47 protein-coding genes (2 of these 47 only partly in view) are annotated in these 57,010 nt (G+C 75.8%); 30 read left to right on the top strand and 17 right to left on the bottom strand.

Annotation, left to right across the window (positions count from 1 at the left end; all coding sequences use genetic code 11):
* From D5H75_RS01550 to D5H75_RS01535, 4 genes are all read left to right on the top strand, one after another.
* Nucleotides 1-1,171, top strand: partial view of an amidohydrolase gene (locus D5H75_RS01550; RefSeq protein WP_119924488.1) — the 3' portion only. 11 nt of this gene lie to the left of the window's left edge; only the last 1,171 of its 1,182 coding nucleotides appear in the window; its start codon lies off the left edge, out of view; its stop codon occupies nucleotides 1,169-1,171.
* A 447-nt stretch (nucleotides 1,172-1,618) separates the two neighbouring features.
* On the top strand, nucleotides 1,619-2,647 hold the full coding sequence (locus D5H75_RS01545) for a zinc-binding dehydrogenase (protein ID WP_119924487.1): 1,029 nt from the start codon (nucleotides 1,619-1,621) through the stop codon (nucleotides 2,645-2,647).
* Nucleotides 2,644-3,318, top strand: coding sequence for a TetR/AcrR family transcriptional regulator (locus D5H75_RS01540; protein WP_202637722.1), 675 nt, complete (start codon nucleotides 2,644-2,646; stop codon nucleotides 3,316-3,318). The genes D5H75_RS01545 and D5H75_RS01540 overlap by 4 nt, the downstream gene beginning before the upstream one ends.
* A 248-nt stretch (nucleotides 3,319-3,566) precedes the next feature.
* Nucleotides 3,567-4,412: a helix-turn-helix transcriptional regulator gene (locus tag D5H75_RS01535; RefSeq protein WP_202637721.1), complete on the top strand. Its 846-nt coding sequence runs from the start codon at nucleotides 3,567-3,569 to the stop codon at nucleotides 4,410-4,412.
* A gap of 13 nt (nucleotides 4,413-4,425) precedes the next feature.
* Here D5H75_RS01535 and D5H75_RS01530 read toward each other — a convergent pair whose 3' ends face one another.
* Both D5H75_RS01530 and D5H75_RS01525 read right to left on the bottom strand, forming a co-directional pair.
* A complete protein-coding gene (locus tag D5H75_RS01530; RefSeq protein WP_119924484.1) occupies nucleotides 4,426-5,961 on the bottom strand; it encodes a long-chain-fatty-acid--CoA ligase in 1,536 nt (511 codons plus the stop codon).
* A 208-nt stretch (nucleotides 5,962-6,169) separates the two neighbouring features.
* Entirely contained in the window at nucleotides 6,170-7,519 is a 1,350-nt protein-coding gene (locus D5H75_RS01525) for a PucR family transcriptional regulator (RefSeq protein WP_242453930.1), read from the bottom strand.
* Nucleotides 7,520-7,607: 88 nt separating this feature from the next.
* Here D5H75_RS01525 and D5H75_RS01520 point away from each other — a divergent pair, with 88 nt between their 5' ends.
* The 5 genes from D5H75_RS01520 to D5H75_RS01500 all read left to right on the top strand — a co-directional run bounded on the left by D5H75_RS01520 (nucleotide 7,608) and on the right by D5H75_RS01500 (nucleotide 14,096).
* Nucleotides 7,608-8,621: a DUF917 domain-containing protein gene (locus tag D5H75_RS01520; protein WP_119924483.1), complete on the top strand. Its 1,014-nt coding sequence runs from the start codon at nucleotides 7,608-7,610 to the stop codon at nucleotides 8,619-8,621.
* Nucleotides 8,618-9,928, top strand: a complete 1,311-nt coding sequence (locus tag D5H75_RS01515; RefSeq protein WP_119924482.1) for a hydantoinase/oxoprolinase N-terminal domain-containing protein — start codon at nucleotides 8,618-8,620, stop codon at nucleotides 9,926-9,928. Before D5H75_RS01520 ends, D5H75_RS01515 begins: the two co-directional genes overlap by 4 nt.
* A gap of 196 nt (nucleotides 9,929-10,124) precedes the next feature.
* The gene (locus D5H75_RS01510; RefSeq protein ID WP_119924481.1) at nucleotides 10,125-11,447 is read left to right on the top strand and encodes a purine-cytosine permease family protein; all 1,323 of its coding nucleotides are present in this window, start codon (nucleotides 10,125-10,127) and stop codon (nucleotides 11,445-11,447) included.
* Nucleotides 11,448-11,500: 53 nt separating this feature from the next.
* Nucleotides 11,501-13,033 carry a hydantoinase/oxoprolinase family protein gene (locus D5H75_RS01505; RefSeq protein WP_119924480.1) on the top strand — a complete coding sequence of 511 codons (1,533 nt, stop codon included), beginning with the start codon at nucleotides 11,501-11,503 and terminating at the stop codon, nucleotides 13,031-13,033.
* Nucleotides 13,026-14,096: a DUF917 domain-containing protein gene (locus tag D5H75_RS01500; RefSeq protein WP_119924479.1), complete on the top strand. Its 1,071-nt coding sequence runs from the start codon at nucleotides 13,026-13,028 to the stop codon at nucleotides 14,094-14,096. The genes D5H75_RS01505 and D5H75_RS01500 overlap by 8 nt, the downstream gene beginning before the upstream one ends.
* A 402-nt stretch (nucleotides 14,097-14,498) precedes the next feature.
* Here the strand turns inward: D5H75_RS01500 and D5H75_RS01495 are convergent, their stop codons facing one another.
* A complete protein-coding gene (locus tag D5H75_RS01495; protein WP_119924478.1) occupies nucleotides 14,499-15,383 on the bottom strand; it encodes an alpha/beta fold hydrolase in 885 nt (294 codons plus the stop codon).
* Nucleotides 15,384-15,463: 80 nt separating this feature from the next.
* Between D5H75_RS01495 and D5H75_RS01490 the strand changes: the two genes are divergently transcribed.
* Nucleotides 15,464-16,318: a helix-turn-helix domain-containing protein gene (locus D5H75_RS01490; RefSeq protein ID WP_119925164.1), complete on the top strand. Its 855-nt coding sequence runs from the start codon at nucleotides 15,464-15,466 to the stop codon at nucleotides 16,316-16,318.
* Nucleotides 16,319-16,322: 4 nt separating this feature from the next.
* Here the strand turns inward: D5H75_RS01490 and D5H75_RS01485 are convergent, their stop codons facing one another.
* A complete protein-coding gene (locus D5H75_RS01485; RefSeq protein WP_119924477.1) occupies nucleotides 16,323-16,589 on the bottom strand; it encodes a hypothetical protein in 267 nt (88 codons plus the stop codon).
* A 256-nt stretch (nucleotides 16,590-16,845) separates the two neighbouring features.
* Between D5H75_RS01485 and D5H75_RS01480 the strand changes: the two genes are divergently transcribed.
* From D5H75_RS01480 to D5H75_RS01455, 6 genes are all read left to right on the top strand, one after another.
* Nucleotides 16,846-17,742, top strand: coding sequence for an oxidoreductase (locus D5H75_RS01480; RefSeq protein WP_119924476.1), 897 nt, complete (start codon nucleotides 16,846-16,848; stop codon nucleotides 17,740-17,742).
* A gap of 90 nt (nucleotides 17,743-17,832) precedes the next feature.
* Complete coding sequence (gene xylB / locus D5H75_RS01475) at nucleotides 17,833-19,209, top strand: xylulokinase (RefSeq protein ID WP_119924475.1); 1,377 nt, start codon at nucleotides 17,833-17,835, stop codon at nucleotides 19,207-19,209.
* Nucleotides 19,210-19,263: 54 nt separating this feature from the next.
* A complete protein-coding gene (xylA, locus tag D5H75_RS01470; RefSeq protein ID WP_119924474.1) occupies nucleotides 19,264-20,418 on the top strand; it encodes a xylose isomerase in 1,155 nt (384 codons plus the stop codon).
* Nucleotides 20,419-20,539: 121 nt separating this feature from the next.
* A complete protein-coding gene (locus tag D5H75_RS01465) occupies nucleotides 20,540-21,832 on the top strand; it encodes an ROK family protein (RefSeq protein ID WP_119924473.1) in 1,293 nt (430 codons plus the stop codon).
* A 69-nt stretch (nucleotides 21,833-21,901) separates the two neighbouring features.
* Nucleotides 21,902-22,762, top strand: a complete 861-nt coding sequence (locus tag D5H75_RS01460) for an SDR family NAD(P)-dependent oxidoreductase (RefSeq protein WP_119924472.1) — start codon at nucleotides 21,902-21,904, stop codon at nucleotides 22,760-22,762.
* Between the two features lie 9 nt (nucleotides 22,763-22,771).
* A complete protein-coding gene (locus D5H75_RS01455) occupies nucleotides 22,772-23,311 on the top strand; it encodes a MerR family transcriptional regulator (RefSeq protein WP_119924471.1) in 540 nt (179 codons plus the stop codon).
* Nucleotides 23,312-23,437: 126 nt separating this feature from the next.
* On the opposite strand, the gene D5H75_RS01450 is transcribed toward D5H75_RS01455, so the two are convergent.
* Both D5H75_RS01450 and D5H75_RS01445 read right to left on the bottom strand, forming a co-directional pair.
* Nucleotides 23,438-24,649, bottom strand: coding sequence for an MFS transporter (locus tag D5H75_RS01450; RefSeq protein WP_119924470.1), 1,212 nt, complete (start codon nucleotides 24,647-24,649; stop codon nucleotides 23,438-23,440).
* 28 nt (nucleotides 24,650-24,677) lie between these two features.
* On the bottom strand, nucleotides 24,678-25,217 hold the full coding sequence (locus D5H75_RS01445; protein WP_202637720.1) for a CGNR zinc finger domain-containing protein: 540 nt from the start codon (nucleotides 25,215-25,217) through the stop codon (nucleotides 24,678-24,680).
* A gap of 147 nt (nucleotides 25,218-25,364) precedes the next feature.
* Here D5H75_RS01445 and D5H75_RS01440 point away from each other — a divergent pair, with 147 nt between their 5' ends.
* Nucleotides 25,365-26,618: an MFS transporter gene (locus D5H75_RS01440; RefSeq protein ID WP_119924468.1), complete on the top strand. Its 1,254-nt coding sequence runs from the start codon at nucleotides 25,365-25,367 to the stop codon at nucleotides 26,616-26,618.
* A 17-nt stretch (nucleotides 26,619-26,635) separates the two neighbouring features.
* Here the strand turns inward: D5H75_RS01440 and D5H75_RS01435 are convergent, their stop codons facing one another.
* Together D5H75_RS01435 and D5H75_RS01430 are read right to left on the bottom strand one after the other, a co-directional pair.
* Nucleotides 26,636-27,919 carry an amidohydrolase family protein gene (locus D5H75_RS01435; RefSeq protein WP_119925163.1) on the bottom strand — a complete coding sequence of 428 codons (1,284 nt, stop codon included), beginning with the start codon at nucleotides 27,917-27,919 and terminating at the stop codon, nucleotides 26,636-26,638.
* A gap of 287 nt (nucleotides 27,920-28,206) precedes the next feature.
* Complete coding sequence (locus D5H75_RS01430; protein ID WP_119924467.1) at nucleotides 28,207-29,088, bottom strand: LysR family transcriptional regulator; 882 nt, start codon at nucleotides 29,086-29,088, stop codon at nucleotides 28,207-28,209.
* 107 nt (nucleotides 29,089-29,195) lie between these two features.
* Here D5H75_RS01430 and D5H75_RS01425 point away from each other — a divergent pair, with 107 nt between their 5' ends.
* The 7 genes from D5H75_RS01425 to D5H75_RS01395 are packed head-to-tail and all read left to right on the top strand — an operon-like array spanning nucleotide 29,196 to nucleotide 36,300.
* Nucleotides 29,196-29,864, top strand: coding sequence for a cysteine hydrolase family protein (locus tag D5H75_RS01425; protein ID WP_119924466.1), 669 nt, complete (start codon nucleotides 29,196-29,198; stop codon nucleotides 29,862-29,864).
* Between the two features lie 6 nt (nucleotides 29,865-29,870).
* Nucleotides 29,871-30,704: an oxamate carbamoyltransferase subunit AllH family protein gene (locus D5H75_RS01420; protein WP_119924465.1), complete on the top strand. Its 834-nt coding sequence runs from the start codon at nucleotides 29,871-29,873 to the stop codon at nucleotides 30,702-30,704.
* Nucleotides 30,701-32,233: an acyl-CoA synthetase FdrA gene (gene fdrA, locus D5H75_RS01415; protein WP_202637719.1), complete on the top strand. Its 1,533-nt coding sequence runs from the start codon at nucleotides 30,701-30,703 to the stop codon at nucleotides 32,231-32,233. Before D5H75_RS01420 ends, fdrA begins: the two co-directional genes overlap by 4 nt.
* Nucleotides 32,234-32,256: 23 nt before the next feature.
* Nucleotides 32,257-33,675: a YlbE family protein gene (locus D5H75_RS01410; protein ID WP_119924464.1), complete on the top strand. Its 1,419-nt coding sequence runs from the start codon at nucleotides 32,257-32,259 to the stop codon at nucleotides 33,673-33,675.
* Nucleotides 33,672-34,631: a carbamate kinase gene (locus tag D5H75_RS01405; RefSeq protein WP_119924463.1), complete on the top strand. Its 960-nt coding sequence runs from the start codon at nucleotides 33,672-33,674 to the stop codon at nucleotides 34,629-34,631. Before D5H75_RS01410 ends, D5H75_RS01405 begins: the two co-directional genes overlap by 4 nt.
* Nucleotides 34,628-35,029 carry an allophanate hydrolase-related protein gene (locus D5H75_RS01400; RefSeq protein WP_119924462.1) on the top strand — a complete coding sequence of 134 codons (402 nt, stop codon included), beginning with the start codon at nucleotides 34,628-34,630 and terminating at the stop codon, nucleotides 35,027-35,029. The genes D5H75_RS01405 and D5H75_RS01400 overlap by 4 nt, the downstream gene beginning before the upstream one ends.
* Nucleotides 35,030-35,031: 2 nt before the next feature.
* On the top strand, nucleotides 35,032-36,300 hold the full coding sequence (locus tag D5H75_RS01395) for a cytosine permease (RefSeq protein WP_119924461.1): 1,269 nt from the start codon (nucleotides 35,032-35,034) through the stop codon (nucleotides 36,298-36,300).
* A 99-nt stretch (nucleotides 36,301-36,399) separates the two neighbouring features.
* Here the strand turns inward: D5H75_RS01395 and D5H75_RS01390 are convergent, their stop codons facing one another.
* The 3 genes from D5H75_RS01390 to D5H75_RS01380 form a co-directional block, all read right to left on the bottom strand.
* Entirely contained in the window at nucleotides 36,400-36,933 is a 534-nt protein-coding gene (locus tag D5H75_RS01390) for a VanZ family protein (protein ID WP_202637718.1), read from the bottom strand.
* Between the two features lie 299 nt (nucleotides 36,934-37,232).
* The gene (locus D5H75_RS40765; protein ID WP_147425032.1) at nucleotides 37,233-37,463 is read right to left on the bottom strand and encodes a hypothetical protein; all 231 of its coding nucleotides are present in this window, start codon (nucleotides 37,461-37,463) and stop codon (nucleotides 37,233-37,235) included.
* Nucleotides 37,464-38,108: 645 nt separating this feature from the next.
* Nucleotides 38,109-38,432, bottom strand: a complete 324-nt coding sequence (locus tag D5H75_RS01380; RefSeq protein WP_202637717.1) for a WGxxGxxG family protein — start codon at nucleotides 38,430-38,432, stop codon at nucleotides 38,109-38,111.
* A gap of 329 nt (nucleotides 38,433-38,761) precedes the next feature.
* On the opposite strand from D5H75_RS01380, the gene D5H75_RS01375 reads away from it, so the two are divergent.
* Nucleotides 38,762-39,943 carry a geranylgeranyl reductase family protein gene (locus D5H75_RS01375; RefSeq protein ID WP_119924459.1) on the top strand — a complete coding sequence of 394 codons (1,182 nt, stop codon included), beginning with the start codon at nucleotides 38,762-38,764 and terminating at the stop codon, nucleotides 39,941-39,943.
* Nucleotides 39,944-40,093: 150 nt separating this feature from the next.
* Entirely contained in the window at nucleotides 40,094-46,282 is a 6,189-nt protein-coding gene (locus D5H75_RS01370) for a type I polyketide synthase (RefSeq protein WP_119924458.1), read from the top strand.
* A 199-nt stretch (nucleotides 46,283-46,481) separates the two neighbouring features.
* On the opposite strand, the gene D5H75_RS01365 is transcribed toward D5H75_RS01370, so the two are convergent.
* The 4 genes from D5H75_RS01365 to D5H75_RS01350 form a co-directional block, all read right to left on the bottom strand.
* Entirely contained in the window at nucleotides 46,482-47,273 is a 792-nt protein-coding gene (locus tag D5H75_RS01365; RefSeq protein ID WP_242453929.1) for an alpha/beta fold hydrolase, read from the bottom strand.
* A 64-nt stretch (nucleotides 47,274-47,337) separates the two neighbouring features.
* Entirely contained in the window at nucleotides 47,338-49,332 is a 1,995-nt protein-coding gene (locus D5H75_RS01360; protein WP_119924456.1) for a HEAT repeat domain-containing protein, read from the bottom strand.
* A 59-nt stretch (nucleotides 49,333-49,391) separates the two neighbouring features.
* Entirely contained in the window at nucleotides 49,392-51,089 is a 1,698-nt protein-coding gene (locus D5H75_RS01355; RefSeq protein ID WP_119924455.1) for a cation:proton antiporter, read from the bottom strand.
* Nucleotides 51,090-51,351: 262 nt separating this feature from the next.
* A complete protein-coding gene (locus tag D5H75_RS01350) occupies nucleotides 51,352-52,596 on the bottom strand; it encodes a cytochrome P450 (RefSeq protein ID WP_119924454.1) in 1,245 nt (414 codons plus the stop codon).
* Nucleotides 52,597-52,796: 200 nt separating this feature from the next.
* Between D5H75_RS01350 and D5H75_RS01345 the strand changes: the two genes are divergently transcribed.
* A complete protein-coding gene (locus D5H75_RS01345) occupies nucleotides 52,797-54,032 on the top strand; it encodes an MFS transporter (RefSeq protein ID WP_119924453.1) in 1,236 nt (411 codons plus the stop codon).
* Complete coding sequence (locus D5H75_RS01340; RefSeq protein ID WP_242453928.1) at nucleotides 54,032-54,430, top strand: MerR family DNA-binding transcriptional regulator; 399 nt, start codon at nucleotides 54,032-54,034, stop codon at nucleotides 54,428-54,430. Before D5H75_RS01345 ends, D5H75_RS01340 begins: the two co-directional genes overlap by 1 nt.
* A 109-nt stretch (nucleotides 54,431-54,539) precedes the next feature.
* Here D5H75_RS01340 and D5H75_RS01330 read toward each other — a convergent pair whose 3' ends face one another.
* Complete coding sequence (locus tag D5H75_RS01330; RefSeq protein ID WP_119924452.1) at nucleotides 54,540-55,013, bottom strand: MarR family winged helix-turn-helix transcriptional regulator; 474 nt, start codon at nucleotides 55,011-55,013, stop codon at nucleotides 54,540-54,542.
* A gap of 93 nt (nucleotides 55,014-55,106) precedes the next feature.
* Between D5H75_RS01330 and D5H75_RS01325 the strand changes: the two genes are divergently transcribed.
* Both D5H75_RS01325 and D5H75_RS01320 read left to right on the top strand, forming a co-directional pair.
* Nucleotides 55,107-55,541 (top strand): hypothetical protein, encoded by a 435-nt coding sequence (locus D5H75_RS01325; RefSeq protein ID WP_119924451.1) that lies wholly within the window; start codon nucleotides 55,107-55,109, stop codon nucleotides 55,539-55,541.
* A 111-nt stretch (nucleotides 55,542-55,652) separates the two neighbouring features.
* Complete coding sequence (locus D5H75_RS01320; RefSeq protein ID WP_242453927.1) at nucleotides 55,653-56,654, top strand: STM4015 family protein; 1,002 nt, start codon at nucleotides 55,653-55,655, stop codon at nucleotides 56,652-56,654.
* A 91-nt stretch (nucleotides 56,655-56,745) separates the two neighbouring features.
* Here D5H75_RS01320 and D5H75_RS01315 read toward each other — a convergent pair whose 3' ends face one another.
* A protein-coding gene (locus D5H75_RS01315) for a hypothetical protein (RefSeq protein WP_147425031.1) crosses the window boundary here: on the bottom strand, nucleotides 56,746-57,010 show its 3' portion. The gene runs 116 nt beyond the window's last position; 265 of the gene's 381 nt are visible here — the last part of the coding sequence; its start codon lies off the right edge, out of view; it ends in the stop codon at nucleotides 56,746-56,748.

Here is a 57,010-nt window from a genome sequence, read left to right as displayed (position 1 = left end):
CTACGCCCGGATCCACGCCGCGATCGCGGGCCTGGCCGACCGGCTGTGGGAGGTGAGCTCGGATCTGCACTCGCGCCCCGAGACGGCCTTCGCCGAGCACCACGCCGCCGAGGTGCTGACCGGAGAGCTGGCGGCGGCCGGCTTCGCCGTCACCCGCGGCGTCGCCGGGCTGCCGACCGCGTTCACCGGCGCCTTCGGCCGCGGCCGTACGCCCCGGGTCGCGCTGCTCCTGGAGTACGACGCGCTCCCCGGCCTCGGGCACGCCTGCGGCCACAACCTCATCGCCGCCGCCGGACTCGGCGCCGCGCTCGCCCTGGCCGAAGCGCTGCCCGGGCTCGACGGCACCGTGCTCGCCGTCGGCGCCCCGGCTGAGGAGGGCGGCGGCGGCAAGGTGATCGAGGTCGAGCACGGCGTGTTCGACGGCGTCGACGCCGCGCTGATGTTCCACCCCGCCGGGCGCACCTGGCCCGCCCCGGTCCTGACGGCGTTCGCCGAGGTGACCGTCACCATGCGCGGCCGCGCGGCGCACCCGACCGGCGACCCCGAGCACGGGATCAACGCGCTCCACGCGCTGGTCCGGGCCTTCACCGCGATCACCGAGGAGAACGAGCGCCTGACCGCCGGCAACGACATCCACGGCATCATCACCCACGGCGGGACCGCGACCAACATCATCCCCGACCGCGCCGAGGCGCGCTTCGCCGTACGCGCGCCCACCTCCGCCGGCCTCGCCGCGCTGCGCGAGACCATCACCGCCCACGCCGAGCGGGCGGCCCGAGCGGTGGGAGCCACGGCCGAGGTCCGTGCCGCCGGCCCGGTCTACGACCACTTCCGCGACAACCCGCCGCTCGCCGGCCGGTTCACCGCGCACCTGGCGGACGCCGGCATCCCGGCCGACCCGCCGGAACCCGGCGTCTTCCTCGGCTCCTCCGACATCGGCAACGTCAGCACCGCCGTGCCGACCATCCACCCGCTGGTCGCCATCACCGGCCCGGAGATCTCCGACCACACCGCGGAGTTCGCCGCCGCCGCCGCGAGCCCGCGAGCGCGGGCCGCGCTCCTCGCCGCCGCCGAGGCGCTGGCCCGCACGGCCTCGGACGTCCTCCTCGACCCCCGGCTCCGCGAGGACGCCCGCCGCCACTTCCTCGCCGCCCAGCGCGCCGGCCGCTGACCGGGAACGGCGGGCCCGCGCCGCCGGCCGGGGATCCTCCTCCGCCCGCCCGCCGGCGCCCCCGCCACCACCGGACGCCACCTCGGTGACCGAGGACGATCTCGCCATGCTCCGGCGTCTCGCCACCGAACCAGGGCTCATCGGGCCGGACCGGGCGGGGTCCCGCGACGCGCGGGCCCCCGCGCGGCGGGGCGAGAACCGCGCACCGCGGCACGGGGGCGAACCGCGACCGGATGGGCATCCCGACGCACGCCGCGACTCGCCCGCGCCTCCTCGCCGGCCTCGGCTCATGCCGCGCTTAGCGGGACGCTGAGAGCCGGAGGAGTTTTGATGATTTCATCAGAATTGCGTAAACTCGCTGGTAGACGCTTCGGGCTACCCCCGGGGCGGGATCGCGAAACGGGCGCGGGCGATCCCCGCGTCGTACGACCAGTGAGGGAGGGCGCCATGCGCGCCGCAGTCACCACTTCGTCCGGGGTCGAGGTCCGGGAGATCCCCGATCCGGTGCCCGGGCCCGGGCAGGTCCTCGCCCGCCCGCTCGCCGCCGGCGTGTGCGGGTCGGACCTGCACCTGGCCGACGCCATGGCGGCCGAGGGGCCGTCCGCGCGGCCGTACGTCATGGGGCACGAGTTCTGCGCCGAGGTGGTGGCGCTCGGGCCGGAGACCTCCGGGCGGGTGCCGGTCGGCACGCGCGTGGTGTCCGTGCCGATGGCCGCCGGCCGGGGCGGGCCGGTCGGGCTGGGGCTGAGCCCCGAGCTGCCCGGCGCGTTCGGCGAGCTGATGGTGCTCCAGGAGGACCTGCTGCTGCCGGTGCCCGACGGGCTGTCCGCCGAGCACGCCGCGCTCACCGAGCCGCTGGCGGTCGGGTTGCACGCCGTCGCCCGCGGAGACGTCGCCGACGACGACCTGGCCCTCGTGGTCGGGTGCGGCCCGGTCGGGCTGGCGGTGATCGCAGCGCTGAAGGCCGAGGGGAACCGACGTGTCATCGCCGCGGACTTCTCACCGCAGCGCCGGGCCGTGGCCGAGCGCCTCGGGGCCGACCTCGTGCTCGACCCCGCCACCGACGATCCGTACGGCCACTGGGCCGACTTCGGGTTCACCGAGCTGCCCGGCGCGGTGGCGCTGCCGGAGGGGCGGCGCGCGGCCGGCGTGGTCGCGTTCGAGTGCGTCGGCGCGCCCGGCGTGCTGCGGCAGATGATCACGCGGGTGCCCAACCACAGCAGGATCGTGATGGTCGGCGTCAACCTCGAACCCGACACCATCGACCCGATCGTCGCGCTGCGCAAGGAACTGACCCTGGCCTTCGCCTACTCCTACCGGAAGGAGGAGTACGCTCGCACGCTGGACCTGCTGGCGCGGGGCCGGATCGACGCCGAGGCGTTCGTCACCGGCGAGGTGACGCTGGACGGCGTCGCCGGCGCGTTCGCCGAACTGCACCGGCCCAACGACCAGGTGAAGATCATCGTCCGCCCGTGAGCGGACGCGAGGGGGAGGGGACCATGGCCCGGGCCGAAGGTGAGGGCGGCTTCGCCCGCCGCCGCGCCGCGACCCGGGCCGCCCTGCTGCGGGCGGCGCAGCGGCTCCTCGCCGGGGGCCGCGGCGAGGAGGTCAGCATCCAGCGGATCACCGAGGAGGCCGGGGTCGGCTTCGGGTCCTTCCACAACCACTTCGACTCCAAGGCCGAGCTCTTCGAGGCGGCGGTACGGCTGGCGCTCGACGAGTTCGCCGAGATCCTCGAAGGCGCCACCCGGGACGCCACGGACCCGGCGGAGAAGTTCGCGGCCAAGGCCCGGCTGACCTTCCACCTGATCGACCGCCGTCCCCAGCTCGTCCGGATCCTGGCCCGCCACGGGCACCTCGCCGTCCAGGCCGAGACCGGCCTCGGCCCCCGCGCCCTGCAGGACATCGCCGAGGGCATGACGGCCGGCCGCTTCCGCGTCGCCGACCCCCGCACCGCCCTGTACGCCGTCAGCGGCGCCCTCCTCGGCCTGATCCAGCTCCGCCTCGAAACCCCGTCCCCGGACCCCGCCTTCGCCGAGACCGGCGCCGAACTCCTCCTGCGCCTGCTCGGCGTGCCCGACCCCGACGCCCACACCGTCTCCCGCCGCCCCCTGCCCCCGCTCCCGGCCGGCGGCGCCCGCCCCTGACCCGCCGGTACGGCTCGCGCGAGCCGTACCGGATGGGCGAGCCCATTTCCGTCGCGGCGGGCCGGGGCGCCCGTGGCACGCCGATGGGCCGCTCATCCGCCGGCCGGGCGCGCCGGTGGCGGCGGCGCGGGAGTGCCGGGCACGGGCCGGGGGTGCGACCATGGCCGGACGGGCCGGCGGGGGCCGGCCGCGCGCGGGCGGCCGCCGGCTCGGCGGGCCGTACGACCGTGACGATCAAGGACGGCGTGATGTCGCATTCCTGGCGCGGGTGGTGCCTGCTCCGCCCCGGGCTGATGCTGTACGGCGGGGCGGTCGGCGGGAACCGGCCGCACGCGCACCACGCGGTCCAGCTGATCATCTCCGCGGAACCCTTCACCATGGCCGACGCGCACGGCGGGCGGGTGACCACGCGGGTCGCGGTCGTCCCGCCCGACACCCGCCACGCGGTGCTCGCCGGATCCCCGCGGGCCCTGCTCGTTCATCTGGACCCCCGCAGCCTGGCGGGCCGATCCCTGCTCGCGCGCTCCGGCACGGGGCCCCGGGCGACCGCCTGGCCGCCCTCCCTCGCGCGGACGCGCCCCACCGGCGGCTCCCCCGCTCCCGCAATGACCGGACCGGCGGCCACGGGCCCGGCGTTCGGCGCGGGCGCGCGTCCGCTCATGTTCGCGGAACCGCCGATCGGTCACGCGCGCGCGGCCGAGGTGGCCGGGGCGCTGCGGACCGTGGAGCTGTGGACCGGTCTCGGCGGCTCCGACGGGGTCCCGCTCCACCCGGCGGTGGAGGCGGCGATCGCCGCGATCCCCGCGCTCCTGGGCCACGGGCCGGTTCGGCTCCGCGCGGTCGCGGACGAGGTCCACCTGTCGCCGAGCCGGCTGGCGCACCTGTTCGGCGCCCAGGTGGGGATCCCGCTGCGGCCGTACGTGCGCTGGCTGCGCCTGCAGCGGGCCATCCACCTGGTGGCCGGGGGAGAGACGCTGACGGCGGCGGCCCACGGCGCCGGGTTCACCGACGGCCCGCACTTCACCCGGGCCTTCCGGGTCGCCTTCGGGAACGCGCCCTCCGAGCTCGCCGCCGCGATCGACTGGGTGCCCTGACCGGCAGGGCGACCTAGCGCAGCTCGCGCTTGAGGATCTTGCCGGTCGCCGTCATCGGCAGGCTCTGGCGGAACTCGATGATCCGGGGATACTTGTAGGCCGCCATGTTCTCCCTGCACCAGGCGATGAGCTCCTCCTCGCCCACCCGGGCGCCCGGGACCGGGATGACGTAGGCCTTGATCTCCTCGCCGTGGGAGCCGTGGGGCACGCCGACCACCGCCGCCAGCGAGACGGCCGGATGCGTCATCAGGACCTCCTCCAGCTCCCGGGGATAGACGTTGAAGCCACCCCGGATGATCATGTCCCGGCCGCGGTCCACGATGGAGTAGTAGCCGTCCTCGTCGCGGGTGGCGATGTCCCCGGTGCGCAGCCAGCCGTCGCGCATGACCTCCTCGGTGGCCTCGGGCCGCCCGTGGTACCCCTTCATGACGTTGTGCCCGCGGATGGCGATCTCGCCGGGACCCCCGCCCTCGACGGTGTTCCAGTCGTCGTCCACCAGCCGCATCCGCACCCCCCAGACGGGGAAGCCGATCGTGCCGGGCTTGGTGGGCCGCCCGAGCTGGTTGAAACTGGCCACCGGAGAGGTCTCCGACAGGCCGTACCCCTCAAGGACGGGCGTCGCGAAGGCGGCCTCGAACTCCTTGAGCACCTCGACCGGGCAGGAGTCCCCGCCCGCCACCGCCACCCGGAGCGTCGAGGGCGCCTCCGCCCCGTCCGCCCGGAGCCTCGACAGCAGCGCCCAGAACATCGTGGGAACCCCGGCGAACATGGTCACCTTCTCCCGCCGCATGAGCTCCAGCGTCTGGCCGGGTTCGAAGCGCGGCTGGAGCACGAGCGTGGCGCGGCGGCGCACGCTCACGTTCATGACCGCCGTCTGGCCGAAGGAGTGGAAGAGCGGCAGCACGGCGAGCGCGACGTCACCGCCGGGGTCGGCGGGGAACATCTCGTCGGCGACCATGGCGTTGATCAGCATGTTGGCGTGGCTGAGCTCCGCCCCCTTGGGCCGGCCGGTGGTACCGGAGGTGTAGAGGATGGCGGCCGTGTCGTCCGGGCCGGTCAGCACCGTCTCGAACTCGGCGGGCACGCCGTCCAGCGCCGCCCAGAGCGACTCGCCGTACTCCGACTCGGTGGCCAGCGGCGTGGCCGGCAGGACGACGAAGTGCGCGCAGTCCTCGACGGCGTCGAAGGCCTCGCGGCCGCGCGCGCCCATGGGCAGCTCGGCGGATCCCTCGAAGCAGAAGAGCGCCTTGGCGTCGCTGTCGGCCAGGTGGTAGGCGATCTCGCGCGGTCGCAGCAGCACGTTGAGCGGGACCACCGTCGCCCCGGCCTTGAGGATGCCGAAATAGACGAAGGGGAAGTAGGGCAGGTTCGGGCAGAGCAGCGCCACCTTGTCGCCTCTGCCGATCCCCCGCGCCGAAAGGAGGCCGGCCACCTGGTTCGCCACCGAGTTCACCGTGGAGTACGGCAGGCGCAGGTCGCCGAAGACCAGGGCGGTGCGGTCCGGAGTGCGTTCGGCGCTGTCTTCGAGGATGACGGACAAGTTGAGCATCGCGGTCCTTTCCACGGATGTTCGGACAGCCGCCCGGGCCGCGTCCACGGACGTTCGTACGCATCCGAGGATGCGCTGCCGCCTCCGGCCGGGGCTTGTACGAACGTGCTGACCCGGACCCGGACCCGGACCCGGGCTCCGGCCGCTCCGGCTTCGAGGGCGCACGGCGCGCGAGGCCGTGCCCCTGTGGGTTCGTCAGGGGCGGGCGTCAGATCCGGGCGGCGCGGCAGGCGAGCTGGAGGGCCAGGCGCTGCTGGGGGTCGGCCAGGTCGGCGTGGAGGAGGGACTCGATGCGGCGGACGTTCTTGCTGACGGCGTTGCGGTGCATGTGCAGCTCGGCCGCGGCGCGGGCGGGGGAACCGTGGTGGTCGAGATAGGCGCGCAGGATGGCGAGCAGGCGCGCCGCCCGCTCGCCGCCCAGGTCCAGGATGGGCTGGAGGAGCTCGCGGACCGCCTGCTGGGCGGCGTCGGAGGAGTACCACTCCTCCAGCATCCGGTCCAGCCCCGCCAGATCGTAGGTGGCCAGCGGCAGCGGGCTGCGGCGCAGCGCCGTACGGGCCTCCGAGGCGCAGGTGCGCAGGCCCAGCACGCCAGGGTGGGCGGTGCTGACGCCGCAGCGCAGCTCGGCCCCGGCCGGGCGGACCCGCTCCAGCAGCAGCGCGGCGTCGCGCACCGCCTCCCGCAGCCCCGCCCGGCCCTCGTCGCGGGGCCGGCTGCGGACGACGATGAGGGCGTCGCCGGCCAGGGCGGCGTTCCAGGAGGGGCCCACGATCTCCCGGGCGGCGCGGGCGGCCCGGGAGGCGACCGTCTCCAGCAGGGCGTAGCGTTCGGGGCCCTCGCCGAGCGCCGGTTCCAGCCGCAGCACGACGTGCCAGTCGTCGACGGGCAGCCCCAGGGCTCGGGCCCGCGCCACCAGCTCCTGGGCCTGCTTCTCGGGGGCGACCAGCAGCTCGGTCAGCAGCCGAGCGCGCGAGCGCCAGGGCAGCTCGTCCGGCTGGCCCGCGGCGGCGGCCAGTTCCGCCAGGCGGAGCACGATCCCGGCGGCCCGGCCCAGGTGTCCGGTGAGCGGTTCGGCGGTGAAGACGCCGTCCTCGGCCCGCACCCCGACGCCGAGCGCCGCGCCGGCCTCGGCGGCCATCCGCTCGGGGGAGCCTCCCGCGCGCAGCACGCCCTCGGCCGCCTCCGCGGCTCGCTCCAGCGCGTCCGCCGCGTCGCCCGCCAGGGCCCGGTCGAGGGCGACGACCAGCTCGGCCAGGTCGCCGCCGGCGGCGAGCAGCGCCACCCCGCCGCGCTCGGCGAGCGCGGCGGCCGTGCGCCCCACCTCGGCCGGGCGGTCCCCGGTCAGCACCAGACCGGCCGCGCCCGCCGCCGCGGCGTCGCGCAGCGCGACGTCGAGCCGGTACCCGCCGGCCTCCCGCGAGGCCGCCTCGGTCAGCACCAGGACCGACCCGCGCGGCTGGGCCGCCACGCGGCGCAGGTCCTCGACCAGGCGCACGCCCGAGGCCGCGCCCGCGAGCTCCGGGCCGGCCAGATGACGCAGATGTTTTCGCAGGTACACCCCGAAAGTGTGCCAGCGGCACACCGGCAAGGCCAATCGGGGGCTGTCAGCACATATGGCTTGACCTGCGGTTTCGTAACCTTCGAGGGTGGACATCGACGCCGGTCTGCTTCCCGCGTTCGCGCGCGGCTGCGCCGTCCTGGGCTCGGGCGGCGGCGGCCCCGTGCGGATCGGGCGCGCCGCCGCGCTCCAGGCGCTGGAGGACTTCGGCCCCGTCCGCGTCGTCGCGCCCGGCGCCCTGGACCCGGACACGCTGGTCATGCCGATCGGCACCGCCGGCTCCGCGGAGGTCATGGCCGAGCGCGTCGGCGGCACCGAGGAGCCGCTGCACCTGCGCGCCAAGATCGAGGAGCTGTACGGCGGCCGCGTGGGCGCGGTGATGGCCAGCGAGATCGGCGGGGCCAACGGCTGCCTGGCGGTGGCCTGGGCGGCGCGGCTCGGCCTGCCGCTGGTGGACGCCGACGGCATGGGCCGGGCGTTCCCCCGCATGGACCAGTGCGTCATGGAGCTGGCGGGACTCTCGCCCACGCCCGCCGTGCTCTGCGACGAGCGCGGCCGCACCGTCGTCATCGACCACGTGACCGGCCCCTGGCTGGAGCGCCTGGTCCGCGCGGCGCTGGAGGCGTTCGGCGGGCAGGCGGCGACCAGCGAGTACGTCCTGCGCGGTCACCAGGTCCCCGCCGCCACCGCCCTCGGCACGGTCACCCGCGCCGTCGAGCTGGGTACCCGCCTGCCCGACCCGATCCTCACCGGCAAGATCGCCGAGGTGGGCCCGTCGATCCTGGTCGAGGGACTCGGCCCCGACGCCGGCCGCCTGGCCCGCGTCGAGGCCGGCAGCGAATACCTGGCGGTCATCGAGGACGGCGAGCCCGTCGCCGCCGTCCCCGACGTGATCGCCCTGCTGGACACCCGCACCGGCGAGATCGTCCCCGCCGACGAGGTCCGGTACGGCCTGCGCGTCCGCGTCCTGCGCGTCCCCTGCGACCCCGTCTGGCACACCCCGGCGGGCCTGCGCCTGGCCGGTCCGGCCGCCTTCGGCCTCACCGGCCTGCCCGAGCCCGTCGCGGCCCGCCGTACCGCCGGGGACGGGGGCTCGCCGTGAGGGCCGGGGTGGACGTCGGGCCCACCAACACCGACGCGGCGCTCGTCACGCGGGACGGGCGGGTCGTGGCGACGGCCAAGGTGCCCTCGGCGCCTGAGGATCCGGTGGCCGGGGTGCGGGCGGCGCTCGGGCGGCTCCCGCGCCACGAGCTGGACGGGGTCGCGGTGGGGCTGCGCGGGGCCGCCACGGCGGTGACGCGGCGGGCCGGGCTGCGGCGTGTCGCGGTGCTGCGGATCTGCGGCAGGTCCGCCTCCGCCGTGCGGCCGCTGTCCGGCTGGCCCGCCGACCTGCGGGCGGCCGTCGAGGCGGGCGCGGCGATCGTGGACGGCGGCGGCGGGCTCGGCCCCGAGGACCGGGTGCCGCTGGACCGCGAGGCCGTACGGCGGTTCGCGGGGGCGGTCGCCGGGCGGGCCGAGGCGGTCGCCGTGGTCGGGCTGTTCGCCCCGCTGGACGGGGAGCAGGAGCGGGAGGCCGCCGCGATCGTGCGGGCCGAGCTGGGCGAGATCCCGATCTCGCTGTCGGCCGACCTGGGCACGATCGGGCTGCTCGAACGCGAGAACGCCACCGTCCTGGACGCGGCGCTGTCGGGATTCGCCGCCGCGGTCGCCGACGGGCTGGCCGCGGCGCTCGCCGAGCTGTGCCCGGCGGCCGCGGTGTTCGTGACCCGGGGCGACGGGACGCTGATGAGCCTGGCGTACCTGGCCCGCCACCCCGGCCTCAGCCTGGGCAGCGGCCCGGCGAGCGTGCTGCGCGGAGCGGGCGCCCTCACCGGGCTCGCCGACGCGGTCGTGGCCGACGTGGGCGCGCGCCGGATCCGGGTGGGGGCGCTGGCCGGCGGGTTCCCCGAGGTGGCCGTCGGCGGGGCCGAGATCGGCGGCGTGCCGATCGGGGTCGGCCTGCCCGGCCTGATCCGGGTGCCCCGGCCGTTCGACCCGGCCGAGCTGGCCGAGGCGGTGGACCGGCTCCAGCCCGCGGCCGGGCGGCTGCCGCTGGTCGTCGTCGGCGGCGGCGCGGACGCCGTGCCCGGGGGCCTGCACCCCGAGCACGGGCGCACCGCGGGCGCGATCGGCGCGGCCGTGAGCCCCGTGGGCGGGCAGTACGAGCGCATCGTGCGGCTGCCCGACCGGTCGGCGCTGCCCGCCGCGACGGAGGCGGTGGCCGAGGAGGCCCGGGCGGCGGCGGTGCGCGCCGGGGCCGATCCGCGGCACGTGGAGATCATCGAGGTCACCGACACGCCGCTGGCGTACCTGCCCGGCCCGTTCGTCCGGCTCCGCGCCCGCGCCGCCGGGCCGCCCTCGCCCTTATGACCCCCGCACGACCCGACTCGTCCGGCCGGTCGCGCGGCCCCGGCCCCGGCCGGGTCCGGCGGCCCCTGAGACCTCCGGCCCGCGGGCGTCCCCCCGCCCGGGTCCGTGACCCCGCGCCCCGCCGTACGGCACGCGCCCGCCAGGCCGTGCCGCCCGCCGGGGCGGCCCTCCAGATCCCCCGAGAAAGGCGACGCCGATGAACGATGAGGACTACCCGCTGGAGCGGGTGCCGCCGAAGGCCCGCTACCCCTGGTTCAACGTGGCCGTGCAGCGGTTCGGCCAGCTCTCCGACCTGACGCAGTTCCTGCTCGGCGCCACGCTCGGCGCGGGGCTGTCCTTCTGGGGCGCGTTCTGGGCGTTCACGCTCGGCTCGGTGATCCTGGAGATCGTCTGCATCTTCGTCGGCATCGCCGGCATGCGCGAGGGCATGTCCACCTCGCTGCTGGCCCGCTGGACCGGGTTCGGGCGCTACGGCTCCACCCTGATCGGCGTGCTGATCGCGCTGAGCCTGTTCGGCTGGTTCGGCGTGCAGACCGGGGTGTTCGCCGGCGGCCTGCACTCGATCATGCCCGCGCTGCCGCTGTGGGCCTGGTCGCTGATCGCCGGGCTCGGCGTGACGCTGCTGGTGCTGCGCGGGTTCAAGGCGATGGGGCTGACCGCGTTCATCACCGTGCCCGCCTTCCTCGGCCTGGCCGGGTGGGCGATGTGGGTGGAGATCTCCCGCCACGACCTGGGCACGCTCGTGGCGTCGCCGCCGTTCGGCGAGCCGATGTCGATCGCGACCGGCGCGACGATCGTCGCCGGGTCCTACATCGTCGGCGCGGTCACCACGCCCGACATGACCCGCTTCAACCGCAACACCGGCGACGTGGTCAAGCAGACCCTCGTCGGCATCTCCCTCGGGGAGTACGTCCTGGGCCTGGCCGGCGTGCTCCTGGCGTACGCGGTGAAGACCTCGGACGTCATCGCGATCATCACCGCCTCCTCGGGCGTCGTCGGCGTGATCGTGCTGATCTCCGCCACCGTGAAGATCAACAACTGGAACCTGTACTCCTCCGCGCTCGGCCTGCTCAACGCGGTCGAGTCCACCTTCGGCGTGCGGCTCAACCGCGTCGCCGTCACCGTCGGGATCGGCGTGCTCGGCAGCGTGCTGGCCGCCGCCGGCATCCTGGAGCGCTTCACCGACTTCCTGACCCTGCTCGGCGTCATCACCCCGCCGGTCGCCGGGATCATGGTCGCGGAGTACTTCGTGGTCAAGCGCTGGCGCCCGGCCCTGAACGCCTCCCGCGCCCTGGGCCGGCTCCCGGACACCGAGCCCACGTGGGTGCCCGCCACCCTCGTCATCTGGGCCGGCGCCGCCGTGGTCGGCTGGCTCAGCGAGCACCACCAGTGGATCGGCATCCCGGCGCTCAACTCGCTGATCCTGGCCGGTGTGGCGTACATCGTCGCCGGCAGGCTCGGCCTGGTCCGCCCGACCCGCGAGATCCACGTCGACCAGCCCGCCCCCACCGCCGTCTGAGAACCCCACCGGACCATCCGAACCCTCGAAGAACCCACCCAGGAAGACCGCACATGCGCATCGGCATCGACGTCGGCGGGACCAACACCGACGCCGCCCTCATCGGAGACGACGGCCAGGTGCTGGCCACCGTCAAATCCCCGACCACCGAGGACGTCACCGGAGGTGTCGCCGCGGCCCTCGCGGGCCTCGGCGCGACCCGGGTGTCGGCCGTGATGATCGGCACGACCCACTTCGTGAACGCCCTCGTGGAGGCCGCCCGGCTGGAGCCGGTCGCCGCCGTACGGCTCGGCCTGCCCGCCACGGCCGCGCTCCCGCCCCTGGTGGACTGGCCCGACCGGCTGCGCGCGGCCGTCGAGGGCGCGGTCCACCTGTGCCGCGGCGGCCACGAGTACGACGGCACGCCCATCTCCGACCCCGACCCCGACGAGCTCAAGAGGGTCGCGGCCGACATCCGCGAGCGCGGGCTGCGCTCGGTCGCGATCTCCTCGGTCTTCTCGCCGGTGAGCGACGCCTCCGAACGGCGGGCCGCCGAGATCCTGGCCGCCGAGCTGGGCCCGGACGTCCACCTCTCGCTGTCGAGCGAGATCGGCAAGGTCGGGCTGCTCGCGCGCGAGAACGCCACGATCGTCAACGCCGCGCTGCGCCCGCTCGCCGAGCGCACCGTGGCCGCGTTCGGCGAGGCGCTGCTGCGCGCCGGCATCACCGCCCCGCTGTTCCTGTCGCAGAACGACGGCACGCTCATGGACGTGGACCACGCCCGCCGCTACCCGGTGGCCACGTTCGCCTCCGGCCCCACCAACTCCATGCGCGGGGCGGCGTACCTGTCCGGCCTGACCGACTGCGCGGTCGTGGACATCGGCGGCACCACCTCCGACGTGGGCATCCTCGTCGGCGGCTTCCCCAGGGAAGCGGCGGGGGAGGCGCTGGTGGCCGAGGTGCGCACCAACTTCCGCATCCCCGACGTGCTGTCCATCGGCATCGGCGGCGGCTCGATCATCGCCGCCGACGGCTCGGCCGGCCCGCGCAGCGTCGGCTACCGGCTGACCTCCGAGGCGCTGGTCTTCGGCGGCGGCACCCTCACCGCGACCGACCTGGCCGTCGCCGCCGGCCGCGCGGAGATCGGCGACCTCTCCCGAGTCGCCGGGATCGACCCCGCCCGCCCCCTCGCGCTCATCGCCGAGCGGGTGGCCGAGGCCGTGGACCGCATGCGCACCTCGGCGGCGCCGCTCCCCGTCGTCCTCGTCGGCGGCGGCAGCATCCTCGTCGAGGAGCTGCCCGGCTTCTCCGACGTACGGCGGCCGCCCCACTTCGAGGTCGCCAACGCGGTCGGCGCGGCCATCGCCCAGGTCGGCGGCGAGGTGGACCGGGTGTTCTCCGGCCCCCGCGAGACCGTGCTCGCCGAGGCCAGGGCCGAGGCGGTGACCCGCGCCGAGCGGGCCGGGGCGCGCGCCGGGAGCGTGCGGATCGTGGACGTGGAAGAGCTGCCGCTCGCCTACCTGCCGGGCGACTCCGTCCGGGTCAGGGTCAAGGCGGTCGGCGATCTGGACCTGGACAAGCTCGGGGAGGCCGGACGGCATGCGTGAGATCGGGATCGACCAGCTCGACGACCTGGCGCGCGGCGCCGGGATCCTCGGCACCGGGGGCGGCGGCGACCCCTACGTCGGGAAACTGCTGGCCCGCGAGGCCATCCGCAGGCACGGGCCGGTGCCGGTGTACGACATCGGCGAGGTGCCGCCCGACGCCACCATCGTGCCGGTCTCGGGGATGGGCGCGCCGACCGTGCTGCTGGAGAAGCTGCCGGCGGGCACCGAGGAGCTGACGGCGCTGCGCGCGCTGGAGGCCGTGCTCGGGCGGCGCGCCACCCACATCGTGCCGATCGAGATCGGCGGCGTGAACTCCATGATCCCCATCGCTGCCGCCGCGCAGGCGGGCCTGCCGCTGGTGGACGGCGACGCGATGGGCCGTGCCTTCCCCGAGGCGCAGATGGTGCTGCCCACCCTGATCGGGGTCCGCAACACGCCGATGGCGCTGGCCGACGACAAGGGCAACACCCTGGTCGTAAACGCCGTGTCCAACCACTGGGCCGAGCGCCTGGCCCGCGCCGCCTGCGTCCAGATGGGCTGCCAGGTCTCCTGCGCCGACACCGTCCTGCGCGGCGACCAGCTCCGCGACGGCCTGGTCCCCGCCACCCTGACCCTGGCCGAGGACCTGGGCCGCGCCGTACGGCTGGCGCGCGCCGGCCACGCCGACCCGGTGGCGGCGGCGCTCGGCGTCCTCGGCGGGGTCCGCCTGTTCACCGGCAAGGTGGTGGACGTCGAGCGGCGCACGACCGGCGGCTTCGCCCGCGGCCGGGCCCGCCTGTCGGCCGTACGCGGCGAGACGGGGACCCTGGAGCTGGACTTCCAGAACGAGCACCTGCTCGCCCGCAGGGACGGCGAGATCGTCGCCACCACCCCCGACCTGATCTGCGTCCTCGACACCGACTCCGGCGAGCCGGTCACCACCGAGTCCATGCGGTACGGCCTGCGCGTGACGGTCATCGGCGTCCCCTGCGACCCTCGCTGGACCACCCCCGAGGGCCTGGCCCTGGCCGGACCCCGCTACTTCGGCTACGACTGCGACCACCGCCCCCTCCCCGCCGCCTGACCCGCCGGGCGCGGCCGGCCCCACCCGGGCCCGGCCGCGCCCGTCCTCCCCGAGCCTGTCCGCACCCTCGAACTCCCCCAGCCGGGGCGGGCGGGGCACGGCGGGCGCGGGGAGGACGCCAGCAGAGCCCCGCGGGGAGGGCACGAGCAGAACCTCGCGGGGAGGACGCGAGCGGGGCCCGCGCGACGCGCGAAGACCGTTCGCGCATGCCCCGGGGTCGTCCATCGTGGAGACGCCAATGGCCTTCGGAGTGGCAGGTGGAGCCGGACGGAGGAGGTGGCGGCGTGCTGCGACGCCGCCAGGCCCCCGACCCGCCTCCATGACCGGCTCCGGGAGGCCGCTCCACGCCGTTCCACCCGCTCCACGCCGCTCCACCCGCTCCGCGGCCCGCGCCCTGACCGCTCAGCGGGCGTGGGCGGTGGTGAAGGGCAGGAGGGCGGCGGCGGTCGCCGGAGGGTCCTCCAGATTGGGGGAGTGGCCGAGGCCGGGGAGGAGCTCGATCCGCGCGCCGGGGACCGCGCGGTAGTCGGCGGCGGAGGAGGAGCGCCAGCGCCGGTCGTCCTCGCCGAAGATCACCAGGAGGGGCTTGCCGAGCGGCGCCAGCCGGTCCGGGAGCGGCCGCTCCAGCAGGTACTCGGTGGTGCCCCGCATCGTGGCCGTGAGCGTGTGGAACGTCATGGCGCGCAGGTCGTCCAGGAACTCCCGGGGGATCCGGTAGCCGGGGCGGCTGAACCCGGTGCTCGCGAACTCCATGAGCGGCTCGTCCGGGGGCGGCCACGCCGAGGGGTCGAGCGCGGCGGACTCGGCCGCGATGAAGGCCGCCATGCTCGGGCCGGTGTCGATGAGCGCGAGCGCCGTCACCAGGTCCGGCCGCTGTACGGCGAGGGCGGTGGCGACCACGCCCCCGCTGGAGTGACCGGCCACCACGACCGGCCCGGCGCCGAGCCGGTCCAGCACCTCGCCCACCCGGCGCGCCTGGTCCCGGGTCGCGTAACTCAGGTCGTCCGCCTTGGCCGACCGGCCGTGCCCCGGCAGGTCCACCCGGATGACGCGATGGGCGCCGGTCAGCAGCGGGACGAGCGGGTCCCACGAGCGCGCCGAGGCGGCGGAGCCGTGGATCAGGAGCAGCGCGGGCGCGCCGCGCGGGCCGTCCTGGCACACGTGGACTTCGCAGTCCTCCAGGGGCACGGTCACATTCCCGGTCGAGCTCAGGGTCGCGGCCAAGGTCGGAATCTCACGGCCCTCGGTGGCGCGTTGCGCGCGCGGGCCGCCGTCAGAAACGGTCATGAGCCCACTGTCGGCCGCGGGCCGCCCCCGCGTCTTGGACGAATGTTCCCCCTCCGTCCCGCTCGCGTAGCATGAGCGGCGTGCGGACGTTCGTGCACGGGGCGGCCGTGTGGGAGGTCGCCTCACCGCGGGGGCCCAGCCGGGTGGCCGGCGTCGCGATGGCCGGGTTCCGGGTGCGCGACATGGACACGCTCCGGATGGTCCCGCACCCGGCCGTGACGCTGCTCCTGGAGTTCGGCCCCGGGTCCCCCGAGGTGGACTGCGCCGCCGGGCGGCGGCGGGGCGGCATCGTCGCGGGCCCCGGGTTCGGGTCCGGGGGCACGGTCCGGGCGCGGGGCGAGAACGTCGAGTGCGTGCAGGTGCGCCTGTCCCCGGTCATCGCCCGCTCCGTCCTGGGCGTCTCCCCGGCCGACCTCGGCGGCGAGGCGGTGGCCCTGGACGACCTGTGGGGCGGGCAGGCGGCCCTGATCGGCGAGCGGCTGGCCGCCGCCTCCTCCTGGGAGGAGCGCTTCGCCCTGGTCGACGCGCTGCTCGCCCGCCGCCACGAGGGGCCCGCGGCCGACCCGGAGGTCGCCTGGGCCTGGCGCCGGATCGGCGGCGCCCGCGGCCTCGTGCGGGTGGACCGGCTCGCGGCCGAGGTCGGGTGGAGCCGCAAGCGCCTGTGGTCCCGCTTCCACGCCCAGATCGGCCTGCCGCCCAAGCGCGCCGCGAGGCTGGTCCGCTTCGACCACGCCGCCCACCGCCTGGTCGCCGGCGAGAGCGCGGCCCTCGTCGCGGCGGCGGCCGGCTACGCCGACCAGTCCCACCTGCACCGGGACGTCGCGGCCTTCACCGGCCTGACCCCGTCGGCCGTGCCCGGCGAGCCCTTCCTGGCCGTCGACCCCATCGCCTGGCCCGCCGGCACCCCCGCCGCGCCGTACGCCCAGGACCGCTGACCCGTCACCCGCCGCACGACCGCCGCATCGCCTCCAGCTCGGCCGCCAGGGCGGCCACCTGGTCCGGGCGGCTCTCCGGCCAGGCGGAGCCGCCGAACCAGCGCAGCCAGACCCGGGAGACCGCCTCGGGGGTGATCCGCGCGGTCCCGTGGACGAGCACCAGGAGGTCGCCCGCCTCCGGGTCGTACTCATCGGCGGGCGCGCCGATGGCGAGCAGGCCCTCCGGATCGTAACGGCCGATCAGGGCACGGACGCGGGAACGTTCGCTCACCGCCCCATCATCTCCCGCGCGGAAGGGGACCGGCCCGGCCGGCGGCGTTCCGCCTGCTCACGCGACCCGCGCCGGGAGGCCAGGGAAGGACCGGCCGCGGCGGCGCGGGGTGATATGATCACGACCGACACGACTTGAGCCTTCTGGTCCGGAGACACTCCGGGCGAGAAGGCTTTTTTCATGCCCGGATCCGGCCGGATCCGCCGATCCGCGGCGCTCACACCCCCTTGCGGACCTCTGGGCGAGGAGCCTGATCATGACCACACGGACGAGCCCCGCCGCGGCGGCGGGCACCTGGGACCTCGGCGACCTGACCGTCAACCGGATGGGGTTCGGGGCGATGCGCCTGACCGGCAGTGTCGCCTTCGGCCCCGGCGTGCCGGGCGACCGCGACCGGTCGATCGGCGTGCTGCGGCGCGCCGTCGAGCTCGGGGTCGACCACATCGACACCGCCGCCTTCTACTTCTCCGAGCGCCTGTCGGCCAACGAGCTGATCAACCGCGCGCTGGCCCCCTACCCGGACGACCTCGTCATCGCCACGAAGGTCTGGCCCGGCCGGGACCCGTCGGGCGCGTGGTGGTGGGCCACGCCCGCGCAACTGCGCGGCCAGGTCGAGGAGAACCTGCGCCAGCTCGGCTGCGACCACCTCGATGTGGTGAACCTGCGGGTCCCCCCGAGCCGGGCGACCGGCTCCATCGCCGAGCACTTCGGCGCCCTGGCCGAGCTCCGCGACGCCGGGCTCATCCGCCACCTGGGCGTGTCGAACGTGACCGCGGACCAGCTCGCCGAGGCCCGGGCCATCGCCCCCGTGGTGTGCGTGCAGAACGCCTTCGGCCTCGGCGCGGGCCCGGACGACCACGAGCTGCTGCGCGTCTGCGGCGAGCAGGGCATCGCCTTCGTCCCGTTCTTCGCGATCGCCGGCGCCGGGCGCGAGGCCGGGGCGGCCGCCGCGGACCACGAGGAGGTGCTCGCCGTCGCCCGCCGGCACGGCGCGACCCCCGCGCAGGTCCGCCTCGCCTGGACCCTCCACCAGGGCCCCCACGTCCTGGCCATCCCCGGCACCGCCGACCCCGGCCACCTCGCCGAGAACGTCGCCGCCGCGACCCTGCGCCTGTCCGGGGAGGAGGTGACCCGCCTGCGCTCCCTGCGCTGACCGGCGCGGGAGACGGCCTCCGCGGAGCCCTCGCCACCGCCCGGCGGAGGACCCTTGACTATTCGTTCGCGCTGTGAACGAAATGGCGTCATGCTCGTGGCCGGAGTCGACTCCTCCACCCAGTCGTGCAAGATCGTGCTGTGCCGGGCGGCGGACGGTGCCGTCGTCGCGCAGGGCTCCGCGCCGCACCCGGACGGCACCGAGGCCGACCCCGCCGCCTGGCTGGCCGCGCTCGAACGCGCCGGCGACGGGCTGCTGCGGCGCGCCGGCGCGGTGGCCGTGGCGGCCCAGCAGCACGGCATGGTGGCGCTCGGCGAGGACGGGGAGGTGGTGCGCCCCGCGCTGCTGTGGAACGACGTCCGATCGGCCGCCGCCGCCGCGGAGCTGGTGGGAGAGCTGGGCGGGCCGGCGGAGTGGGCCCGCCGCGCCGGGAGCGTGCCCGCCGCCTCCTTCACCGTCACCAAGCTGCGCTGGATGGCACACCACGAGCCCGGCACGGCGGCGCGCACCCGCGCCGTGCTGCTGCCGCACGACTGGCTGACCCTGCGCCTGGGCGCCGCCGAGCCGGTCACCGACCGCGGCGACGCCTCCGGCACCGGCTACTTCTCCCCGGCCGAGGGCGCCTGGCTGCCCGCCCTCGCCACCGCCGCGCTCGGCCACGAGGTACGGCTGCCGCGCGTGGCCGGGCCGTATGAGGTGGTGGGGGAGACGCCGTGGGGCGCGCGGCTCGCGCCGGGGACGGGCGACAACATGGGGGCCGCGCTGGGGCTCGGGCTCGGGCCCGGCGACGTGGCCGTCTCGATCGGCACCTCCGGCACGGCGTTCGCGGTGCGGGACGAGCCCAGCGCGGACGACAGCGGGGCCGTGGCCGGGTTCTGCGACGCGACCGGCCGGTTCCTGCCGCTGGTGTGCACGCTCAACGCCGCCCGGGTGCTCACCTCGACCGCCGCCCTGCTCGGGGTGGACCTGGAGGAACTGTCGGAGCTGGCGCTGTCCGCGCCGCCGGGGGCCGAGGGCGTGACCATGCTGCCCTACCTCGACGGGGAGCGGACCCCCAACCGGCCCGGCGCCTCCGGGGTGCTGCGCGGCCTCACCACCCGCACCTCCACCCGCGCCAACGTCGCGCGCGCCGCCGTCGAGGCCGTGCTCGTCAGCCTGGCCGAGGCGGTGGACCACCTCGGCGTCCCCCCGCGCCGCATCCTGCTCATCGGCGGCGGGGCGGCCTCGCGGGCCGTACGGCGGATCGCCCCGGAGGTCTTCGGGGTGCCGGTGAGCGTGCCCGAGCCCGCCGAGTACGTCGCGCTCGGCGCCGCCCGCCAGGCCGCCTGGGCCCTGGCGGGCACCGCGGAGCCGCCCGCCTGGCCCGAGCCGGCGGCCGCCGTGTACGAGGCCGACCCCCGGCCCGCCGTACGCGAGCAGTACGCCGCGCTCCGCGAGGCCACCGAGTCCTGGGACGCGGCGCCGTGAACCCGGCGGCCGCCGTACCTCCGTGAACCGATCCCCATCCCCCTGAGGAGACCCATGAGTCACCAACCCCGTCCGGAGGACCGCTTCTCGTTCGGCGTCTGGACCGTCGGGTGGGCCGCGCGGGACGTGTTCGGCGAGGCCACCCGCGCGCCCATGCCCGCCGACCGGGCCGTGCGGAAGCTCGCCGAGCTGGGCGCCCACGGCGTGAACTTCCACGACGATGACGTCGTCGGATTCGGCGCGTCCGAGACCGAGCGGGACGCGGCGATCGGGGCGTTCCGCAAGGCGCTGGACGAGACCGGGGTCGTCGTGACCACCGCGACCACCAACCTGTTCTCCCACCCGGTGTTCAAGGACGGCGCGTTCACCGCCAACGACCGCGACGTGCGGCGGTTCGCCCTGGCCAAGGTCATGCGCAACCTCGACCTCGCCGCCGAGCTGGGCGCGCGGACCTACGTCTGCTGGGGCGGGCGCGAGGGCGCCGAGTCGGGCGCGGCCAAGGACGTGCGGGCGGCGCTCGACCGCTACAAGGAGGCGTTCGACGTCCTCGGCTCCTACGTGCGGGAGCAGGGTTACGACCTGCGGTTCGCCATCGAGCCCAAGCCCAACGAGCCGCGCGGCGACATCCTGCTGCCCACGATCGGGCACGCGCTGGCGTTCATCGAGGAACTGGAGCACCCCGAGCTGGTCGGGCTCAACCCCGAGATCGGCCACGAGGAGATGGCCGGGCTCAACTTCGCCCACGGCATCGCGCAGGCGCTGTGGCACGGCAAGCTCTTCCACATCGACCTCAACGGCCAGAACGGCCCCCGCTACGACCAGGACCTGCGCTTCGGCGCGGGCAACGCGATCGGCGCGTTCTGGGTCGTGGACACCCTGGAGCGCGGCGGGTACGACGGGCCGATCCACTTCGACTTCAAGCCGCCCAGGACCGAGGACGACGAGGGCGTGTGGGAGTCGGCGCGCGCCTGCATGCGCAACTACCTCATCCTGCGCGAGAAGGTCCGGGCCTTCCGCGCCGACCCGGAGGTCGCCGAGGCGCTGGCCGCCGCCCGCGTGGACGAGCTGGCGCGCCCGACCCTCGCCGAGGGCGAGACCTGGCGCGACGTGCGCGAGATCGATGTGGACGTCGACGCGCTCGCCGCCCGGGGCATGGCCTTCGAACGCCTCGACCAGCTCGCCCTGGAACACTTGTACGGCGTCCGCTGACCGGCGCCCCCGCCCCAGGCGGACCGGCGGCGGGCGGACGCCGGGCCCCGGCCGTCACGGCGGGGGCCGGGGCGGTGCCCGGCGCGGGGAGTCCGGCCGGCGGGGGAGAGGTGGTCAGGTGATGGTCGCGGGCGGGGGAGCGGGCGCGCGGGCGCGCGGCGAGACGGGCCCGGCGCTCGCGGTGGGCCGGGCGGGCACGGCGGAGCTGCGCCGCCACAACCGCGCGCTCGTGCTGCGCCACATCCGCGCCCACGGCCCCTGCTCGCGCGCGACCGTCGCCGCCGCCACGGGGCTGGCCAAGGCCGCGGTCACCGGGATCGTCGGCGAGCTGGTCGAGGCCGGCCTCCTCACCGAGACCGGCACGGCCCCCGCAGCCGGCCGCGGCCGCCCCGGCACCCTCCTGCGCCTGGCCGACGAGACCGCCGCCGCCCTCGGCGTCGAGGTCAACGTGGACTACACCGCCGTGGTCGCCGTGGACCTGTCGGGCCGGCCCGTCTTCTCCGAGGTCCTCCCGCCCGCCGGGCCCGCCCCCGCCCGGCCGTACGGCGTGAGCCCGGGCGGCGCGGCGGGACGGGTGAGGCCGGGCGCGGTCGCCGACCTCGTGCGGGAGCTGGCGGGCCGGCTCCGGGACGAGGGGCGGCGGCTGCTCGGTGTCGCGCTGGGCGTGCCCGGACTGGTGGACACCGAGTCGGGGGTCGTGCGCGACGCCCCCAACCTCGGCTGGCGCGACGTGCCCGCGGCCCGGCTGGTCGCCGGGGCGCTGGGGGACGGGGACGTCCCCGTGCTGGTGGACAACGACGCCAACCTGGCCGTGCTCGCCGAGGCGGCCGGCGGGGCCGCGAGGGGAGCGCGGTCGGCGGTGTACGTCACCGGGACCGTCGGCGTCGGCGCGGGGATCCTGATGGAGGGGCGGATCGTGCGGGGCGTCCGAGGGTACGCGGGCGAGGTCGGCCACATGCCGATCGCGGGCGCGGAGGCCCGCTGCGGCTGCGGCCGCACCGGCTGCTGGGAGGCCGTCGTGGGGCTGGACTCGCTGATGCGCCGGGCCGCCCCCGACCTGCCCGCGCCCGCCCTGCCGTACCGCGCCAAGATCGAGGCGCTGGTGGAGCGGGCCCGCGCCGGCGACGGCCGCGTGCTGGCCGCGCTCGATCACCACGGCCGCCGGCTCGGGCGCGGCGCCGCCGTCCTGGTCAACCTCCTCAACCCCGAGGTCCTGGTGCTCGGCGGCGACTTCACGGACCTGGCCCCCTGGTGCCTCCCGCCCCTCCGCGCCGAGCTGGCCGCCCACGTCCTGGCCCCCGCCCTCGGCGGCTGCGCCGTGCGCCCCTCGACCCTCGGCCCCCTGGCCGCTGCGCAGGGCGGCGCCGCCCGCCAGGTGGACCGGGCCTTCGCCGCCCTCCACACCGCCTTCTGACCCCTCCGCGCGCTCTGGCGCGCGGCCGGGTTTGCGTTCGAGCGCGCTCTAAGCCGTAGCGTTCGCGACATGACGACGCAGACCTGGATCATCACTGGAGCATCCCGCGGGCTGGGGCGCGCGCTGGCGGAGGCGGCGCTGGGGGCGGGCGACCGCGTGGTCGCCGCGGTGCGGCGGCCCGAGAGCGTGGCGGACCTGGCGGCCGCGTACCCGCGGACGTTCCTGGCCGCGAGGTTCGACGCCCGGGACGTGGACGCGGCGGGGGAGCTCGCGCGGGTCGCCCTCGACCGGTTCGGCGGGCTGGACGTGCTGGTCAACAACGCGGGCCGGGCGGTGGTCGGCGCGGTCGAGGAGGTGGGCGACGCGCAGCTCCGCGAGCTGATGGATCTGCACCTGTTCGGTCCCGCCGCTCTCGTGCGGGCGGTCCTGCCGGCGATGCGCGCGAGGGGCGCCGGGACGATCGTCCAGATGAGCAGCCAGGGCGGGCGGATGTCGTTCCCGGGGGTGTCGGCGTACTCGGCGTCGAAGTTCGCCCTGGAAGGCTGGTCCGAGGCCCTGGCCGGAGAGGTCGCGCCGTTCGGGATCCGCGTGATGATCGTCGAGCCCAGCCGGTTCCGGACCGAGTTCAACGCGGGCGACGTGCTGGAGTTCACCGAGGCGTCCGAGACGTACCGGGACCTGCTGGCGGCCGTCCGCGCGGACATGGCCGGGGCCGACGGCCGGCAGGAGGGCGACCCCGCGCGGGCGGCCAGGATCATCCTGTCCCTCGTGCACGGTGACGAGGTGCCGCTGCGGCTGCCGCTCGGGCGCGAGGCCGTCGAGCGGATCTCGGGCATGTACCGGCGCGGCCTGGAGGAGGTCGAGCGGTGGGCCGAGACCGCCCGAGCCGCCGACTTCGAGGGCGTCCCGGCCTCGGCGCGGCCGATCTAGGCTGGCGGCATGGCCACCGACGATCTGATGACCCGGGCGCTCGACATGCTCGGGGACGGCGCGCCGCTGTCGGTCGAGGCGATACACCGCCTCGCCGACGTGGCCGACGTGCCCGAGTCGATGGTGATCGCCGAGGTCGCCGACCTCCTCGGCATCTCGCCCCACACGCTGCGCTACTACGAGCGTGCCGGCCTGGTCGAGGTGGCCCGCGACGGCAACGGCCACCGGGTCTACGACGCCGACGCCGTACGGCGGCTGCTGTTCCTCACCCGGATGCGCTTGTCCGGCATGCCGATGCGCGACCTGCGGCGCTACATCGCGCTCGTCGACGCCGGAGAGCACACCGTCCCCGAACGCCTCGCCATGCTGTCGGCCCACCGCGACGCCATCCGCCGCCGAATCCGCGAACTGGGTCTGTCCCTCACCGCGATCGACCACAAGATCACCACGTACGGCGGCGCGACCGCCCCCGCCGTACAAGACCTCGGCCCGAGGACCGGGACGGCCGGCGGCCATGAGCCCCTGCCACGGGCGCCCCAGCCGGGATGACCCGCTGCCCGGGCACCGCGACGTCGGGGGAGCGGGTCACGCCGGAGGGCCTCGCCCCGGTCGCCGGCGGGCGGGATCGCGGACCGCCACGGCGGAGGGGCGGGCCGGGGTGTGCGGGAGGGGCGTTCACGCCTGTGAGGAAGCGGCCTGCGGTGGGCGCCGGGCGCGCAGCCGCAGCAGTCTGAGCATCGCCACGATCCCGCCGATCGGTCCGACGGCCAGGACGGCGAAGGCCCACCGCCAGCCGACCGCCTGCTCGGCCGCGGGCACCAGCCAGATGGTCGCGCCGGTGAGCACGAAGCCGGCGGCCATCTGCAGGGTGAGTGCCGTGCCCACGTAACTCTGGTCGGCCAGCTCGGTGACCAGGGTGGAGAACTGCGGCGAGTCGCCGACCACGCTGTAGCCCCACACGAGGCCGACGGCGATCAGCAGCCAGAGGGGCGCGCCCATGAACAGGCCGATGAAGGCGGCGCACGCGGCCGAGACGGACATCATCGCGATCGCGGTCCGCTCGCGCCCGAACCGGTCGCCGAGCACGCCTCCCGTGTAGTTGGCCAGGCCGCCGACGGCGAAGACGGCGAAGGTCACGTAGGCGGCCAGCACGGGGTCGTCTCCGCCTCCCCGGCGCAGCGCGGCGGAGAAGAACAGCAGGAACCAGGTCCACATGGCGTACAGCTCCCACATGTGGCACAGGTATCCGATGACGGCCAGCCGGGTGCCGCGGTCGCGCAGGATCCGCCCGGCCTGGCGCGGGTCGAGCACCGCGGCGGGGAACGGGTAGGGGCCCTCCCTGACGAGGATCAGCGTGATCACCCCGCCGGCGAGGGTCAGGACGGAGGTGGCGACGATGACGGTGCGCCAGTTCAGCCCGCCGAGGGCGTTGATGAGGTGGGGGGCGCCGGAGCTGACGGTCAGCGCGCCGATCAGCAGGCCCACGGCGGCCCCTCGCCCGTCGCGGTACCAGGTGGAGATGAGCTTGAGGGCCGGCGGGTAGACGCCGGCGATGAAGAAGCCGGTCGCGAACCGGGCCAGGCCGCCCGTCAGGGCCGAGCCGGTGAGCAGGAGCAGCAGGTTGGCGCCCGCGGCCCCGGCCGAGCTGAGGAAGATCAGCCGGATGGGCGGGACGGAGTCGGAGACGACGAAGACGGCGGACAGCACGGCTCCGGTCACGAATCCCCATTGCACCGCGATGGCCAGCCAGGAGGCCGAGTCCGGGGTGAGGTGCCACTCCTGGCGGACCTGGGGGATCACCGCGGTCGCGGAGAACCAGGTCGACTTCAGCAGCAACAGCGTGCCGGCGAGGATGAGCAGATTCCGGCGGGCCTGCGCGCGTTCCACGCGGGGTGCCTCCCTCTCGGGCCGGCGGTCAGGTCGGCGGCGCCGCCTTCCGGGAGCGGTGGGCGGCGACGGTGGCGCGGTTGAGACAGGTCTTGGAGCAGTACTGCCGCCGCGGCCCGCGCGAGACGTCGGCGTAGACCCGGTCGCAGCCCCGGGCGAGGCAGACGCCGAGCCGGTCCGCCCCCCGCTCGCAGACCACGAAGGCCAGGCCGACCGCGGTGTTGGCCCTGACGCGGTCCACGAGCGGCGCTCCCGGGGGGCCGTAGTGCAGGTGCGGCCCGAGACCGTGGTCGGAGAGGTGCGGATGCATGGGAACGCTCAGCATCAGGGCGTTGAGCACGTCGACCACGCGTTCCAGGGCGGTCTCGGCGAAGACGGGGCGAAGGTCGCGCGCCCACGCGCGGAGCGTGCGGGCCTCCTCCCCGGTGAGAGGCCGGTCGACCTTGAACTTGTACGACACGAGCAGCTCGGCCAGTTCGCCGGGGGTGGCGTCGCCGGCGTTGACCAGGGCCACGGCCGTCTGCACGCCGTCGTTGCGGTAACCGGTGACCTCACCGCTTCTGCCCATGCCTCCAACGTAAGGTGATTTCGCCCGCAATTCCATTACCCGGACGTCCGGATCTGGCCGCCGGAGATCCCCGGCCGGGACCTGGACTCCGGACCTAGGACCCGCGCCCGATCCGCGATCCATGATCTTCTTGCCACACTCGCCACCATGCTCCGCACCTCCCCCCGGAAGCCGTCGAACGGCCTCTTCCTCGTGGGCATGTTCGTCGACGCGCTCGGGAACGGCCTCTACGTCCCGCTGACCCTGCTGTTCATCCACGAGGTGACCGGCCTGCCGACACCCGTGGTCGGGGCGGGGGCGACCGTGGCGGCGATGATCGGCCTGGCCGCCAACCCGCTCGCCGGGGTCCTCATCGACCGGTTCGACGCGCGCGCCGTCCTGGTCGGGACGTACGTCATCCGCGCGCTCGGCTTCGCCCTCTATCCGCTCGTGTCCGGGTTCGGCCCGCTCGTCGCGGTCGCCGCCGTCATCGCCTGCGGAGACCGCGCCTTCTACCCCGCCTCGGCCGGCTACATCGCCGCCCTCACCGAGGGCGGGGGCCGCGACCGCCTCTACGCCCTCATGGCCACGGCCCGCAACGTCGCCTTCGGGCTGGGAGGCCTGCTGTCCTCCCTGGCCGTCACGCGCACCGGCGGCTACGCCCTGATCGCGGTGTTCCAGGCCGCCAGCTTCGTGCTCGCCTCCGCCTGCCTGCTCCTGGCCCGCCCTCCCCGTGCCGAGCCGGGACCGCGCCCCCGCGGCGGTTACCGCCGGGTGCTCGCCGACCGTCCCTTCATGGGCCTGGTCGCCGTCACCCAGGCGTTCACCCTGACCCAGCTCATCCTCTCCGTGGGCCTGCCGCTGTACGCCGTCACGGTCCTGGGCGCCCCGCCCGCCATCCTCGGCATCCTCTACACGATCAACACCCTGCTCGTCGCGGTCGGCCAGCTCCCCGTACGCCGCCTGCAGCGGCACGCCCGCCGTACCCACGCCATGGCCCTGTCCGGAGTGGTCTTCATCGCCTCCTGCGCGGTGTACGCCGGCGCCGCCCTCCTCCCGCCCGGCCCGCCCCTCGTCGCCGCCCTGGTGACCGCCACCCTCGTCTTCACCGCGGCCGAGCTCATGCAGGCCACCCCCTCCGCGTCCCTGGCCGCCGGCGCCGCGCCCCCGGCCCTGCGCGGCCGCTACCTGGCCGTCCACCAGATGACGTGGGCCGTGGGCCAGGTCGTGGCCCCCGCCGGCTTCTCCCTCCTCCTCGGCACCGCGCCCCCGCTCCTGTGGGCCGTCCTCGCCGCCCTCCTCGCCATCGCCTCGGCCGCCCTCCTGCGCCTGTCGGCCCACCTTCCCCCGGAAGCGGCCGGCCGGCCCAACCCGCCCCAGGCCCCGCCGGGCGGGCGCACGCCTGACCACGCCGGCACCTGAGCCACGGGGGTCCGTGCTCAGGTGGCCTTTCCCCGGCCGGCGCGGCGTTCGCGTACGGCCGCCGCGGCCTCGGCCACCCGGGCGTCGAAGGCGTCGAGTTCCGCGGCCTCGGCGGCGGTGGGGACGAAGGCGCGCCGGTCGCAGGGGGTGCCCGCGCGCCATATCCGCTCGATCGCGCGGGTCTCGGTGATGTCGGCCAGCGGGTCACCGGACACGAGGACCAGGTCCGCGCGCAGCCCGGGCGCGACGCGTCCCCGGTCGGCGAGGCCGAACACGCGCGCCGGCTCGGCCGTGGCGGCGGCCAGGGCCCGCGCCGGGGTGAGGCCGCACCGGACGAGGAGTTCCAGTTCCCGGTGCAGGCTCGCCCCGAACACCGTCCCCGGGTTCGGGGCGTCGGTGCCCGCCAGCAGGGTGACCCCCGCGCCGGCCAGCCGCCGTACGTTGTCCTCGGCACGGGAGTAGGGCGGCGTTCCCCGGCCGCGCCATCCCGGGGCGGCCGAGGCCAGCCGGCGTGCCCAGGCGTCCCCGAGCGCCCCGGCGAGCCGCGGGTCGGCCGGCACCGTGGCGCCTTCCGGTTCGCCGAGGGTGTTCTCGGCGGTGACGAGGGTCGGGCCGACCGCGATCCCGGCCTCGGCCACGCGTTCGGCCAGGGCCCGGTCCAGCTCGGCGTCCGCGGGGACATGGGCCACCACGTCGACGCCGGCGGACACGACCTGCGCGACCCCGGCCACCGAGCTCACGTGGGCGACGACGACCAGGCCGCGGGCGTGCGCGGCGGTGACCAGCGCCTGGATGGTGCCGGAGTCCAGGGAAGGCCAGAGACCCCCGGGGCCGGAGAAGATCTTCAGATGGTCCGAGCCCTCCGCGACCCGGTCCGCGACGAACCGCTCGGCCTGCCCGGGCGCGGTCAACGCCGGGAACGGGGCGTACATCATCGACGGGTGCCCGCCGGGCGCGGTGGCGCCGATCCCGGAGGAGCGCACGTCGGCCACATCAGGGCGGGAGGCGGCCTCCTCCTTGGCCCTGGCCACCCGCCCGGGTTCGCTGAACATGTCGAGAACGGTGGTGACGCCGAAGGTCAGCGATCGCGCGAGGGCGCCGGGAACCAGATGGACGTGCGTGTCGATCAGCCCGGGAAGCACGGTCCCGCCGCCCGCGTCGACCACCTCGTCGCCTTCCCGGGCGGCCGAGACGCCCGAGCACTCGGTGATCACCCCGCCGGCGAACCGGACGGACGTCCACTCCCGCGGCCCCGTCCCGTCGAACACCCTCGCGTTCACGATCGTGGTACCCACCGCCACGCCGCCCTCCCTCAAGAGATCCTCATCGACCCGCCCGGCGGAGGCCGCCCCCAGGTGGGGGAGCGATCCTCGACTCGCGCCATTCCAGCCGCCTCACCGGGCCCGATCAACGACCGACCCGGCCACGGAACGATCACCGGGAGGACTCGATCGAGGTGGGGAGGGCGGTGGAGATCCGGCGCGCGCTCCGCGCCGTCGACCGCGCCGCCGCCGCGGCCGCCGGCATCGCCGCCGGGAGCAACGGCCGGTGATCGCGGCCCGGCCCTCACCGGGGCGGCGGAGCGGCCTCAGGTGGGGGCGGTGGGGCGAAGGAGGTTGATCAGGGCGCTTACGGCGGGGTTGGTGTCGTGGCCGGTGCGGGTGACGAGGGCGACGGTGCGGGTCGCGGTGTCGCCGATGATGGGGATGGTCCTCAGGCCGGCCTCCTCCGCCACGCCCACGGGCAGGATGGCGATGCCCAGGCCGTGCCTGACCAGGGAGACCAGCAGTTCGAGCTGGGTGGTGCGCAGGACGATGCGCCGGTTGAGGCCGGCGTCCAGGCACAGGCGGTCGACGACGGTCTGCAGCCCGGTGCCCGCCTGGAACTCGACGAACGACTCCGCCTCCAGGTCGGCCAGCCGTACGCCCGTCTGGCCGGCCAGCGGGTGGCCGGGACCGGTGGCCACCGCCAGCGGCTCGGTGTCGCTGGCGATCACCGTGAGCGCGGCGGGCAGGTCCTCCTCGCCGCACGCGAGGTAGGCCAGGTCCAGCTCGCCGCTGCGCAGCGCCTCGATCATCTCGTCGACCGGGGCCTCCAGGAGGCTGATCTCGACTCCCGGATGCGCCTCGCGGAAGCGCGCCAAAGCCTCGGGGAGGTCGACCCAGGTGAGCATCTGGATCGTGCCCAGCGCCACCTGGCCGCGCAGCAGCCCCTGCACCGCGGAGATCTCGGCCTTGGCCGCCCGCGCGTCGGCGAGGATGTGGCGGGCGATGGGGAGGAGCGCGCGGCCGGCGGGGCTGAGCTCGACGCGGCGGGTGGTCCGGTCGAAGAGGGTGGCGCCCAGCTCGCGTTCGAGCTGGCGGATGGACGCGCTCAGTGACGACTGTACGACGTTCACGTCGCGCGCCGCCTGGGTGAAGCTGCGCCGCCGCGCCACGGCGAGGAAGTGCGAGAGCTGTCTGAGCTCCATTTATCGGCCGTCTCGATGAGGGTGAGCAATTCTATCTGTTGGACAGAATAACCCCATTTCGGGCACCCTGAACGCAGAGCGTGAACATCCAACAAGGGGGTTGGCCCGTGACTGCCAGGAGCATCGCCGCCGAGCCGTTCGATCTGGACCTGGATCTGGAGAAGACGGCGCTGGTCGTGATCGACATGCAGCGGGACTTTCTGCAGCCGGGCGGCTTCGGCGAACTGCTCGGAAACGACGTCTCGCTGCTGCGGGGCGCGATCGAGCCCACGCGGGCGGTCCTGGACGCGGCGCGGGCGGCCGGGATGCTGGTGATCCACACGCGCGAGGGGCACCGCACCGACCTCGCGGACTGCCCGCCCGCCAAGCTCACCCGGGGCGGCAAGACGTTCATCGGCACCGACGGGCCGATGGGCCGCATCCTGGTCCGCGGCGAGGAGGGGCACGACATCATCCCCGAGCTCTACCCGATCCCGGGTGAGCCGGTGATCGACAAGCCGGGCAAGGGCGCGTTCTACGCGACCGACCTGGAGGCGATCCTGCGCGGCCGCGACATCCGGACGCTGCTGGTCTGCGGCGTGACCCTGGAGGTGTGCGTGCACACCACGGTGCGCGAGGCGAACGACCGCGGCTTCGAGTGCGTGGTCCTGGAGGACTGCGTGGGCTCCTACTTCCCCGAGTTCCTCCGGGTCGGCCTCGACATGATCAAGGCCCAGGGCGCGATCTTCGGCTGGGTGTCGGACTCCAAGCGCGCCGTGGACCTCCTGAACGGCTAGCCCGTCATGGTCGCCGTCTCCAAGGGCTATCTGGTGCCGGCGGCGGACTTCGCTGGAACGGTCCACAGCGTCTTCGCGACCGCGTGCAACCTGACCGTGGACGGCCGCCTGCTGACCGTGCACGACGCCGCCGCGCCGCACACCCCGACGTCGGTGCGCGTGGTCTCCTGGCGGCCCAGGGCGCGGGCGGGCGGCCCGGCCCGCTGCGCGGGCGGGATCCTGACGTTCGGCGAGCACGCGCTCGACCTGCGAGCCCTTCCGGTCTGGACGCCCCCGCCCCCGCCCCCGCCCGCGGCCACCGTGCCGCCCGCGATCACCGCGGCCCGTGAGGTCGCGAGGATCCGCGAGCGGCACGTCGAGGCGCGGGGCATCCCGGCCGTCCCCGGGCTCGCCGCGCGAGCGGAGAGCCTGCTGGAGGCGCTGACCGGCCGGCCGCGCGACGTCCCCCGGGCCGTGGCGGGACTGGTCGGCCTCGGGCCCGGCCTGACCCCCAGCGGGGACGACCTGCTGGTCGGCGCGCTGGCCGTGCTGTCGCGAGCCGCGCCGGGATCGGCGTTCGCGGGGTCCGCGTTCCCCGCCCTGGCGTACGGCGTGCGCCGCCATGCCCACCGCACCACCGACGTCGGCGCCCACTACCTCCGGCTCGCCGCCGCTGGCCACTTCGGCGAGCCCCTGGTGAACCTGGTGGACGCGCTCGTCACCGGGGCCGCCCGCGCGGCGGTGCCGGCCCTCACCCAAGCCGCGCTGCGCGTGGGAGCCAGTTCGGGAGCCGACGGCGTCGCCGGCGTCCTGCTCGGCCTGCGCGCGCTCGGTTCCTCCCCAGATCGGAAGGCGGCATGAGCAGCATTCGCGAACATCGCATCTACCCCAACCGCTATCAGGACTCGGTCGCCCTGATGGCGCTCTCCGCGGCGCTGGCCGAGCTGCCCGGAGTCGAGACGGCCTCCGTCGTGATGGGGACCGGCGCCAACCTGGACAACCTGCGCGAGGCCGGGCTGGGCGAGGTGGACGCGGGACCCGGCGACCTGGTCGTCGCCGTGCTGGGCGAGGAGGAGGCCGTCGCGCGGGCGCTGGAGCTGGCCGACGAACGGCTGGCCGAGCAGCCCTCCGGCGACGCCGGCGACGGCGCCGTGGCGCGGCGCACGCTCCGCACCCTGCGGCAGGCCGTGGAGGAGAACCCGGCGCACAACCTCGCGCTGATCTCCGTGCCCGGCCCCTACGCCGCGGCCGAGGCGCTCAAGGCGCTCCGGCTCGGCCTGAACGTCATGGTCTTCAGCGACAACGTCCCCCTCGACCAGGAGATCGAGATCAAGCGCTTCGCGGAGGAGCGGGACCTGCTCGTCATGGGCCCCGACTGCGGCACCGCGATCGTCAACGGTCTCCCGCTCGGCTTCGCCAACGTCGTACGGCGGGGCCGGATCGGCGTGGTCGGCGCGTCCGGCACCGGCACGCAGGAGATCACCACCCGCGTCCACCAGCTCGGGGAGGGGATCTCGCAGGCGCTCGGCACCGGCGGCCACGACCTGTCGGCGGAGGTCGGCGCGATCTCCATGCTCCGCGGGCTGCGCGCCCTCGCCGCCGACGAGGAGACGGACGTCATCGTGCTGGTCTCCAAGCCCCCGGCCGAGACGGTCGCCAAGACCGTGGTCGAGGAGGCGCGCACGCTGGACGTGCCCGTCGTGATCTGCTTCCTCGGCGCCGACCCCGCCGCGTTCGGCGGCGACGGCCAGGGCGTCCACTTCGCCCGCACGCTGGCGGGCTCCGCCGACGCCGCCGTGGCGCTCGCCCGGGGGGAGACCCCGCCCGCCGAGAGCGCGGCGCCGCCGTACGACCAGGTGCGCTTCGCGCCGGGGCAGCGCTACCTGCGCGGCGTGTTCACCGGCGGCACGTTCTGCTACGAGGCCCAGCTCCTGGCCCAGGACGCGGGCATCCAGGCCGCGTCGAACACCCCCGTGGCGGGCAACCTCGCGCTGGCCGACGTCCGGGCCAGCACCGGGCACACGATCCTCGACCTGGGCGACGACGCGTTCACCCAGGGGCGGCCGCACCCCATGATCGACCCCCTGCCGCGGGACGAGCGGCTCCTCGCCGAGGCCGCCGACCCGGCCACCGCCGTCGTGCTCTTCGACGTGGTGCTCGGGTACGGCTCGGCGGACGACCCGATCTCCGGCCTGCTCAAGGCCATCGGCGAGGCGAACGCCCGCGCCGGGCGCGAGGGCCGGGCCCTGGCGTTCGTCGCGCACGTGTGCGGCACCGACGACGACCCGCAGGACCGGTCGGCCGTCGTCGCGCGGCTGCGCGAGGCCGGGGTCCTGGTGGCCGAGAACAACGCCCAGGCGGCCGCGATCGCCGCCGGGATGACCCCATGACCGGGGAAGGAAGGCGAAGGCATATGTGGAGCGAGCACCTCGACGTGGTGAACGTCGGTCTCGCCGGTTTCGGTGACAACATCCGCGACGCCGGAGGGTCGGTGACCACCCTCGACTGGCGTCCCCCCGCGCTGGGCGACCCGGGCACCGCCCTGGCGCTGGCCAGGATCGCCGGCCACCCGGAGATCGAGCGGGCCAACCAGGTCGCCTTCGAGCGCTACCTGTCCGCGCAGCCGGTGCTGACCGACGTCATGCCCGCCGGGGAGGCCATCCCCGCGATGGCCGGCGAGCGCCTCATCCTGCACTCCGGCCCGCCCATCGCCTGGGATCGGATGGCGGGCCCGGTCAAGGGCGCCATCGCCGGGGCCATCGTCTTCGAGGGCTGGGCGCCCACCCCGGAGAAGGCGGCCGAGCTGGCCGCCTCGGGCGAGATCTCCTTCTCCCCGGCACACCACCACGGCGCGGTCGGCCCGATGGCCGGCGTGATCAGCCCGTCGATGCCGGTGTGGGTGGTGCGCGACGCCACCTCGGGCAGGCTCGCCTACAGCAACTTCAACGAGGGGCTCGGCAAGGTCCTCCGCTTCGGCGCCAACGGCCCCGAGGTGCTGGAGCGGCTGCGGTGGATGAGCACCGAGCTGGCGCAGGCGCTGCGGCCCGCCGTACAGCGGCTGGACGGCCTGGAGCTCAAGCCGCTCATCGGCCAGGCCCTGCACATGGGCGACGAGGTGCACAACCGCAACGCGGCGGCCACCGGCCTGCTGCTCAAGCGCCTGCTGCCCGCGCTCATCGCGACCGGGCCGGACAACGCCGTGCTGAGCCGGGCCGCCGAGTTCATCACCGGCAACGACCACTTCTTCCTCAACGTGTCGATGGCGGCCTGCAAGGCCATGCTCGACGCCGCCGCCGGCGTGCCCCACAGCTCGATGGTCACCGCGATGGCGCGCAACGGCGTGAACTTCGGCATCCGCGTCTCCGGCACCGGCGACCGCTGGTTCCAGGCGCCCGCCAACCCCGTCGACGGCCTCTTCTTCCCCGGGTACGGCGTGGCCGACGCCGCCCCCGACCTCGGGGACAGCGCGATCACCGAGACCGCCGGGCTCGGCGGCTTCGCCATGGCCGCCTCACCCGCCATCGTCAAGTTCGTCGGCGGCACGCCCGCCGACGCGACCGCGCACAGCCGCCGCATGCGCGAGATCACGCTCGGCGTCAACCCGGTGTTCACGCTGCCCGCGCTCGACTTCGGCGCGAGCGCGGCGGGCATCGACGTGCGCTCCGTCGTCGACACCGGCATCCAGCCCGTCATCAACACCGGCATCGCCCACAAGGAGGCCGGAGTCGGGCAGATCGGCGCCGGCGTCACCACCGCGCCGCTGCCCTGCTTCACCCAGGCCGTGGACGCCCTGGCCGACGGGCTCGGCCTCGCCGCCGGAGCCGCCGCGTGAGCGCCGGGCTCGCCGTCGTCGCGTTCGGCGGCAACGCGCTCGTGCGCGACCCCGAGCACGAGTCCATCCCGTACCAGTACGAGACCGTGGTGCGGACCGTGCCGGCCATCGTCGACATGATCGCCAAGGGCTGGGACGTCGTCGTCACCCACGGGAACGGCCCGCAGGTCGGCTTCATCCTGCGCCGCTCCGAGCTCGCCGCCGCGGAGGTCGCGCCGGTGCCGCTGGACTACGCCGTCGCCGACACCCAGGGCGCGATCGGGTACATGTTCGTCAAGGCGCTGTCCAACGAACTGGCCGCGCGCGGCCTTCGCCGCCCGGTCGTCAGCCTGGTGACGCAGACCGTCGTGGACCCCGCCGACCCCGCCTTCGACCGGCCCGCCAAGCCGATCGGGTCGTTCTTCGACGAGGAGACCGCCCGCCGTTACGCCGACGAGCTCGGCTGGACGGTCGCCGAGGACTCCGGCCGCGGCTGGCGCCGTACGGTCGCCTCGCCGGAGCCCGTCGAGATCGTCGAGCTCGGCACCATCCGCGACCTGGCCGGCCGCGGCACCGTGGTGGTGGCCGGCGGCGGCGGGGGCGTGGCCGTCGCCCGCGACGGGGACGGCCGCCTCACCGGCGTCGAGGCGGTGATCGACAAGGACCGCGCCGCCGCGCTGCTGGCCGCCGAACTCGGCGCCGACCTGCTCGCCATCCCGACCGGCGTGGACCGGGTGGCGATCCACTTCGGCACGCCGCAGGAGCGGTGGCTCGACCACCTCACGCCGGAGACCGCCGCCGAGTACGTCGCGGAGGGGCACTTCGGCGAGGGCAGCATGCGGCCCAAGGTGGAGGCGATCATCGACTTCCTCCGGGCCAGGCCCGCGGCGAGCGGCCTGATCACCGCCCCCCACCTGCTCGCCGACGCCCTGTCCGGCGCGGCCGGCACCTGGATCAGCAAGGGAGACAACGCATGACCACCACCAACGGGGTGGCGCTCGCCGTGAACGGCACGCTGATGCGCGGGCTGGAGCTCAACGGCAACCTCGTCGACGCGGGCGCCACGTTCCTGCGCGAGGACTCCACGGCGCCCTGGTACCGGCTGTGGAGCATCGACGACCGGCATCCGGCGATGATCCGTACCACCGACGGCAGCGGTGTGTCGGTCGCGGTGGAGGTCTGGGAGGTGCCCGCCGAGGGACTCGCCGGAGTCCTGCTGTCCGAGCCCGCCGGCCTGTCGATCGGGAAGGTGAGCCTGGCCGACGGCACGGAGGTGCTCGGCGTGATCGGCGAGCCGTTCCTGGTCGAAGGCAAGCGGGAGATCACCGAGTTCGCGGGCTGGCGGCGCTACATCGCGACGCTCGGGAAGGGTTGACCATGTCCGCCGACACTCCCGCCAAGCGGGCCGAGGCCGCGTCGGGAGCGCCCGGCCACCGGATCGCGCTGATCCTGCTGGGCATCATCATCACGCCCGTCGTGCTCTCCTCGCCGACGCTCGGCAGCGGCCTGCCGTTCCCGAGCGTGATCACCTCGGTGCTGGCCGGTTCACTGATCCTCATGATCGTCGCGGTGCTCACCCTGGCGATCGGCGAGCACGCCCGGCAGCCCACCTACGACGTCGTGCGCTTCCCCTTCGGCCGCGCCGGGGCCAAGGCGATCACCGCCCTGCTCGGCGTGAGCGTGTTCGGCTGGGCCGCGGTGACCGCCAACGGGTTCGGCACCGCGGCGCGGCGCCTGGTCGCCGAGCTGACCGGGGCGCAGGTCCCGCTGCCCGTGCTCGTGGCCTTCGGCTGCGTGCTGTTCGTGGCGGCGACGGCCTTCGGCTTCGAGATCCTCGGCAAGGTGGCGCAGTTCGCCGTCCCGGTGATCGCGCTGCTGCTCGGCTACCTCGTCTACGTCTCCCTGAGCTCGGCGCGCGACTTCGCCACGCCGTCGTCCCCGATGGACTGGGGCGTGGCAGTCTCGTCGGTCGTGGGCACCGGCACCGTGCTCGCCGTGACCTCCGCCGACTTCGGCAGCTTCGCCCGCGGCCGCAGACAGGCCCTGACCGGCGGCGTGCTCGCCTTCGGCGTCGCCTACCCGCTGCTGTTCCTGGCGGGAGCCGTACCGGCGGCGCTGACGGGCCAGGCCGCGCTCATCGACGCCATGGCGATGATCTCCTCGGCGCTGCCGGCGGTCGCGCTGCTGGTGTTCGCCGCGATCACCGCGAACGCGGGGAACATCTTCCAGGGCACGCTCGCCGTGTCGTCGCTGTTCCCCCGGGCCAGGAAGGGGCAGGTCTCGATCGCGCTCGGCGCGGGCGCGGCCGTGCTCGGCAGTCTCGACGTCGCCGCGTGGCTGCCGGACTTCCTGCTCTTTCTCGGCATCGCGGCCCCGCCGGTCGCGGGCATCATCATCGCCGACTTCATCCGCTACCGTCGGCACGGCTACGACACGGCCGCGCTGGCGTACGGCGGGGCGGTCCGGCTGCCCACCTTCCTGGCCTGGGCGGGCGGGTGCGGGGTGGGCTACCTCACCGCGTACGGCACCTTCTCGCTCACCCACATCCCGTCGATCGACTCCCTCGTGTCGGGGGGCCTCCTCTACGCCCTCATCACCGCCCTCGCGACGAGCACCCGCCGCGAACGCGAGCGCACCGCCGCGTAGCGCGTCCCGCGCCGCCGCGTCCGGCGCCCCGCGCAGGCGCCTTCCCCACGACGCTTCCGCCGCGTCCGGGAAGGCGCCTCCGGGCCTCCCCGGCGCGTCTCACCGGGCCGGGCGCCGTCGCCTGGCGTGGAACCAGCGGGAGAGCCTGCGGCCGATCAGGAAGTAGGCCAGGACGGCGCCGGCGGTGTTGAGGATGACGTCGTCGGCGTCGAACGCGCGGCCGAGGACGAGGACTCCCTGGGCGACCTCGGCGGCCAGCGACAGGAGCCCGGCCACCAGCCCGACGCGCAGCGGGCCGCGCAGCCGCTCGGCCACCAGCGGCAGGATCACCCCCAGCGGCGCCATCAGCACCAGATTCCCGCCGACCTGCAGCAACGCCGCCCTCACGCCGGGCCGGTCAAGGTAGAAACGCAGGCTGGCCCCCGGCTCCAGGTTGCCGGCGGCCTCGCCCTCGGCCCCCGGCACCGGGGTCAGCAGCACCCGGGCCAGCACCCACAAGAACACCGCCAGGGCCGCCAGCGCGACCACCAGCCCGAGGACCCAGCGCAGGGAGATCCTGCCCGTCCCGCCTCCGCGCGCGGGCGGCCGCTCCTCCCGCGACGACCGGACGGCGCTCCGGCTCAAGATCGACAAAACGCTCCCGCCTCCCTCGCTCACCCGCCTCGCGGCGTGCCGGACTCCTGCTCAGGGAAGAGCTGCTCGGTCGGCCTGCCTTTACCCACGCGGGCGGCGCCCATTCCATCGAGGGTCGCGGGGCGGAGAGAGCCTGATCCGCCGGGACGAGAGCCTGATGTGGCGGGAACAGGGGTCCTGAGAAGGGAAGGGCGGGGAGCCGATGCGGCGACGCCGCCGCCCGCGGCGGGACGAGGCCGGCTCACGACGGCCGGCCGTCCCACCGGTCCCGCGGGCGGTGTCCGCCGCGGGTGCGGCGGTTAGCCCCGCTCGCCGGCGTCGCCGCCGGGTTTCTTCCCCGGAGGGCTCTCGACCGCGTAGGAGTACCGGTCCAGCGGCAGGACCATCGACTGGCCGGCGGACAGCGGGAGCCTCGGGCCCTCGCACCCGAACCCGTGGGAGATCCAGACGCGGCGAGCGGTGGCGTTGGTGAAATCGCGCGTGCCCTCGGCCGTGATATTGCACCCCGGCGCGGGCTTCAAGCACGTCACGTCCGCGTCGTGCCCGAAACACACGTGATTGGCCGTGCCATGGGCGGGCGAGACGCCGACAGCCGCGCTCGAAGCGGAAAGAAGGGCGGCGGCCGCCACTCCCACGCCATGGGTCTTCATTCTCATCACAATTTCATCCTCTCTTTCGCCGGTCGTGATTCCCCTTCTCAACGGCCTTCCTGTGGCGTTGTCCGACGCCATCTGCCTACCCGCTGTGATCGGTTGTATTGCGCACGGGAAAGGGTGGTCGAATCGCGGTGTGAATTCACGCGCGATATCCGCTGAAAAAGCTTCTTGGCGGATCAGAAGTCATTAGAGCAGGAAATGGCCTGCTTGATGGGATTCAGAACTGTTTGTACGGATGAATCGGGCTTTTCGCGAAGCCCTCGGCGCCCGTCCGGCCTCGCCCGCGCGTCGGGCCTCCGGCCGCCTGTGAGGCCAGGGGAGGTGACGGCGGGCCGCGCGGGGCTGGGACGGCGGCGGCCGGTCAGGGCGGCGCCCGGTGAGGGCCGCATCCCTTGGCGTGGCTTCTCGATGACGCGCCCACGGACGCCCGACCTGGCGGGGGAGCGAGCGGGGCGGTTCCGGGGCAGCGGAAAGGGCGGCGCGCCTGGCGCCGCCCTTTCTGCTGTGTTCGCCGCGGGGTCAGCCCGGGTTGCGCGGGTCGTTGACGCCGCCGTCCCGGGTGCTGCCGTAGCCCGGGGTGCCCGGGCCGTAGGTGGTGCCGCCGCCCTGGTGCTGGCCCTTCTTGCGGCCCATCAGGCCGAGGAGGCCGAGCAGGCCGAGCAGGCCCCACAGGCCGTGCTTGCCGCCGCCGTCCCCGTTGTCACGGGTGGGCTGCGGGCTCTCGGTCGGATCGGCGGTCACGATGCCCGCGCGGTCCGGGGCGTCCGCGTGGGCGAGCGACGCCGGCCCCAGCCCCACCATGAACGCGCCTGCCAACGCGATGCTCACTGCGGTCTTTCTCATTTCGAGCTTCCTCCCGGACGTCTCCATCGGGCCGTCAGGACTACTAACCGGGAGGCGGCGCGCGACGCCCCGCGCCGGTCAACGTCTGGTCAAGACTCCGCAAGCCCGCCGGTCCGGCCGGGCGAGCCCTGTCCGGGACCCGGGGCGGAAGGGGCGATCAGCGCCGGCGGAGGTCCCCCGCCAGCGCCGCCTCGGCGCCGGAATCGCGCGGGGCGGCGGGGGGCGTGTTCGTCAGCGAATGGTCAGGGGCGGGTCAGGGGGAGGTCGTCTTCGGGGCCGTCCGGGGGTTAGCGGCCGATGATGGGCGTGCCTGGGGAGAGGGGGTCGCCATGTGTCCGGCGCGAGGCGGGGGCGGCAGGGTGTGGGACGTCGTGGTCGTCGGGGCCGGGCCCGCGGGGGCGTCCGCGGCCCGCGTGGCGGCCGAGGCCGGCTGCCGCACGCTGATCCTGGAACGGGCCGCGATCCCGCGGTACAAGACCTGCGGCGGGGGACTCATCGGGCACGCCCAGGCGGCGCTGCCCCCCGGCCTGGCGGTCGAGGAGCGAGACGTCACCCGCGCCTTCACGTTCAACTGGGTGGGCCGCAAGGAGCGGACGCTCACCTCGGCAGGGGAGCGGCCGATCCTGATGGTCTTCCGCTCCGAGCTGGACGCCGCGCTGACCGAGGCCGCGGCCGGGGCCGGCGCCGAGGTGCGCGACGGCGTGGGGCTGGCCGGGCTGCGCGATGAGGAGCTGATCAGCGTACGGACCTCCGGCGGGGACACGGTGCGCACCCGGGCGCTGGTCGGCGCCGACGGCAGCGCCAGCAGGGTCGCCCGGCACGTCGGGGTGCGCTGCGCCCAGACCGACCTGGCGCTGGAGGTGGAGGTGCCGGTCACCCGCCATACGGCGGCGCGGTGGCGGGGCCGCATGCTGATCGAGTGGGGGCCCCTGCCGGGATCGTTCGGCTGGGTGTTCCCCAAGGGGGACATCTGCACCGCCGGGGTCGTGGCCGCCCGGGGACAGGGCGAGGCCACCCGGGCGTACATGCGGGACTTCCTGGCCCGGTACGAGCTCGACGGGGCGACCCCGCTGCACGACACCGGCCATCTGACGCGGTGCCGCCACCCGGATTCGCCGCTGGCGCGCGGCCGTGTCCTCGTGGCCGGCGACGCGGCCGGGCTGTGCGACCCCTGGTCGCGCGAGGGCATCTCGTTCGCGCTGCGCTCCGGCGTCATGGCCGGGCGCGCGGCCGCGCGGATCGCCGGGGCGGCCGACGGCGCGGCGGCCGAGCGGGCCGGCGCCGACTACGCGCGCGCGGTGACCGCGACGCTGGGGGCCGAGCTGGACGCCTCCCGCCGGGTCATGGACCTCTTCCTCAGGCGGCCCGGCCTCATCCACGGCGGGCTGACCAGGGTGCCGCCGGTCTGGCGGCTGTTCGACCAGTACATCAACGGCGAGACCACGATCCCCGCGCTCCTGCACCGCCCCGCGGCCCGGCTGGCCCTCGGGGCGCTCGGCCGCCTGGCCTGACCGGCGCCGGGCCGGTCCCGGTCGGGCCGGCGGCGGTCCGGCCGGCGGCGGTCCGGGCGACACCGATCCGGGCGTAACCGGCCCGGGCGAAGGTGGTCCGCGCGGACCCGCCGCACACGCACGAGAACCTCCAGTGGAAGGACACGCGAGTTGAGTTCGTCGAACAACCCCCGGCGGCAGGTGCCGGTCGCCATCGTGGGCACCGCGTGCCGGGCGCCCGGCGGCGTGACCGACGCCGACGGCCTGTGGCGGCTGCTGCTGGACGAACGCGACGCCGTGGCCGGGTCGGGTCCGGGCCGCCGGTGGGAGGAGCACGAGCGCGTCGTCCCCCACGACCTGGCCGACAGCGGGACCCTGCGCAACGGCGCCTTCCTGGACGGGATCGAGCTGTTCGACCCGGCGTTCTTCGGCATCCCCGCCAAGGACGCCTCCTCCGTGGACCCCCAGCACCGGCTGCTGATGGAGACCGGCTGGGAGGCGCTGGAGAACGCCGGCATCGCGCCCCGGTCGCTCAAGGGCAGCCTGACCGGCCTGTTCGTCGGCATCTCCAACACCGACTACGCCAAGCGGTTCAAGCTCACCGAGGTCGACATCTACCAGGGCATCTCGGCCGTCCCGTCCGGCGCGCCCGGCCGCATCTCCTACTTCCTGGACGTGAACGGCCCCTCCCTGGCCGTGGACGCCGCCTGCGCCTCCTCCCTGGTCGCCGTCCACCTGGCCTGCCGCTCGCTGCACGACGGCGAGGCCGACCTGGCGCTGGCCGGCGGCGTGACCGTCCAGTTGGAGTGGGCCGGCAACGTGGGGTTCGCGCGGGCGGGGGCGCTGTCCTCGCGGGGGCGCTGCGCGGCGTTCGACGCGAGCGCCGACGGGTTCGTGCGGGGCGAGGGCTGCGGCATGGTCGTGCTCAAGCGGCTGCCCGACGCCCTGCGGGACGGCGACCGGATCCTGGCGCTCATCACCGGCACCGCGATCAACCACGCCGGCCGGGTCCAGGGCATCACCCAGCCCTCTCGCGCCGCCCAGCGCGCCGTCCTCGCCGCCGCGCTGCGGGTCGCCGGCGTGACCCCCGGCGACGTCCGCTACGTCGAGACGCACGGCACCGGCACCCCGGTGGGCGACCCCATCGAGTTCGCCGCCATCGACGACGTCTACGGGACCGGCGGCGACCCCTGCGCGCTGGGCTCCCTCAAGACCAACATCGGGCACCCCGAGAGCGCGGCGGGCGTGCTGGGGCTGATCAAGGCCGCGACCGCGGCGCACACCGGGCTCATCCCCGCCAACCTCCACTTCCGGCGCTGGAACCCCGCTGTCAAGGCCGACGGCACCCGCTTCTTCGTCCCCACCCGGGCCACCCCCTGGGAGGACGCGGCCGGGCCCCGCCGCGCCGGCGTGTCCGCCTTCGGCGTGACCGGGGCCAACGCGCACGTCATCGTCGAGCAGCCGCCGCCCCGCGCCCCGCGGCGGTCCCGCCCCGCCCCGCCCGCCCGGACGCGCGTCTACGCCGTGTCGGCGGCCACCCCCGGCGGCCTGACCCGGACCTGCGCCCGCCTCGCCGAGAGCCTGGACGCGGCCGGGCCCGCCCAGCCCGCGCTGGAGGACGTCGCGCACACCCTCGCGGTACGGCGCAGCCACCTGCCCCACCGGGCCTGCGTCCTGGCCGCCGGCCGGGACGACCTCCTGGCCGGGCTGCGGGCCCTGGCCGGCGAGCGGCACGACGACCGCGCGGTCCGCGGCACGGCCGTCCTCTCCGACGACCCGGTCTGGGTGTTCTCCGGCCACGGCTCCCAGTGGCCGGGCATGGCGCGCACCCTGCTCGGCCGCGAGCCGGCCTTCACCGAGATGATCGACCGCCTGGACCCGATCGTCACCGCGGAGGCCGGGTTCTCGCTGCGGCGCCGGCTCGCCGAGGGCGCGTGCGGCGACCGCATGGACGAGGTGCAGCCCCTGGTGTACGCCGTCCAGGCCGGGCTGACCGCGATGTGGCGAGGGTGGGGGGTACGGCCCGCCGCCGTGGTCGGGCACTCCATGGGCGAGGCCGCCGCCGCGGTCGCCGCCGGCGTGCTGTCCCCCGAGGACGGCATGCGCGCCATCGTCATCCGCTCGGCGATGCTGCAGCGCGTGGCCGGGGGCGGCATGGTCAGCGTGGCGCTGCCCGCCGACCGGGTCGCCGCCGAGATCGACGGCCTGGACGGGGTCTCGGTGGCGGTGGTCACCGCGCCGTCCTCCACCGTCGTCGCCGGGCACGCCGAGACCGTGCGGGAGCTGATGGCCCGCTGGCAGGAGCGCGGCGTGCTCTGCAAGCGGATCTCGGTGGTGGTCGCGGCGCACTCCCCGCAGGTCGAGCCGATCCTCGGCGACCTCGCCGAGCGGATGTCCTGGCTCGCCGGGGCGCCGCCCGAGGTGCCCTTCTACTCCACCAGCGAGGACCCGCGCCGGCCGTTCGTCTTCGACGCCGCCTACTGGACCGCGAACCTCCGCAACCCCGTGCGCTTCGACCTGGCCTGCCGGGCCCTGATCGAGGACGGGCGGCGGCTGTTCCTGGAGGTCTCGCCGCATCCGCTGCTGATTCCGGCGGTCGAGGAGACGGCCGCCGCCCTGCGCGTGCCGGTGATCACCACGCCGTCCCTGGCGCGCGACCGGGACGCGCGCGCCGCGATGTGCGCGTCGGCGGCGGCCCTGCACCTGGCCGGGGCCCCGGTGGACCTGGACGCCGTCAACGGCGGCGGCGCGCCCGCCGTACTGCCGCCCACGGCCTTCGACCGCGCCCGGTTCTGGGAGCCGTCCGGCCGGAACGGCGCCCGCGCCGGCCACATGTGGCTGGGCGAGCGCGTGGCCGTGCGCGACCCGGACGCCGACGACCGCACCCGGCACGTGTGGGAGGCCGACCTGGGCACGGAGCGGGTCGCCTGGCTCGGGCAGCACGTCCTGCACGACAGCCCCGTGGTCCCCGGCGCGGCGTACGTCGAACTCGTCCTGGCCGCCGCCGCCGAGCTGCTGGAGTGCCCCCTCGGGCGGACGCGCGTCGCCGACGTGCGCTTCGAGCGCCTGCTGCCCCTCGCGGACCGGGTGCCGGTCCAGGTCAGCGCGGCGAACGTGGGCGAACGGGTGCGCGTGGAGATCTCCCGGCGGCAGGGCGGGGCCTGGGAGCTCATCGCCTCGGCCCACGTCACCCGGGCGGAACAGGGTCCCGGCGACCGGCCGCCCCTGGCCCCGCCAGAAGGGGGCGCGCGGGACCTCGCGCGGGTCTACGCCGCGCTCGCCCGCATGGGCCTGAACACCGGCCCCGCCTTCCACTCGATCACCGAGGTGGCGGCGGACGGCGTGACGCGCGTGCGGGTCCCGGACGAGGCCGTCATCCGCGCCGCCGCCCCCCGGGTGCACCCCGCCCTGCTCGACGGCTGCGTCCTGTCGGCGGCCATCGGCCTGATCGACGGCGACGGCGAGCCGGGCCCGGGGAGGCCGTGGCTGCCCGAGCGCGTCGGGGCGATCGTCCTGCCCGACGATCCCCGCCTGATCGCCCGGGTCCGCCCCGAGGTCCGCCGGGAGGGCGAGGACGTCGCGACCGGCCGCGCCGACCTGTACGCCGAGGACGGCCGCTGGCTGGGGGCGCTGGAGGGCCTGCGCTTCGTCCGGGCCGCCAGGCGCTCGCGGGCCCAGCGGCTGAACGGGAAGCTCGTCGAGATCGCCTGGCGCGAGGTGGAGGCTCCCCCCGCTGCGGATCGGCCCGCCCTCGGGCCCGTCGCCGTGATCGGCGAACCCGGCGACCCCGGCCACACCGCCGAACGCCTGGCCAAGGCCCTCTCCGGCCGGGCCGAGTCGGTGACCATCTGCACGCCGTACAACGACCTCGATCCGGACGCCGAGACCGTGGTGTGGTGCGCCACCGGCCGGCTGGACGCCCTGGACCGGGTGAGCAAGGTCGTCGCGCTGCTGGGCGCCTGCGCGCGGCGGGGCGGTTCGCCGCGCCTGTGGCTGGCCAGTCGGCTCGCCCGCCAGGTCCTCGCGGACGACCCGGTGGACCCCGGCGCCTGCGCGCTGCGGGGACTGCTGCGGGTGGCCTCCTTCGAACAGCCCGAGGCGGCCGTGAGCTGGGTGGACGCCGACGACGACGCCGGCATCGCCGCCGAGGTCCTGGCCGGGGACGTCGAGACCGAGGTCGCCTGGCGCGCCGGGCGGCGGCACGTGGCCCGGCTGGTGCCCGCCCCGCTGGGTCCCCGCCCGGTACGGCCGGAGCGCGTCGTCGAGGTCGTCGCCGGGCGGGAGGAGTACGCGCTGCGCGCGGAGCCGGGGAAGGGCCTGGACGGGGTGCGGCTCGTCGCCACCGGCGAGCCGCCGCCCGAGCCGGGGCCCGGCCAGGTGCTGATGCGCGTGGAGGCGGTCACCGTGCACTTCCGGGACGTCATGATCGCCCTGGGCGTCTACCCGTCGGAGAACGGGAGCACGCCCGAGCTCGGCTCCGACGCCACCGGCGTGGTGGTCGCCGCCGGGGACGGCGTCGAGGACCTGCGGCCCGGCGACCGGATCACCGCCCTGGTGCCCCACGGGACCGGCTCCATCGCCTCGCACTGCCTGGTCCACGCCGGCCTGGCCCTGCCGCTGCCGCCCGGCGCCGATCCGGCCGCCTTCGCCCCCGTCGCCGCGACGTACGGCACCGTCTGGCACAGCCTGGTCGACGTCGCGCGGCTCGCCGGAGGGGAGACGGTGCTCGTCCACTCGGCGGCCGGCGGGATCGGCCAGGCGGCCCTGGCGGTCGCGCGGCTGCGCGGCGCCACCGTCATCGCCACCGCCGGCACCGAGGAGAAGCGGAATCACCTGCGCGAGCAGGGCGTCGAGCACGTCTTCGACTCCCGGAGCCTCGGCTTCGCCGACGAGGTGCGGCGGGTCACCGGCGGGCGCGGCGTGGACGTCGTGCTCAACTCGCTCAGCGGCGCCGCCATGCGCGCCTCGCTGACGCTGCTCGCCCCGGGCGGCCGCTTCGTGGAGATCGGCAAGCGCGACCTGTACGAGGGCGCGCGGGTGGACCTGTCCACGTTCCGGCGCGGGAACACGTACGCGGCCGTCGACATCGCCCTGATCGGGATCGAGCGGCCCGCGGTCATCAGGGAAGCCGCGCGCCGGGCGATCGCCGAGATCGGCGCCGGGCGGCTCCCGCTGCCGGACGTCACCGCGTTCCCGCTGGCCGAGGCGCCCGCGGCGATCAAACGGCTGGCCTCGGGCGACCACATCGGCAGGATCGTGCTCACCTTCCCCGAGCCCGGGCGGCGCCTCGGCGTCCTGGCCCCCGAACGCGAGGACGTGGTGCGCCCCGGCGGCGCGTACGTCGTCACCGGAGGCACCCGCGGCCTGGGACTGGAGGCGGCGCGCTGGCTGGCCGAGGCGGGGGCCGGGCGGGTCGTCCTCGGCGGGCGCGGCGAGCCCGGCGCGCGCGAGAGCCGGACGGTGGCCGCCCTCCGCGCCGGCGGCTGCGAGGTGGAACTGGTCCGCGGGGACATCGCCGACCCGGCCACCGCGCGCCGCCTGGTCGCCGCCGCCGGAGAGGACCTGCGCGGCGTCCTGCACACGGCCGTGGTCCTCGACGACGCGCCGCTGAGCGCGCTCACCCCCGAACGGGTGGCCCGCGTGTGGCACCCGAAGGTGGCCGGCGCCCTGAACCTGCACGAGGCCACGGTCGGCGCCGACCTCGACTGGTTCGCCGTCTTCTCCTCGATGGCGGCCCTGCTCGGCAATCCGGGGCAGGCCAACTACGCCGCGGCCGGGGCCTGGGTGGACGCCTTCGCCCAGTGGCGGCAGCGGCGCGGGCTGCGCACGCTCTCGGTCGACTGGGGGGCGTGGGGCGAGGCCGGCCGGGCCACGGACTTCGCCGAGCGCGGCTTCGACACCATCGCGACCGCGGAGGGCTTCGCCGCGCTGGGCGAGCTGCTGCGGCACGGCAGGGTCAACACCGGCGTGTTCACCTACCAGCCGGAGGTCATGTTCCGGCTCTTCCCGGCCGCCGGGCGGGCCCCGCTCCTGGCCGAGCTGGGCGGCGGGGCGGCCGGCCCGGAGGTCCCCGCGGACGCCTCCGCCGTACGCGCGCACCCGCCGGGCCCCGCCAGGACGCAGCTCGTCCAGGACGTGGTGGTGCGCACCCTGGCCGCCCTGCTCGGAGCCGATCCCGCCACCGTGCCCGCGAACGCGATGTTCACCGACATCGGCCTGGACTCGCTCCTGGCCGTCGCCCTGGTGCACCGGCTCCACCAGGCCCTGGACGTGACGCTGGCACCCGCCGCCGTCTGGGCCCACCCCACCGCCGCCCGCCTGGCCGCCCACCTCGACGACGCGCTCGCCCAGGAGCGGTGAGGGACGGGGCGCGGAGACGGACGGCCCGGCGACCGCGACGCCGCCCGGGTCCCGCCCGTGCGGTGTCGTGGTCGTCCGGTGTCGTGGTCGTCCGGTGTCGTGGTCGTCCGGTGTCGTGGTCGTCCGGTGTCGCGGTCAGCCGGTGTCGTGGTCAGCCGGTGTCGCGGTCAGCCGGTGTCGTGGTCAGCCGGTGTCGCGGTCAGCCGGTGTCGCGGTCGCGGGCGGCGGCGAGCTCGCGGACGGCGGCGGCGACGGCGCGGAAGTCCTCGCGCAGGATCCGGCTGTGATTGCTCGCGACCCTCGCGCTCATCCGGACGTTGGGGTTGCGGGCCAGCACCGGGCCGAGCGTGGCGCGCATGCGCTCCATCTCGTCCCGGCCGCCTCCGAGGTTCCCGCCGGTCGCCACGACGTACCGGACCGGGCAGGTCACCTCGTCCAGCACCGGGCCGAGGGCGGCGCACACGTCGCTGAGCTCGATGTTGCTCTGGGCGTGCTGATCGGCGGACATCCTCCCGGCCATGCCCAGCACGGCGAGCAGCGGCAGCAGCGGGGCCGACCTGCGCCACAGCCGCCGGATCCGCTCCTCGGCGTAGGAGAAGTCGTACGGGTACCCGCCGTCCACGCACACCACCCCCAGCACGCGGCCCGGGTTCCGGGCGGCCCAGTGCAGCGCGACGGGCGCGCCGTACGACCAGCCGGCCAGCAGCGGCCGCTCCACGCCGCGCGCCGCCAGGACGGCGCCCACGTCACGGACGTGCGCCTCGAACGAGGCCGCCGAGGCCGAACGCCTCGACCGGCCGCGGCCGCGCATGTCGTAGGTGATGTGCCGGAAGTCCCCGCCGAGCTCGGCGATCACGCGCCGCCAGTACGCCCGCGAGGCGAACTGCCCGTTGAGGTACATCACGCAAGGTCCCGCGCCGCCGCTGTCGGTCACGGCCAGCGCGCTGTCATCGACCGGGACCATCCCGGCCCAGAAAGACGAATCATCCACCCCTTCACCGTCCCCCCTGTCCCAAGGTCAAGGTCAACCCCGGGTGGCGTACGGTCCTGAGACGTCACCCGGCGGAGCGCGGCCGGGGCGGACGGCCGAGGAGTCCCCGGAGGGTGTGGCGCAGGCGGAGGTCGTCGTGGATCGCGGCCCAGCCGCCGTCCCAGCTGTGCCGGCGGCCCGACGTCAGCACGGCGCGGACCTCGCGCCGGTATCCGGCGGGCAGGTCGCCGCCATCCGCGAGATAGGTGGCGGCGGCCTGGGCGACGGGCGCGGCCCGGCCGGAGAGCAGATCGGCGATCGGGCCGAAGAGCGCGCCCACGCCTTCGGCGGCGTCCCCGGTGACGCGGATGAGGGCGTGCGCGGCCTCCACGCGGGTCCAGGGCTCTCTGGAGGAGGCGAGCAGCCGCAGGACCGGCACGTGGGCCGCGGCGGCGGACCCCAGGCCGGCCAGGCGGCGGGCGGCGATGTGGGACTCGCCCAGGAGGGGGCCGAGGGCCCGTACGGCGGGGCCGGGGTCCCCGGTGACCCGGGCGTACGCCCACGGGACCGCGACCGCCGCCTGCCCGCGCGCCCAGGGCTGGTCGAGGCCGGCCCCCGGGTCGCGGAGCAGGGCCCGCAGGGCGGGCCCGGCCTCGGCCGCGCCGGGACCGATGGCGCCGAGGGCGTCGGCCGCCCAGTGGCGCAGCCGCCCGCCGAGCAGCTCGATCAGCCAGGGTACGGCCGGCGCGGCGGCGGGCCCCCAGGCGTGCAGAGTCCGCAGCAGGGCTCGTCCCAGGTCCGGGTCCGTCCCGGGGCCGAGCCGCCGCGTGATCACCGGGAGGAGTTCGGGCGCCCAGGCGGAACAGGGTTCCAGGACCTGCGGCAGAGAGGGCGGCCACAGCGGGTACCCGGTCTTGCCGGTGTGCGCGGACGCGAGCGGGAACGCCGGCCGCCCGGCGGCGACGCAGGCCGCCAGCCGGGGCAGGCATCGCCGGTCGCCCGACCAGGCCGCCCCCCACAGGGCCACGTCGGCGATCCGGGGCGCCCACGAGGCCGCGCGCTCGTCCCGCTCGTCCAGGTGCGCCGCGAACACCTCGGCGTCCTCGCGGGTGTGCCGGGCGTGCGCTGCCAGCAGGTGCAGCGCCAGGGTCCGCGTGTGCGTGTCGGGGTCGGCCAGGCGATCCCGTAACGCGGGAAGCAGCCGGACCGGGCGGGTGGAGATCGACAGCAGCTCGGCGGCCGCGAGGGCGGCGCCGCGGCGGCGGGCGGGGTCGGGGTGGGTCAGCAGGGCCAGGCAGATCCGCTGCCGGGCGTCCACGTCCCCGTCCAGCCGCCCGATCACGGCGGGCACGAGGGCGGCGGGGCCGCCGGGGAGGCGCTCCCCGGCGGCCCAGGCGGTCAGGTCGCCCGACAGCCCGGCGATGACCGGCCCGGCCGGGACGGGGCGGCCGGGCAGGGCCCGCGCCAGGGCCAGGGTGGCGGCCAGCGCCACCGGCTCGTCCCGGTGGCAGGTCAGGTCGCGCAGCCACAGCAGGGTCTCCGGGAGGGTGGCGGGGGTCAGGGAGGTGGCCAGTTCGCCGGCCGCCAGCACGATCTCCAGCCGGGTGGTCTCATCCTGCGCCGCCCACCGCTCCAGCAGCGCGCCGGCGACCTCGTCGGCCCGCTCCGTGGTCTCGGCCAGCGCGAGGGCCGCCATCCGGCGGACGCCGTCGTCGCCGTCGTCCAGCAGGGCGATGAGCCGGGGAACGGCCCGGGCCCACGCCTCGCCCCAGCCGGGCGCGACCAGGTGCGGGGCCACGCGCCGCGCCTCCCCGGCCAGCAGCCTCACGATGTGCAGCACGTCGCTGCGGCGGGGCAGCCGCCCGGACTCGCCGGCCTCCAGCAGGAACGGCAGCGCCGCGACCGCCGCCGAGCACACGAATCCGCCCTGGTGGTAGAGCTCGTTCCCGAGCTCGGAGGCGGCCTCCGCGGCCTGCTCCGGGGTGGCCGCCAGAGCCCGGAACAGGCCGGGGATGTCGGCCTCGCCCGAGTAGGCGTACTCCAGTTCCCGCCAGGCGACCCCATCGACACCGTCGAACATGGGCGCAGGTTACCGGGGCCCGCCGCGGGGCGGGCGGCGCCGCCGTGCCGGATGGCCGGTCAGGCGCCGTCGGTCTTCTGGAGCTGGGCCAGGGCCCGGTCCAGGGCGCGCTGGGCGTGGGTGAGGATGCGGGAGTTGTAGGCGCCGGTGGCGCGGATGGCCAGGAGCTCGGTCTGCTGGGCCTGGAGATACCGCGCCGACAGCTCCCGGTAGAGCTCGCGGGGGTCGGGTGAGTCGGCGGGCGGCGGCTCCGAGGGCGGGGTGCGGACCCAGTCGGAGCGGACGCGCTCGACGATGCCCGGCGGGTACGGCGTGCCGTCGGGGCGCGCCGCGTCGTCCAGGACGCCCCGCGCGCGGGCGTTCAGGTCGCCGAGCAGCGCGACGTAGTCGGCGCGGTCGGCCTCGGGGTCGTCGCCGGGGACGCGCAGGATCCGGATCACGGCGGGGAGGGTGAGCCCCTGGAGCAGCAGCGTGGTGAGGGCGACGACGAAGGCGATGAGCAGGAGCTGGGGCCGGTAGGGGGTGTCCTCCGGGAGGGTCTGGGCGGCGGCGACGGTGATCGCGCCGCGCATCCCCGACCAGGCCAGGACGGCTCCGCCGCGCCAGCCGAAGTTCTCGGCGACCATGAAGGCGACGTCGCCCTCCAGGCGCGTGAGCCGCCGCAGGATGTGCCGGGTGCGGCGGGGCGCCCGCCGCCGCAGATCCGCCTCGGAGACCCGGTCGCGCGCCCGGCGCAGGAACTCCTCCACCGAGGCGGCCCGGGCGGCGTTGCGCCGTACCAGGGAGACCAGCGGGACCACGAACAGCACCCGCGCCACGATCGCCAGGAGCGAGGCGGCCAGGCCGATGGCGACCCCGTGGGCGGCGCTGAGCCCGGCGGCGGCGCACTGGTCGAGCAGCGTGTGCAACTGCAGCCCCATGACCAGGAAGAGCCCGCTCTCCAGCAGGAACGCCACCGTGCGCCAGTTCACCGTCTCGGCGAGGCGGTCCGCGGCCCGCAGGAAGCGGGGGCTCTGGTCGCCGTTGACCAGCCCGCAGACCACGACCGCCAGCACCCCGGAGGCCCCGATCTCCTCGGCGGGCAGGAACGCCAGGAACGGCACCACGAAGGACATGGCCGTGGTGAGCACGGCGTCGTTCAGCCGGCCCCGGATCCGCACCGTCACCGCCCCGGTGACCGCCCCGATCACGACCGCCGCCGCGACGGCCCACACGAACTCCAGCCCGACCCGCCCCGGGTGGACCGTCCCGGACATGGCCGCGGTGGCCGTCGCGAGCAGGACCAGCGCGGAGGCGTCGTTGACCAGGCCCTCGCCCTCCAGGATGGTCATCAGCCGCGAGGGCAGGCCGAGCCGCCTGCCGATCGAGGTGGCCGCGACCGCGTCGGTCGGGCTGACCACGGCCCCGAGCGCGAAGGCGGCGGCCAGCCCCAGCCCCGGCAGCAGCCACGCGAACAGGTACCCGGTGCCCAGCGCGGTCACCGCCACCAGCAGTACGGCCAGCCCGGCGATGGTCCGCAGGTCGCGGCGGAAGTCGATGGCCGGCATCTGCACCGCCGCCGCGTACAGCAGCGGCGGCAGCACCACCGCGATCACCCACTCCGGCTCCAGCTCGATCGCCGGCGCGCCCGGCAGGAACCCCAGCCCCGCCCCCACGACCACGAGCGCCAGCGGCACCGCGACCCCCACCCGCCGCGACACGGCCGCGATGACCACGATGCTGATCACGCCCACAACGGCGACGAAAGTCCCCTCCACCCTCCGCCCCCTTCCCCGCCCGCCACCCCCGATTCCCCCTCCCGCCTGCGCGGTCGCGGAAAGGGATCACCAGGCGCGCGTCAGGTGGGGGCGGGGGAGGGGCGCCTCGATCGAGGGCGCGTGCGCCCGCGTGCCGGGCCGGGAGGCGCCGCCCGCGTGCCGGGCCGGAAGACGCCGCCCGCGTGCCGGGCCGGAAGACGCCGCCCGCGTGCCGGGCCGGGAGGCGCCGCCGGCTCGGCGACGCAGCGCCGCGGAGAGCCCGTCAGCGTGGGGAAGGACGCGGGTGCGCGTCCGCCGCGGCGGGAGCCTCCCCCTCCGGCTCCGGGGTCCAGGTGATGGGGAGGGTCCGGGGGCCGGTGATGGCGGTGCCGTGGCGCCAGGGGATGTCGGCCTCACGTACGGCCAGGCGGAGGGCGGGCAGGCGGGCCAGGAGGCCGGCGAGGGCGGTCTGGAGTTCCAGGCGGGCCAGATGTGCGCCCAGGCAGTAGTGGGCGCCGTGGCCGAAGGCGAGGTGGGGCGCGCGGTCGCGGGTCAGGTCCAGGCGGGCGGAGTGGGGGAAGGCGCGCTCGTCGCGGTTGGCGGAGCTGATGTCGGGGATCACGAGGTCGCCGGCGCGGATGCGCACACCGCTGAGCTCGACGTCGCGGGTGGCCCGCCGTACCAGGAGGGCGTCCTGGTCGAGGAGGCGGATGTAGCGCAGCAGCTCCTCGACGGCGGCGGGGATCAGCTCGGGGCGGCGGCGCAGGAGCTCGGGGCGGGCCGGGTCGCGGAGCAGGACGATGAGGATGTTGGCGAGCTGGTTCGCGGTGGTCTCGTGCCCGGCGATGAGCACGGTCATCGCGAAGTCGATGAGCTCGCCCTCGGTCAGCCGGTCCTCGTCCTCCTGGGCGGCGATCAGGTCGCCGATGAGGTCGGCCCGGGGGGCGCCGCGCTTGGCGTCGACCAGGCGCCGCAGGTACTCATGCATGTCGGCGTACGCCTGACGGGTCTCCTCGATCGGGCGGCCCTCGACGGTGGCCATCGTCTCCGACCAGCGGCGCACGTCGTGCCGGTCCGCCAGGGGCACGCCGAGCAGCTCGGAGATGACCATGATCGGCAGGGGCAGGGCGAAGTCCGCCACGAAGTCCGCGGGCGGCCCCTGCTCCCGCATCGCGGCGATCAGCTCGTCCACCAGGGCCTCGATCGGGCCGCGCAGGCGCTCGACGGACCGCGCGGTGAAGGCCGGCGACAGGATCCGGCGCAGCCGGGTGTGCTCCGGCGGGTCCATGAGGAACATCGACTCCGGCGGGATCTGGAGCACGCCGAGCCGGGGCCCGTCCGCCTCGAACGCCGCCGCCCGGCTGAAGGCGCCGGAGTCCGACAGCACCTCCCGCACCGCGGAGTGCCTGGTCACGAGCCATCCGGGGGTTCCGTCGGGCAGTGAGACGCGGGACACCGGCTTCTCCCGCCGCAGCCGCAGGCACCGGTCGCCGGTCAGCCGATCGCCGTTCCCATGGGCACCCGTCACGGTCGCCTCCCGAGCACACCCGGAGATCCGGGACTTCTTTACACCGACATGTCAGAACATTCCCGGAATGCGAGTGGTGGTCTGTGGCGACGGAAGTGCGACTCCTGTCACCCCCGCGCCAACCACCCCTGCCCGCCGCGCCCGGTCGGGGGCCGGCGCGCTTGACCTTGCCGCTGGCGTCAAGCCCCTAGCGTCGCGCCATGACCGCGCACAGCACCCGCCCGGCGTCTCCGGGCACCAGACAGAGGAGCGGCACGCCGCTGCCGCCGTGGCTGCTGAGCCTGTTCCTCCTGGCCTTCTCCTTCGGCACCGACGACCTGATCATCGCGGGCATCCTCCCGGACCTCTCCCGGGACCTGGACGTCCCGGTCGCCGTGGGCGGCCAGCTCGTGACCGCGTTCGCCCTGACGTACGCGCTGGGGGCTCCGGCCGCCGCCCTCCTGACCGCCCGGCTGCCCCGGCGGCGGGTGCTCATCGGGGCGACCGCCGTGTTCGTCCTCGCCAACCTCGCGGCCGCCCTGGCCCCGGCGTACGGCCCGCTGCTGGCGGCCCGGATCGCCGCCGGGCTGGCCGCCGCGGCCGCGTCCCCCGCCGCCTTCGCCATCGCGGCCATGGCCGCCCCCGAAGGCCGCCAGGGCAGGTACCTCGCGATCGTGGGGGCCGGGCTGACCACCTCCCTGGTGGCGGGGGTGCCCGCGGGCACGTGGATCGGCGGGGAACTGGGCTGGCGGGCCACGATGCTCTACGTCGCCGGCATCGCCCTCGTGGCCGGGCTCGGCGTGCTGCGGACCCTGCCGCCGCTGCCCGGCGGGGAGCGGTCCCGGCTCAGGGACCACCTGGCGCCCCTGCGCCGCCCGGCCACGGCGGCGGCCCTGCTGGCGATGATCCCCAGCGGCGCGGGCGGCATGATGTCCTACGTCTACATCACCGAGATCGTCGGCATGCTCGGCGGCGTCCGCGGCTCCGCCGTCGCCCCGCTCATCACCGCCGTGGGCCTGGCCGGGATCGTCGGCGCCCTCATCGGCGGCCGGCTGGTGGACGGGCTGGGCGCCCTGCCCGCGCTGATCGTCCTGCTGTGCGGCGTGCTCGCCGCGCCCCTCCTCATGGCGGCCCTCGGCGTGGCGGGCGGCCCCTACCCGATTCCCGTCGTCGCGCTGGTCGTGGTGCTGTACGGCCTGGCCACCTGGGGGATCGCGCCCGCGACCCAGGCCTGGCTGCTCGGCCGCGGGGACGGCCAGGCCGCCGCCAACCAGTTGCTCGCGCTGAACAACAGCGCCATGTTCCTCGGCTTCTCGCTCGCCGGCGGCCTGGGCGGCCTGGTGCTGCGGGCGTACGGCCCGGCGGCCGTGCCCGCGGCCGCGGCGGGATGCGTGCTGGTCTCACTGGCGTTGTTCGGCACGGCGGCGCTGTCCGGCCGGCGCGGGAGGGAGAGCTGATGATGCGGATCGGCGAGGTGGCGCGCTGCGCGGGGGTCTCCACGCGCGCCCTGCGCTACTACGAGGAGCAGGGCCTGATCAACGCCCGGCGCGACCACAACGGCTACCGGGTGTACGACGAGGGCGCCGTGCTCCTGGTGCGCGACATCGCCCGGCTCCTGCACGCCGGGCTGACCTCCGAGGACGTGCTCCGGTTCGTCCACTGCCTGGGCACGGGGGAGCCCGAGCCGCCGAAGGACTGCGTGGCCCTGCTCCGGACCTACTCCGAGCGCCTCGGCGCGCTCGACGCGCGCATCGCCGCCCTGACCGAGGTGCGCGAACGCCTGGCGGCCGAGACCGATCGCCTGGCCGAGCTGCTGGAGGGCCGAGGGCCGGCGCGGCCGCCCGGCGGGGGATGACCGACCCGGAGCCCGTCCCGGCGCCCGCCCGCCGCCGCGCCCCGGAGTCCGCCCGTCGCCGCGGCCGGGCGCTCGGCCCCTGGCGCGGGCCCGCGCGGTGCGAGCCTCGTCAGCGGGCGGGACCCGCGTCCGGCGCGGCCGGCGCCGGGGTCGCCGCGCCCGGGGCGTACAGCAGGGAGACGAGGTGGTGGAGCTGGTCGCGCTGGGCCTCGTCGAGCGGGGCCAGGAACTCCCGCTCGGCCGCGCGCATGAGGCCGGCCGCCTCCCGGAACGCGGCCTCGCCCTCCGGGGTGGGCGCGACGACGTGCTTGCGCCGGTCGGCGGCGCTGCGCTCGCGCTGGGCGTACCCGCGCCGCTCCAGCTCGTCGAGGACCGCCACCATGGTCGTGCGGTCCATCCCGATGATCGCGCACAGGTCCTGCTGGGACAGCGCGGCGGCGCGGATCTCCTGCAGCACCATCACGTGCCGCGGCCTCAGCCCCAGGGGTTCGAGCGCCCGCTCGAACCGGGCCGCGGCGGCGGACCCCAGTTTCGCCAGCAGGTAGCCGGTGTGGCCCTGAATCCGCTCCTCCGAACTCCCCATGTCCCACAATCTAGGCCCTTTACCCGGCGGAGAAATCCTCTAGGCTGAACGTCAGCACCACTGATATTCAGTCGAGCTGAAGATGAGGTCGTCATGGAGACCACCCGCTCCGAACGCGCCGTCCGCGTCACCCTCGTGCTCCTCGGGGTCATCACCGCCACCCCGGTCGTGGCCCTGGCCGCCCCGGGCACCCTGGAGTCCGCGTACGGCGCCGCGGCACCGGCCGACGCCGTGCACCTGGCCCTGCTCCAGCACCGCGGCGTCCTGCAGGCCGCCCTGGGCGCGGCCCTGATCTGGGCCGCCTTCCACCCCGCCGCCCGGATCCCGGCCGCCCTCACCGCCGTCGCCACCAAGACCGCCTTCCTCGTCCTCATGACCCTGGCCGCGGGCACCCCCTTCACCGCCCTGGGAGCCGGCTTCGACCTGGTGGCCATCGCCGCCCTGACCGCCATCGCCCTCCACCACGCCCGCCGCCCCGCCCCCTCCCGCGGCGACGCCCCGCCGCCCACGCCCCGGCCCACCGGCTGATCGCGCACGGCCGCCCCGCCGTACACCTGGATCACCCCCCGCGAGCCCGAGAGTGTCGGAGATCTCTGGTAGGACGTAGGCCGACCGGTGAGCCGAGGGGGCGGGGGAGACATGGACGACGGAGAGGGGCGTGACGGCGCGCGGGGGAGCGTCGTGGACATGGGGGTCTACCACGACCGGTACTGGCTCGCCGACACCTACACCGGACTGCCGATCGTCGACCTCCAGCACGTGGACGACGACGAGGCCGGGGACCTGGACGCTGCCGGGACGGCGTGGCGGTTGTGGACCTATGACGACGAGGACTTCGCCGAGCACCTCCGGCGTTTCCTGCTGACCGTGGACACGGGACGGGTCCGCGCGATCCTGGTCCAGGAGTGGGGGCAGGACACCGGATCGGAGGTCGTGGTGGAGCAGCTCGCCGAGCACGCCGCGGAGCTCCCGGGACTGCGGTCGATCTTCCTGGCGTCCGAGAGCGAGCACGTCCGGATCTCCTGGATCCGGCACGGCGACGTCACGCCCCTGCTGGAGGCGTTCCCGGCACTGGAGCGGCTGGACGTGCGCGGGAACGGCCCGCGCCACGGCGGCGAAGGCGGCCTGCGGTTCCGTCCGGTGCGGCACGAGTCGCTGCGCATGCTGCGCTTCGAGTCAGGCGGACTGTCACCCGAGATCGTCAGGGCGGTGGGCGAGAGCGACCTCCCCGCCCTGGAGCACCTGGACCTGTGGCTGGGCCGAGCCTGGTACGGCGGCGGCGCCACTCCGGAGGACCTGAGCGGCGTGCTGCGCGGCGACCGGCTGCCGGCGCTGCGCCACCTCGGGGTCCGCAACAGCGAGATCCAGGACGAGATGGCGGCCGCCGTGGTCACCGCCCCTGTCGTGCCCCGCCTGCGGACCCTCGGTCTCGGCCTCGGCACCCTGACCGACCGGGGCGCCGAGTCCCTGCTCAGCGGCCACCCGCTGACCCACCTCACCCACCTCGACCTCGCCCACCACTACCTGACCGGCCCCATGATGGACCGAGTGCGCCAAGCCCTCCCCGGCGTCGAGGTGAACCTCAACGAGCGGCGATCTCCCGGCCCCGACTCCACCCATCACGTGGCGGTCTCCGGCTGACCCCCGGCCAGCGCGGGACAGCACCCGGGCCGCCGCAACCGTGCACCCGCTGGCACGCCCGGGAGTACGGCGGCCGGCGGCCCGGAGGCGGCTAGCCGGAGCGCCTTCTCAGGGTGGCGGTGAGGGCCTCCGCGAAGGGGATGCGCAGGGTGCCGTCCACCTGGGCTTGCACGGTCAGCGTGCTCGCCGCCGGGCAGGTGCCCTTCCCCGGCGCGACCTCTCTCACGACGATCTCGTTCGGCGTGGCCCGCACGAGCGCGAGATCGAAGGAGCATCGTTCGGGCGAGATCGTCAGCGTGCCCGACAGCCGCCCCGCACCCGCGGGTCTCTTGTGGATGCTCAGGTGGATCGAGGAC

The organism is Bailinhaonella thermotolerans (assembly GCF_003594875.1).
Taxonomy (GTDB): Bacteria; Actinomycetota; Actinomycetes; order Streptosporangiales; family Streptosporangiaceae; genus Bailinhaonella; species Bailinhaonella thermotolerans.
The sequence above is the reverse complement of the archived record's forward strand: the minus strand, read 5'-3'. Positions and strand labels throughout refer to the sequence as shown.

What these genes read in the sequence shown, in the direction of transcription:
- D5H75_RS01545 (WP_119924487.1), top strand. Translation starts at nt 1,619, where the DNA reads ATGCGCGCCGCAGTCACCACTTCGTCCGGGGTCGAGGTCCGGGAGATC.
- D5H75_RS01535 (WP_202637721.1), top strand. Translation starts at nt 3,567, where the DNA reads ATGTCGCATTCCTGGCGCGGGTGGTGCCTGCTCCGCCCCGGGCTGATG.
- D5H75_RS01530 (WP_119924484.1), bottom strand. Translation starts at nt 5,961, where the DNA reads ATGCTCAACTTGTCCGTCATCCTCGAAGACAGCGCCGAACGCACTCCG.
- D5H75_RS01510 (WP_119924481.1), top strand. Translation starts at nt 10,125, where the DNA reads ATGAACGATGAGGACTACCCGCTGGAGCGGGTGCCGCCGAAGGCCCGC.
- D5H75_RS01505 (WP_119924480.1), top strand. Translation starts at nt 11,501, where the DNA reads ATGCGCATCGGCATCGACGTCGGCGGGACCAACACCGACGCCGCCCTC.
- D5H75_RS01500 (WP_119924479.1), top strand. Translation starts at nt 13,026, where the DNA reads ATGCGTGAGATCGGGATCGACCAGCTCGACGACCTGGCGCGCGGCGCC.
- D5H75_RS01495 (WP_119924478.1), bottom strand. Translation starts at nt 15,383, where the DNA reads ATGACCGTTTCTGACGGCGGCCCGCGCGCGCAACGCGCCACCGAGGGC.
- D5H75_RS01480 (WP_119924476.1), top strand. Translation starts at nt 16,846, where the DNA reads ATGACCACACGGACGAGCCCCGCCGCGGCGGCGGGCACCTGGGACCTC.
- xylB (WP_119924475.1), top strand. Translation starts at nt 17,833, where the DNA reads ATGCTCGTGGCCGGAGTCGACTCCTCCACCCAGTCGTGCAAGATCGTG.
- xylA (WP_119924474.1), top strand. Translation starts at nt 19,264, where the DNA reads ATGAGTCACCAACCCCGTCCGGAGGACCGCTTCTCGTTCGGCGTCTGG.
- D5H75_RS01465 (WP_119924473.1), top strand. Translation starts at nt 20,540, where the DNA reads ATGGTCGCGGGCGGGGGAGCGGGCGCGCGGGCGCGCGGCGAGACGGGC.
- D5H75_RS01460 (WP_119924472.1), top strand. Translation starts at nt 21,902, where the DNA reads ATGACGACGCAGACCTGGATCATCACTGGAGCATCCCGCGGGCTGGGG.
- D5H75_RS01455 (WP_119924471.1), top strand. Translation starts at nt 22,772, where the DNA reads ATGGCCACCGACGATCTGATGACCCGGGCGCTCGACATGCTCGGGGAC.
- D5H75_RS01445 (WP_202637720.1), bottom strand. Translation starts at nt 25,217, where the DNA reads ATGGGCAGAAGCGGTGAGGTCACCGGTTACCGCAACGACGGCGTGCAG.
- D5H75_RS01440 (WP_119924468.1), top strand. Translation starts at nt 25,365, where the DNA reads ATGCTCCGCACCTCCCCCCGGAAGCCGTCGAACGGCCTCTTCCTCGTG.
- D5H75_RS01430 (WP_119924467.1), bottom strand. Translation starts at nt 29,088, where the DNA reads ATGGAGCTCAGACAGCTCTCGCACTTCCTCGCCGTGGCGCGGCGGCGC.
- D5H75_RS01420 (WP_119924465.1), top strand. Translation starts at nt 29,871, where the DNA reads ATGGTCGCCGTCTCCAAGGGCTATCTGGTGCCGGCGGCGGACTTCGCT.
- fdrA (WP_202637719.1), top strand. Translation starts at nt 30,701, where the DNA reads ATGAGCAGCATTCGCGAACATCGCATCTACCCCAACCGCTATCAGGAC.
- D5H75_RS01410 (WP_119924464.1), top strand. Translation starts at nt 32,257, where the DNA reads ATGTGGAGCGAGCACCTCGACGTGGTGAACGTCGGTCTCGCCGGTTTC.
- D5H75_RS01400 (WP_119924462.1), top strand. Translation starts at nt 34,628, where the DNA reads ATGACCACCACCAACGGGGTGGCGCTCGCCGTGAACGGCACGCTGATG.
- D5H75_RS01395 (WP_119924461.1), top strand. Translation starts at nt 35,032, where the DNA reads ATGTCCGCCGACACTCCCGCCAAGCGGGCCGAGGCCGCGTCGGGAGCG.
- D5H75_RS01380 (WP_202637717.1), bottom strand. Translation starts at nt 38,432, where the DNA reads ATGAGAAAGACCGCAGTGAGCATCGCGTTGGCAGGCGCGTTCATGGTG.
- D5H75_RS01375 (WP_119924459.1), top strand. Translation starts at nt 38,762, where the DNA reads ATGTGTCCGGCGCGAGGCGGGGGCGGCAGGGTGTGGGACGTCGTGGTC.
- D5H75_RS01360 (WP_119924456.1), bottom strand. Translation starts at nt 49,332, where the DNA reads ATGTTCGACGGTGTCGATGGGGTCGCCTGGCGGGAACTGGAGTACGCC.
- D5H75_RS01345 (WP_119924453.1), top strand. Translation starts at nt 52,797, where the DNA reads ATGACCGCGCACAGCACCCGCCCGGCGTCTCCGGGCACCAGACAGAGG.
- D5H75_RS01340 (WP_242453928.1), top strand. Translation starts at nt 54,032, where the DNA reads ATGATGCGGATCGGCGAGGTGGCGCGCTGCGCGGGGGTCTCCACGCGC.
- D5H75_RS01330 (WP_119924452.1), bottom strand. Translation starts at nt 55,013, where the DNA reads ATGGGGAGTTCGGAGGAGCGGATTCAGGGCCACACCGGCTACCTGCTG.
- D5H75_RS01325 (WP_119924451.1), top strand. Translation starts at nt 55,107, where the DNA reads ATGGAGACCACCCGCTCCGAACGCGCCGTCCGCGTCACCCTCGTGCTC.
- D5H75_RS01320 (WP_242453927.1), top strand. Translation starts at nt 55,653, where the DNA reads ATGGACGACGGAGAGGGGCGTGACGGCGCGCGGGGGAGCGTCGTGGAC.